This is a genomic window from Stenotrophomonas sp. GW821-FHT09E08 (assembly GCF_059416125.1).
This window is the reverse complement of the sequence record NZ_JBWKOO010000023.1, coordinates 1-55598: the sequence shown is the minus strand read 5'-3', so window position 1 is coordinate 55598 and position 55598 is coordinate 1. Positions and strand designations below refer to the sequence as shown.

The following is a 55598-nucleotide window of genomic DNA, read 5'->3' as shown; positions in this document are numbered from 1 at the left end:
CCGCTGCGACTGCGGCCACAGCCGCCACGCCACGCCCTCGGCGACACGGCCGGCGCGGCCCGCGCGCTGGTCGGCCGATGCCTGCGCGATGGCCACCACGTCCAGCCGGGTGAAGCCGCTGTTGGGGTCGTAGCGCGGCTCGCGTGCCTGGCCGCTGTCGATCACCACGCGCACGCCGGGCAGCGTTACCGAGGACTCGGCGACGTTGGTGGCCAGCACCACGCGGCGGCGGCCATCACTGGACGCCTGCAACACCCGCGCCTGCTGTTCCACTGGCAGCTCACCGTGCAGAGCCAGCACTTCCACGCCGGCATCCAGCGATTCCTGCAGCCCGGCCTGCACCCGCGCGATCTCGCGCTGGCCGGGCAGGAATACCAGCAGGTCACCCGGGTGCTCGGCCAATGCCTGTTGCACCGCGCGGCGCACCTGCAGTTCCAGCGCTTCATCGCGGCGCACCGGGAAGTGACTGACCGCCACCGGGTAGCTGCGGCCTTCGCTGCTCAGGCGCGGCGCATCAAGGAAGCGGGCAAGGCGCTCGCCATCCAGCGTGGCCGACATCACCACCAGGCGCAGGTCCTCGCGTAGCTGCGCCTGCACGTCCAGCGCCAGGGCCAGGCCGAGGTCGCCACTGAGGTGGCGTTCGTGGAATTCATCGAACAGGATCGCGCCGACCGTTTCCAGCATCGGGTCGTCCTGCAGCATGCGGGTCAGGATGCCCTCGGTGACGACTTCAATCCGCGTACGCGCGGAGACCTTGTTCTCGAAGCGGATGCGGTAACCGACGGTGCCGCCCACCTCTTCGCCCAGCTGCCGCGCCATGAACAGTGCGGCGCTGCGCGCTGCCACCCGGCGCGGTTCCAGCATGATGATCTTCCGGTCCTGCAGCCACGGCGCATCGAGCAGGGCCAGTGGCACCTGGGTGGTCTTGCCGGCGCCGGGCGGGGCCTCCAGCACCAGCCGCGGGTGTGTGGCCAGGTGCTGCTGGATCTGCGGCAACAGCGGGGAAATCGGGAAGAGCGGGGCGTTCATGTGCAAAGGATAAAGGGCCACGGCAGCCGCAGGTACAATGCGCGGGCACTTTTCCCCCGCGATGACCATGCACCTGATCGATATCGGCGCCAACCTGACCCACGACTCCTTTGACCGTGACCGCGATGCCGTGCTGGACCGCGCACGGCAGGCCGGCGTGGTGCAGATGGTCATCACCGGCGCCAGCCGCGAGCACTCGCCGTTGGCCGTGCAACTGGCGCAGCAGCACCCCGGCTTCCTGTACGCCACCGCGGGCGTGCACCCGCATCACGCGGTGGAATACACCGAGGAATGCGACGCCGAGATGCGCGCGCTGCATGCGCACCCGGAAGTGGTGGCGGTGGGCGAGTGCGGGCTGGACTACTTCCGTGACTTCTCGCCGCGCCCGGCCCAGCACCGTGCGTTCGAGCGCCAGCTGCAGCTGGCCGCGGACAATGGCAAGCCGCTGTTCCTGCACCAGCGCGACGCGCATGCTGACTTCATGGCACAGATGAAGAACTTCGAGGGTCGCATCGGCCCTGCGGTGGTGCACTGCTTCACCGGCGAACGCGACGAGCTGTTCGACTACCTGGACCAGGATTGGTACATCGGCATCACCGGCTGGTTGTGCGACGAACGCCGTGGCGCGCACCTGCGCGAACTGGTGAAGAACATCCCGGCCAACAGGTTGATGATCGAGACCGACGCGCCGTACCTGCTGCCGCGCACGTTGAAGCCGATGCCGAAGGACCGTCGCAACGAACCGATGTTCCTCTCGCACATTGTGGAAGAGCTGGCGCGCGACCGGGGCGAAGACGTGGCGGTGACGGCGGCCAATGCGACTGCAGCGACGCGTGCGTTCTTCCGCCTGCCCGACGCGGGTTGATTCCCTTCGTCGCGGCGACCCTGCGTCGTAGAGTCGAGCAAGCTCGACTCTACGGAAGCGGTGGTAGCGCTGGGCCATGCCCAGCGAGCGCAGCGACCAGATCTTCCAATCCTTCCCGATACGTCGGGAACCTCGGCTCCCACCCCAGCGCTTCACGCGTGCCGCGACTGTCGATGCGCTTGTTGCTCTCGTAGAAGCGTCGCAGCGTCGGGCTCAGTGCAGGGTCGTCCCATGCCACTGCAGGTGGCATCGCAAAGCCGCCCAGCTGCGCGGCGAAGGCCAGTACCTCCTGCGACGGTGCCGGCTCGTCATCGGCCGGCAGATACAGCCCATCCACGCACGGCCGCCGCATCGATGCGATAACGACCGTTGCCAGGTCATCCACGTGCAGCCGGTTGAATACCAGCCCAGGACGCACTACGTGGCGCGCACGTCCCTGTGCCAGCTGCAGCAGCGCATTGCGCCCCGGCCCGTACAGGCCGGGCAGGCGGAACACTGCCGATGCGATGCCGCGTTCTTCAGCAAGCGCACGCCATTGCGCTTCGGCCCGCAGGCGCTTCACGCCGGCTGCTTCAGTGGCATCGGCTGCACTGCGCTCGTCGATCCAGCCGCCGGCCCGATCGGCATATACCGACGTGGACGACAGATAGCCCACCCAGCGCAATGCCGGGCTGGCCTGCAGCGCGGGCAGCAACAGACGCAGTGCCGGGTCACCCTCGGCATCGGGCGGCACGCTGCACAGCACGGCCTCGGCCTGCGCGATCTCATCGAGCAGGGCCGTCGATGGCGTGGCGTCGGCGCGTAGCTGATGGCGCAGCAGGCCATCGTGCGGTCCCGACGCCGGGTCGCGCACCGTGCCGACCACGTGTACGCCCAGCACCCGCAGATGCGTGGCCAGCACGCACCCGCTCCAGCCCATGCCGAGGATCAACACCCGCGCGGGCAGGGCGTTGGCCTGCGTCGTATCGCTCACGCGCCGCGCAGTGCCTGGTAGGCCTGCAGGCTGCTGTAGGCGACCTGCAGCAGCAGGCCTTCCTGGTCGGCCTTGCGCGCACGCGCCAGCATGTCGCCGACAATCTGCGCGGCCTCCACCTGCTGGCCGGCCTCCAGATCGCGCAGCATCGAGGCCTTCAACGCTGAACCGGCCTGGGTCAGGGTCCCGCGCGCGGTGTCCTGCGCGGCATCGGGAATCGGCTCACCGGCAGCTTCGGCCACGGCCAGGCATTCGTCGTACAGGCCGCGCACGATCGCTTCGCCATCATCGGTGGCGACGATGGTTCCGATATCCGCACGCAGCAGGCAGGTAGCGGCGGCCAGCGCAGTCAGGAAGGTGTACTTGATCCACTGCTCCTGCCCAATGTGTTCGCTGGCCAGGTGGTCCAGGTTGGCCTGCGCACAGGCGGCGGCGAAGGCGCGCACGCGCGTGGAGATCACACCGCCGTCGCGCTCGCCGAAGGTGAGCTTGGCCGGCTTGCCCAGATGCAGCACGGCGCCGTCGGGTGCCTTGGTGGCGCTGATGAAGCACAGGCCACCGAGCACCGCTTCGCGGCCGAAGCGCGCATCGAGCGCGTTGTAGTGATGCAGGCCGTTGAGGATCGGCAGTACGGTGGTGTTCGCACCGACTGCCGGCGCGATGGCATCGATCGAGCTGTCCAGGTCGTAGGCCTTGCAGCTGAGGATGACCAGGTCGAACGGCTTCTGTGCGGCAAGCGCGGGCAGGGCGTCGGCGGTGACGTGCTGTACCGGGAAGCTGGCATCGCCGAGCGGGCTACGGATGACCAGGCCGTCACGGTCCAGCTGGGCGGCGCGTGCGGGGCGCACGAGGAAGGTCACGTCCACGCCGGCCTGGGCCAGGCGACCACCGAAGTAACCGCCGGTACCGCCGGCGCCAAGGATCAGGATGCGCATTGCACGTTCACCGTCTTCTGGGGAATCAGGAGTGCGATTGTGCCGGAGATTGCGGCCAACGGCGGAGCCCCTCGTGGTGGAAGAAGCACAAGCCGTGCCTGGTCGGGCGGTCCGGGTGCGGCCACCACGGAAGACAGATCAGGAGCGAAAGCGGGTCGCTCGCTGCGCTCGCTCGTGTGGAGCGGTGCTCAGGGCAGTTGTTCGCTGAAGTCTTCGGTGTAGCCCAATAGCAGTGTGGTGCGGTTGGCCAGCGTTGCAGCCAGTTGTGACCACGTGTCGTGCGTTCCGGCCGCGTAGACGCGCCGCAGGTCCGCGACCAACGCGCTCGCCTCTGCAGGCGACGGTGCGCTGTCGCGCTGGAAGCCGAGCCACGATGCGCCGAGTCCGAACAGGCGGTAGTCGTAGTGCTCCTGCAGATGCCGTATGAGGGCGTGGTTCTGGAAGATATCCCAGTCCGCGCTGAAGTAGCCGTTGGGCAGGGCGGCGATCAGCAGGTCATCACGGGTCACGGGCACCTGCTGCACGCAGACCACGTCATCGATGATGAGATCCGGTGTCGCATTGGCAGCGACCAGTGCCTCGATATCCTCATCGCTGCACATCAAGGTACCCGCCAGCGCGCTCCACTCCAGCCGATGCATGGAGTGCTCGAGCTGCGCGACCACATGCGCCAGCAACCGCCTGCGCGCGGCCCAGGCATCTCCGGGTGTTGCCGGCTCCTCGTCCTCGTACAACGCGATACGCTCGTCGTCGGATGCATGCATGCTGGTGTAACGGCACTGGCCGACATCATCGAGCGTGCACAGGTAACGATGAAGGGGATCAGCCGTCTGCAGTGAGGCCAGGCAACCCAACACCTCATCCAGCGTGGGCGAACCGCTCAGCAACGCACGGCTGAACGCATCGATCGGACCATCCGACACGGCCTTGTCCAAAGGAATGGAAGTGATCTTCATGACCACAGCCTATCCGTAATCCGAGACGAAAAGAGCCGAGCATCGGCCTTACCGGGAACGCTCCATCCACGCATGGCGTGGATCTACCGTGTCGACCAAGGTCGACACCTACCAGCAGCGACCGGAAACTGTCAGGGGTGGGGCGGTGTGGGGGTGCAGGACCGTTGGCGCCATGGATGGCGCCATCGAGCCCCCACGGACGGGTTTACGGCGTGTCCTGCACCCCCGCACCGCCCCGCCCAACTCGTGATGCTTCCGCCTTGGCTGTTGCTGTTGCTGTTGCTGTTGCCGGCCAGCGGCCGGCACTACCACTGCGGGTGCAGGGCCGCAGGCCCTGCAGGCAACCCTCAGCTACGCATGCCCACGCCACGGCGCAGCAACCACAGCGCCAGTGCCGTCAGCACTACCACGAAGCCGATCATCAGCGCATACGCCACCAGCACCGGCACATCGCTGCTGCCCAGCAGGCCATAGCGGAACGCATTGACCATGTAGAAGATCGGATTCGCATGCGTCGCCGCCTCGGCCCAGCCCGGCAGCAGCTTCACCGAATAGAACACGCCACCCAGATAGGTCAGCGGGGTGAGGATGAAGGTCGGCACGATCGCCACGTCATCGAACTTCTTCGCGTACACCGCATTGATGAAGCCGGCCAGCGAGAAGATCGTCGCACCCAGGATCACCGTGGTCAGCGTCACCAGCGGATGCGGGATGCGCACCGGGGTGAAGAACATCGCGATGATCAGCACGATCACGCCCACCATCAGGCCGCGCAGCACCGCACCGGCCACATAGCCCCACAGGATCACCCAGTTCGGCATCGGGCTGACCAGCAGCTCTTCCACGTGGCGGCCGAACTTGGCTCCGAAGAACGAGGAGCTGATGTTGCCGTAGCTGTTCTGGATCACGCTCATCATCACCAGGCCAGGCACGATGAACTGCATGTAGGTGTAGCCGCCCATGTCGCCCACGCGCGAACCGATCAGGCCGCCGAAGATCAGGAAGTACAGGGTCATGGTGATCGCAGGCGGTACCAGGGTCTGGCCCCAGATGCGCATGATGCGTGCGACTTCGCGGCGCACGATTGTCATCAGTGCGATGCGGTTGCGCTGGCCGTCGGTCAGGACCGGGGTCGGGGTGCTGCTCATGCGGACGTCTCCTGGTTGCCGGTGAGGCGCACGAACAGTTCCTCCAGGCGGTTGCTCTTGGTACGCATCGAGCGCACGCGGATGCCCGCCGCGTTCAGTGCCTCGAACACGCGGTTCAGATCCATCGCACGTGGCATGTCGATGTCCAGCGTATGGCCGTCGGTGGCGGTCAGGGTTGCCCCCTCGATCACCGGCAACTGGGCGGGCAGGGTGCCGTCGATGTCCAGCAGGAAGCCTTCCACGTCAAGCTTGGCCAGCAGTTCGCGCATCGGGCCCTGGGTGACGATCTGGCCGTGGTCGATGATGGCCAGGTTGCGGCACAGGTGCTCGGCCTCTTCCAGGTAGTGGGTGGTGAGGATGATCGTGGTGCCGGCGGCGTTGATCTCCTTCAGCACCCGCCACATGTCGCGGCGGATCTCGATGTCCACGCCAGCGGTCGGTTCGTCCAGGATCAGCAGGCGCGGCCGGGTCATCATCGCGCGGGCGATCATCAGCCGGCGCTTCATGCCACCGGACAGGGTGCGGCTCATCACCTGCGCCTTCTCCCACAGGTGGGCGCGCTTGAGCTCGACTTCGGCCATCTGCTCGGCTTCGGCGCGCGGCACGCCGTAGAAGCCGGCGTAGTTCACCAGGATGTCGAAGGGCTTTTCGAACAGGTTGAAGTTGATTTCCTGCGGCACCAGCCCGATCAGGCGCATGGTGGCGCTGCGGTTGCGCACCAGGTCGCTGCCGAACACTTCCACCTGGCCCTCGCTGAGGTTGACCAGGGAGCTGATGATGCCGATCAGGGTCGACTTGCCGGCACCGTTGGGGCCGAGCAGGGCGAAGAAGTCGCCCGGGGCCACTTCCAGGGAAACGCCCTTCAGGGCCTGGGTGCCGTTGTCGTAGGTCTTGCGCAGGTCGCGCACGCGCAGGGCGGGCGCCGTATCGTTCAGGGAAGCCAAGCTCGAAGCCTTCGCGCCCATGGGCTGGCGCTGGAGAGGGGCGGGGAGGGGCTATTATAGAAGACCCCGAGGGCTTGCCCCGGCTACACACTGTCCCGAAAAGTCGTGCCTGTTCAATTCCCCCTCAAGCTGGTCGGCTGCCGCATGCTGGCCCCGACCGTCGGCCACTACCAGTTCGTGCGTGACGATGGACAGCCACTGGATTTCCAGCCCGGCCAGTTCATCCAGGTCCATTTCAGCTACGCCGACGGTACCGAAACCAAGCGCAGCTATTCGCTGGCGACCATCCACGACCACGCGCTGGGCCCGGGCGAGGCGGTGGATATCGCGGTCAGTTTCGTACCCGGTGGCGCCGCTACGGCGCTGTTCGAGGCGCTGCAGCAGGGCAGCCAGATCAGTGCGTCCGGCCCCTATGGCCGGTTCTGCCTGAATCCGGGTGACCACAACGCCCGTTACCTGCTGATCGCCACCGGTACCGGCGTTACCCCGTACCGCTCCATGCTGCCGCTGCTGGAAAAGGCCATGGCCGAACGCGGTGTGCAGATCGTGCTGCTGCAGGGCGCGCGCAGCCCGGGTGAACTGCTGTACAGCGAAGACTTCTACAGCTTCGCCGAAAAGCATCCGAACTTCCGCTATGTACCGTGCCTGTCGCGCGAATTGCCCGCCGATCCTCATCCGGACGTACAGCACGGCTACGTCCAGCAGGCGCTGTCCGGCTTCACCCCGGACCCGGCCACCGACATCGCCTACCTGTGCGGCAACCCGGACATGGTCGATGCCTGTGCCGAACTCCTCAAGGCCGCCGGCCTGGGCAATCCGCAGATCCGCCGCGAGAAGTACGTCAGCAGTAAGTAATCCCGGGTAGTGCCGGCCGCTGGCCGGCAGTCCCACGAACCGAAGGCGGCGTCACGCCGCCCCCGGTGCCGTGCCTCAGTACGCGATCCAGGCGTCACGCCAGGCATAGCCGGTGCCCGGGCGGTAGGCATCGGCGTTGATGTTGCACCAGGCGCCTTCCGGGAACGGGCGGCAGGCGTACAGCTTGCCGTCGGTGCCCTTGACCACGGTCTCGCCCGGCTTGTAGCTGCCGATACCGGCCGGATACACGAAGTCGTAGTCGTCACCCGGCGGCGGATCGACCGGACCCGGCAAGCGGGTATCGAGCTGGAACAGGTTGCCCGGCCTCAGATAGACACGGTTCTCGGTGGCCGAGGCGACGGGCGTGATCACGCCATCCTTCATCACGCCCACGCGTGCCTGTTGGGCGCTGCCATTGACCTTGCGGGCCAGCGCCAGCGGCCACTGGTTCGCAGCGGTCTGTCCGGCTGCCAGGGTGATCTCCGGGCGTTCCAGGTCGTTGCCCTGGGCATTGAACACGCGCAGGGTCACGGTGGTGCCAACGTCCAGCGCACCGCGGGCGGTCACCGGACCAGCATCCTGCCACTGCGGCGGCGGGGTCACGCCACCGCCCCCCTCGAAGCGCACGTCCGCGCAGGTGTAGAACGCTTCGCCCGAATCCGAGCGCTGCCAGGTGTTGTAGATGATGTGCTGGCCGCTGCGCTCGGGCAGCGGGCAGTCCAGCTTGTAGACGTCGCCGGAAAGCGGCACGTTGCCCAGCGTGCAGAACTCCTGCAGGTCCGCCCAGCGCAGCGGGCTGCCCGGCTGCCAGCCGTCGCGGGTGACGTAGAACTTCCACTCGCGTGTGGCATGCGGCGCCGGTGCCTTGAACTCGAAGGTGTAACGCCCGCGCGAATCGGCGCGGATCGGCGAGGTCGGCCAGTCACTGCGGTTCAGATCGAGGCCGCGGTACTTGCTGTTGCCGCCGCTGCACAGCTCACCATCTGGAACAACCGCTTGATGGTTGCCGTTGGCGTTGGCCTGGTTGACGCCGGCCCAGTCATAGAACGGCTGTGCGCCACCGATGGCCTTGGCGGCGGCACAGGCCGGGTTGGTCGGGTTCTCGGGGTTGCCCTGGTAACAGGAATAGACGCGGCTGGATGGCTTGGACAGAGTGCCGTGTGCGAAAGCGCCGCCAGATATGGCTACACCCGCGACAACGGATAGCGCGAGGACGGCCCGCTGGGACAAATGCATGGAGATTCTCCTGTGGGTGATGGAACCCCGCGGAGTTTCGACACGCGTTCCCCTGGTCGCTATAGGAATAGTTTGAAAGGGGAAGGTGCGTTTACTTTGCTGAGATGAAGCTCACATTGTTCGGGGAACGGCGTTCTTCCGCCGTTCCCCGAATGACATCTCAGTAGGGCACCCACGCATCACGCCAGGCCGCGCCTGCACCCGGCCGATAGGCTTCGGCGTTGACGTTGCACCATGCACCTTCCGGGAACGGGCGGCAGGCATACAGCTTGCCATCGCTGCCCTTCACCACGGTCTGGCCCGGCACGTAACTGCCGATGCCGGCGGGGTATACGTGGTCGAAATCGCCGCCCGGTGACGGCGTCCCCGGGTCCGGCACCTTGGTGTCGAGCTGGAAGCGGTTGCCGTTCTTCAGGTACACGCGGTTGTCGGTGGCCGAGGCGGAGGGCGTGATCACGCCGTTGTTCAGCACGCCCACGCGCGCATGCTGGGCACTCGCGTTGACCTTGCGGGCCAGCGCAAACGGCCATTGCGCGGCCGCGGTCTGGCCGCTGGCCAGGATCGCTTCCACGCGTTCGACATCATTGCCGTTGGCATTGAACACGCGCAGCGCCAGGATGGTGCCGACCGGCAGCTCGCCGCGCGCGGTGACCGGGCCGGCGTCCTGCCACTGCGCTGCCGGCGCGGCGCTGCCGCCGCTTCCTTCAAAGCGCACGTCCATGCAGGTGTAGAACGCTTCGGTCGAATCCGAGCGCTGCCAGGTGTTGTAGATCACATGCTGGCCGCTGCGCTGCGGCAGCGTGCACTGCAGCTTGTAGGTGCCATCGGCCGACAGCGGCGTGTTGCCCAGCGTGCAGAACTCCTGCAGGTCGGCCCAGCGCAGCGGGCTGCCCGGCTGCCAGCCGTCGCGGGTGACGAAGAAGCGCCAGTCGCGCGTGGCATGTGGTGCGGTTGCCTTGAACACGAAGGTGAACTTGCCGTTGGCGTCTGCCTGGATCGGAGTGGTCTGCCAGTCGCTGCGGTTCACATCCAGCCCGCGGAAGGTCGGGTTGTTGCCGCTGCACAGCTTGCCGTCGGGCACTACGGCCTGGTGGTTGCCGTTGGCGTTGGCCTGATTGATGCCGTTCCAGTCGTAGAACGCCTGCGAACCACCGACGGCCTTGGCGGCGGCACAGGCCGGGTTGGTCGGGTTCTCCGGATTGCCCTGGAAACAGGCATAGACGCGGCTGATCGGCGTGGTCATCGTGCCATGGGCAAATGCATCGCTGGCTACCAGCAGGCCAGCGGCGGCCAATGAAGTGGCCAGCAACAGCGGTGTGGATCGGAATGACATGGCGCTTCCTTGTGGTCGTCGAAAGAGAGCGGTGACCGCAGGAGCTGCGCTGCACGGCGGACTTTCGGCGGCACCACGGCGAGTATCGAGTCGCGATGCGGGCTGAGGAACCACGGAAGCGCCGATCCGTGACTGTGGGTGTGAAGCCCTTCCCGCCAGCTTCACGTGGGGCTGAACGGATGCGTTGGCGGTCACGCGACAGGCGTGGCATCGATCACGTCGTGGAGATCGTGCTGGCCAATCTCGCGGTCGATCCGATCGGCCTGGCACGAAAAGCAGCCATGTGCCGCGTTGTGCAACTGGACGAAGGCCACCGCTGGGTCGGCGAACAGGCTGTCTAGTAGCGTGGGGACGTCGGTGCCGGCGCAGACCTGCGCAGCCAGCATCAGCGCAGCGTGGTCATAGGCGCGCAGCGAGATCATCCGCCGTTGCACATAGGGAGGCACCTCGCCCGCTGGCAGCACGCAACGGGTCACCCCGCGCTGCACGAAGATCGGGCCGGAGGCGTGATAGGGAGAGTGCAGGGGCAGATGGACATGCGACAACAGCAGCAGTTCGCTGCCACTGGGTGGATCGCTCAGGCTGATCCGGCAGGGATGGCCGCCGCTCTCGCCGGCCCAGCGACGCTGGATGCCCAGCGCGGCGAGTTCGCGCTCACTTTTCTCGAACAGGTGCTGGAAGGGGCGGTGGTCGAGGCCACCGAGGTACCAGGTGTGCACGGACGTCTCCTTGGATTTCCTGCGGAGTCTGCCCATGCGTCGCCGGTCCTGCTCGCCGTTTTCCGACCCCGCATCACCCTCGGACCGGACAACGCCATGGGGACTGCACCACAAGGCGCTAAGATGCGCGCGCCGCCCCGGTCGACGAGCGCCGCATGTCCCTGGATTTCCCCACCATCACCGTGCTTGGCTTCCTGCTCTGCATCGGCATTGCGGTGGGGTTCTCGTTGCTGCTGGTCGTGCTGCGCGGGCAACCGGTGCTGCGCCAGTGGACCATCAGCCTGTGGCTGCTGACCGTGGGCGTGACCCTGCTGGCCTTGCGGCCGTACCTGCCGCTGGCCCCGGCCGTGCTGGCCGGCAATGCGGCGATGGCCGGTTGTGGCCTGATGATGCTGCGCGGCGTGGCACTGCACCTGGAGCAGCCGTTGCCGTTGTGGCGGCCGCTGCTGATCGCGGCCGCGTTCATGGCAGGCATCTTCGCCTTCCTGGTGCTCTGGCCGAACCTGCACCTGCGCCTGCAGGTGTTCAGTGTGTTCGCGCTGATCGTCGATGGCTGGATCGCATGGCTGCTGCTGCGACATGCACCGGCGCAGCAGCGCACCAGCTGCCGGCTCGCGGCGGCGGTGTTCCTGGCCGAGGCTGCGCTGTACGCCGTGCGCTTGTTCCTGCCGGTGGCACCCGATGCCGGCGAGGACATCATGCGTACCGGCTCGCCGATGTTCGTTACCTACATCGCCGGCGTGATGCTGGAACTGGCGCGCTGTTTCGCGATGGTGCTGCTGCTGGTCGAGCGCATGCTGGTCGATCTGCGGCATGCGGCACGCACTGATGGCCTGACCGGCCTGCTCAATCGTAGCGCGCTGCTGGCCGACGGCCAGGCACAGCTGCAGCTGATGCGCCGGCAGCAACGGCCGCTGGCCCTGCTGCTGGTCGACGTCGACCACTTCAAACGGATCAATGATCGCTGGGGCCACCTGGCCGGTGACCAGGTACTACGTCACTTTGCTTCGGTGCTGCAGCACAGCACGCAGGGGCGGACACACCTGTTGGGCCGCTATGGGGGCGAGGAATTCGTGCTGGTCCTGGCCGACGGTACGTCGAGCGACGCAGTGGCGTTGGCAGCGCTGATCCGCACCCGCCTGCAGCAGTACCCTGCATTGCTGGCCGGTGGGCCGGTGACGGTCACCGCCAGCATCGGCCTGGCCATGGACGAGGGCCAAGGTGATCTGTCGACGCTGCTGGCAGCGGCTGACGCCGCGTTGTACCGGGCCAAAGCCGAGGGCCGCGATCGCCTGGTCTGCGCCGTTCCGGCGACGATTTCGGCCTTGCCCATCGCCGACGACGCCGTGCCCGTGTAAGTTGAGTCACATCTTCCGCGGCAGCCCGTCGTGGTTGCCAGGAACGTCCTCCAGGGGAAACGAGCACGATGCAAAGACACCACCTCGCGTTGGCCGCAGCGTTGGCCAGCCTGATGCTTGCCGGTTGCAGCCAGTTACCGTCACCCGGCGCCGAAGGCGCCAGCGATGCACCAAGCCGCCGCTTCGGCACGATCGATTTCCAGCCCTGTACGCTGTCCACCGAAGGTGCCAGCGCCAACGTCGAGGCGCAGTGCGCCACCCTGCAGGTGCCGGAGAACCGTGCACAGCCCGATGGTCGACGCATCGGCCTGCGCATCGCCTGGCTGGAATCGGGCAGCAGCGGCTCCAGCCAGCCCGACCCGGTGTTCTTCCTGGCCGGTGGCCCCGGCCAGGCGGCCAGCGAAGTGGCCGTCATCGTCGATACCGCGCTGCGCCAGGTGCGCAAACAGCGTGACGTGTTCCTGATCGACCAGCGCGGCACCGGCGGCTCCAATCCGCTCAGCTGCCACGGCACGGACGGCAAGGAACTGCAGATGGACGAGGACGCCGCCCCCACAGAGGCGTCGCTGCGCGACTACGCACAGCGCTGCGCGGCCTCGCTGCAGGGGCGTGCCGATGCACGCTTCTACACCACCACCGAGGCCATCGCCGACCTGGACGCCGTGCGCCAGGCCTTGGGCGTGGACCGGATCAACCTGGTTGGCGGCTCCTACGGGACCCGCGTGGCCCAGCGCTATGCCGGCGCTTACCCGCAGCACACCCGCAGCATCGTCATCGATGGCGTAGTGCCCAATGAACTGGTGGTGGGTGGCGACTTCGCCACAACGTTCGAGGATGCGATCGCCCTGCAGTCGGCGCAGTGCCGCAAGGATGCCGCCTGCAGCAAGCGCTTCCCGACCGACACCCGCGCGCAGCTGCGCAGCGTGGTCGAGACACTGCGCCGTGCCCCGGTTTCGGTCGAGTACCGCGATCCTGGCACCTATCAGACCCGCAAGGATGTGCTGAATCCGGACAGCGTGGTGGGTCTGGCCTTCGCTTTCTCCTACGTTCCGCAGTACGCCTCGCTGTTGCCGCTGGTGCTCGATGAGGCCGCGCAGGGACGCTACGCGCCCCTGGCCTCGCTCGCGCGTGGTGCGAACCGCAGCATGGATTTCCAGATCAACCGCGGCATGCAGTGGTCGGTGATCTGCGGCGAGGATGCGCCGCGCTACAGGGCGCCTGCCGAGGACCCGGAGGGACTGTTCGGCAACGAGGTGGCCAGCGCGTTCTTCGCCGCGTGCCCGGTATGGCCGCACCAGCCGGCGCCAGCCGCCAATGCCGTGCCGCTGCGCAGCGAGGTACCCGCGCTGCTGCTGTCCGGTGAACTGGATCCGGTGACACCCCCGCGCTACGCCGAGCAGGTACTCAAGGGCCTGCCGAATGGCCGTGCACTGGTCGCCCGTGGCCAGGGCCACGGCACGCTGAGTGCCGGCTGCATGCCGCGCCTGCTCGGCCAGTTCATCGACAGGACCGATGCCAAGGCGCTGGATGCCGGCTGCCTGGACACGCTGAGCTACGTGCCGGCGTTCACCTCGTTCAACGGATGGGAACCATGATCGTCGCCGACAACCTGCACAAGGCTTTCGACACCCGTACCGGGCGCATCCAGGCAGTCGCCAACGTCGGCTTCCGTGCCGAGGATGGCCGCATCACCGGCCTGCTCGGCCCCAATGGTGCCGGCAAGACCACCACCATGCGCATGCTGTACACACTGATGACTCCGGATCAGGGCAGCATCAGCGTCGATGGCATCGACGCGGCGCGCAATCCGGTGGAAGTACGCCGCCACCTAGGCGTCCTGCCCGATGCGCGCGGTGTCTACAAGCGCCTGACCGCGCGCGAGAACATCGCCTACTTCGGCGAGCTGCATGGCCTGTCGGCCGAGCGCATCCGCGAACGCATCGAAGTGCTGTCGCATGCCTTGGACATGGGTGACATCCTCGATCGCCAGACCGATGGCTTCTCGCAGGGCCAGCGCACCAAGACCGCGATCGCCCGCGCGCTGGTGCACGACCCGCGCAACGTCATTCTTGATGAACCCACCAACGGCCTGGACGTGATGACCACGCGCGCGCTGCGCCGTTTCCTGCTGGGCCTGCGCGAAGAGGGCCGTTGCGTGATCCTGTCCAGCCACATCATGCAGGAGGTGGGCGCACTGTGTGACCACATCGTGATCATCGCCAAGGGCACGGTGATGGCAGACGGCAGCGCCGATGAACTGCGCGCGCAGGCCGGCGAACCCAACCTGGAAGACGCGTTCGTGAAACTGATCGGCAGCGAAGAGGGCCTGCACGCATGAGCATGATGTCGACCCTGATGACGGTAATGCGCAAGGAACTGCGCGATCTTTCCCGTGATCGCCGCACGCTGCTGCTGACCCTGCTGTTCGGGCCGCTGCTGTACCCGGTGCTGCTGCTGGGCATGGGCAAGCTGGCCGAGAGCCGGGTACGCACCCAGATCGAACAGCCGCTGCAGATTCCAACCATCGGTGCGGAGAATGCACCGAACCTGGTGCGCTTCCTCGCCGCACAGGGGCTCAATACCGCACCGGCGCCGAAGGACCTGGCCGAGGCCATCCGCAGCCAGGACATCGACGTGGCGCTGCGCATCAGCGATGACTTCGGCAAGGACTGGGCCGACGGCAAGCCGGCGCTGGTGGAAGTGATCAAGGACAGTACCCGCCGTGCCGCCGAAGTGCCCAGCGCGCGGCTGGAAGCGGCGCTGGCCACCTACAACGGCCAGGTCGGTGCGCTGCGATTGATGGCGCGTGGCGTTGACGCGCAGGTGGCGCGGCCGCTGGATGTGGCACGCCAGGACCTGGCCAGTGCCGAGGCCAAGCGCGGCATGATCCTCTCGATGCTGCTGCCGGTGCTGCTCACGCTGACCTCGTTCATCGGCGGCGCCTATCTGGTGATGGATGCCACCGCCGGCGAGCGCGAGCGGCAGTCACTGGAACCGTTGCTGGCCACGCCTGGCTCGCGCAGCGCGATCGTCAGCGGCAAGATCGCGGCTGCCTGCGTGGTCGGCTTTGTGTCACTGCTGCTGACCCTGGTGGCATTCAAGGTGAGCGCACAGATCGCGCCCGGCAACATCGGCCGCCAGTTCAACATGAACGTCGCTTCGATGCTGCAGATGCTGCTGGTGATGCTGCCGATGCTGATGATCGGTACCTCGCTGCTGACCTTCCTGTCGGCGGCGGCCAAGAGCATGAAGGAAGCGCAGAGCCACATGACCTGGCTGATGCTGCTGCCGATGATGCCCGGTTACGCACTGGTGGCGTACCCGCTGAAGAGCGAGCTGTGGCAGTACGCCGTGCCGTTCCTGTCGCAGAACCAGATGCTGCTGAAGGTGATCCGCCACGAGACGATCACGCCGGCGGTGTGGGCGATCTACCTGGGCGCCAGCCTTGGCCTGGCCGCGGTGCTGTGGTTCGCTGCCGTGCGTCGCTACCACAACGAGCGTCTGGCCATCTCGGGCTGACCGGAAAAAGGGACGGAGGGGATTAAGTCGTTTCTGCCTCTCCCGTCCCCTCCTTTCGGGGGCGTCCCCGCTTGCGCAGCACCACCGGTCGCCCGAGTGCTTCTTCCACCATTCGCAGGTACGTCGCATTTCCCAATGGATGTTGCGCAGTACTGTGAGCACGGATTGCAGGCAGGTCAGCGGACGCATTCAGATCCCGCAGGAACTGCGCATAGAGCGTCGTCCGCTGTCGCTTGGTCGGGGCCAGTGCCTGAAAGGCGGGATGTTCCGTCAGCATCGGATCATCGCGGCGCTGCAGGTTTCCGTGCACGCTCGACCATGGGTGATCTTCCGCATGGGCTGCCATGCCTGCGCGAACGGGATTGAGTTCGATGTAGCGATAAACGCTGAGCAGATAGGCGTCGCTGTCCACCATCGAAGAATGGAATCGGCCCTGCCAGAGAGGTCCGCTGCGCTCATGCCGCTGATTGAATGCCTGGACATAGTTGTTGCCCTGCATCCGCATCGCGTTGGCCAAGCCGACCTGAGTGGAGGGTGTGGCCAATAGATGGACGTGATTGCCCATCAGTACGTATGCGTGCAGCGCGACATGGTGTTTCAGGAAGGCGCCGTGCAACAGATGCAGAAACAACTGGCGGTCTATATCGTCAACGAAGATCGCTCCCTTGTTCACACCGCGCTGGGTTAGGTGGTAGGGCTGGCCGGCCAACATCAGGCGTGCTTGTCGAGGCATGGGAGCTCACGGGTCCGAGGAGTGACCAGCGTGCGGCGACCGTGGCTGCGGAGGGCATCAGGCGATGCCGCGAGATTGTGTGGGGGAGGGTAGAAGCGACTTAATCCCCTCCGTCCCCTTTTCCGTAGCGTGCAGGCGTCACCCCCATCTCGCGCTTGAACACGGCGATGAAGGCGCTGGGTGTGTCGTAGCCCATCGACAGCGCGACGCTGATCACCGGCTCTCCCGCCAGCAGGCGTGGCAGTGCCAGCAGCACCCGCAGGCGTTGCCGCCATTGGCTCAGCGTCATGTGGGTCTCGGCCAGCCAATGGCGCGCCAGGCTGCGGCTGGACAGTCCAATCGCGGCCGCCCAGTCCTCGACGCTGTTAAGGTCGTCCGGTGAACGTGCAAGTGCGGCAGCGATCCGGCGCAGGCGACGGTCGCGTGGTTGCGGCAGGGCCAGCGGCAATGGCGAGCTGGCGGCGATCTCATCGGCGATCACCCCGGCCAGTCGCGCCTGTGTGGCATCCAGCGGAACATGCGGCCACTGCAGCGCCCGGATCACTGCGGTCTGCAGCAGCGGCACTGGCTGGAAGATGCGAGGAGCTGCAGGCAGGTCGGCGCAGGCCTGCGCGCTGAAGTACAGGCTCCAGCCGTCGAACGCACTGGTGCTGGCCAGTGCGTGGGGCAGCGAAGGTGGTATCCAGGCGACATGGCCCGCCGGCAGCAGCCAGTGCAGGTCGCCGACCTCGATCCGCAGCAGGCCCTGATGTGCACCCAGCAGCTGCCCGCGGGCGTGCTGGTGGCGTGCCGTGCGGCGCGGACCCGGAAGGCGCAGCTGCGCCGCCAGCAACACCGGGCCGTCGGCGGCATCGGCCAGCGCCGGGTCAATCAATGCGGAGGATGTCTGTTCTGCCATATCGTGTGGCAGTTATACGGCAGAACAGTCGAACGGCAAGCCTGACACTGGGCTCCCCTCAATGGAGCACCCACACCATGCAGCCACAGGACATCCTCCCCGATCACCAGAACGACGTGCAGGTGAACGGGCTCACTGTGCGCAAGGGCAGTGTTGGCGCCTTTCTTGCCAGCGTCCGCGACTGGCAGGACCCGGCCAGTGATCCCACCCTCCGCACCACTGCCGAGGCCGACCTGCGCGCACTGTTGCCGGGCCTGCACGCACTGGGCCTGTTCCAGGTGCTGGCTGCGCGTGATCCGGCGCTGCAACGCCTGATCGACAGCGTCTGCTGAAACGGACAAGGCCCGGAACGCTCCGGGCCCTGTGGGCAACAACTGCCGCCGGGCGTGGCCCGGCGTTACCCGCTCAGCCGCCCGGTGCGAACACCAGCGTGCGGCGGGTGGTGACCGGTGCGCTGACCGGTTCGAAACGCCAACGCTTCACTGCGTTCATCGCTTCCCGGTCGAAGACGCGCGACGGCGTTGCGCGCAGCACGCGGGCATTGATCACTGATCCGTCGGTGCCGACGGTGATTTCCACCAGCACTTCGCCGGAGGTACCGGCGCGCAGTGCCTCGGCCGGATAGCGCGGTGCCGGCGTACTGACCGGGCGCAGGCTCGGTGCCGCCGCTGCTGTGGCCTGGCGTGCGGCACTGGCCTGCTGGGCGGCCGCCTGCTGCTGCTTCTGTTCGGCCTCGCGGCGGGCGGTGGCCTGGCGCTCGGCTTCCTGACGCTCGCTGTCGCGGCGCGCGGCGTCCTGTTGCGCGGCGATCTGCTTGGCCGCATCGGCTTCCCTGGCGCGCTGCTCGGTCAGGCGCTGCTGTTCGGCCTGCTGCTTGGTCCGGTCTTCGGCGTCCTTCTTTGCCTTTTCAGCTTCGGTCTCGGTGCGCTGGGCCGCGTTCTCCACGCCCTTGGCCAGGCCTTCCTTCAGGCGCGGCAGGGCGGGGGCGGAGGCGTCCACCTTTTCGATCAGCGCTACCAGGCGCTGCGCCTCGGGGTAGTCCTCACGGCCCAGGTGCTGCTCGGCGGCGATCAGGGTGTAGGGCAGCAGATCGGTCAGCGCGCTCTTCACCGAAGCGTCGTCCGGCGTCTTGTCGCGCAGCGCCAGGTAGTACTCGATGGCGTTGTCGCCGGCCGGCGCATACATGCGGTTCTCACGCAGCGCCTGGCTGGCCGATTCGCGCAGCTGTTCGGTGCCCATCGACTGCACCTTGGCGGCGACCACCGGTGCTGTCGATGCAGCCGCGGCGGGCGTAGTGGCGGGTGCGGGTGCCGGGGTTTCTTCCTTGCCCGAGCAGGCGGCCAGCGCCAGTGCCAGGGCAACCGGCAGCCACCGGCGCGCGGCGGTGATCGTTGAGACGTGCGACATCCTGCTCCCCTCTAGAAGACGACGTGACGTAAATCATTGATATGCATGGCCGGGACCAGCGGTCCGGGCGCGGCAGGGTGACGTTTCCCGACGCCACCGCCGGCAACGGCGAGGGAGCAATCTAGCATCCCGGCCACCGCCGCGTACAAGGGCGATGGCCGGAACAGGGCAGCGGCAATCCGTCGCTGGTGGCCGTTACATCAGTGGTCGTGCGCCTTGTCGTGCGCCTTGCTGTGGCTGTTGGACATCAGCTTGTCGGTCCAGGCGATGCCAATGGCCGACAGGATGAACACGCAGTGGATGATGGTCTGCCACAGCACGCCTTCCTGGGTCAGCATCGAGCAGCGGGCGACACCGATGTTGGCCGCGGCCACGCTCATCTGCTCCGGGGTGCACAGCGGAATGCCACCCAGCGCACCACTGGCGATGAAGGTCTTCAACAGGTGGATCGAGGAGATGCCGATGATCGCCATCGCCAGCTTCACCTTCAGCACGCTGGCGTTGACGTGGCTCAGCCATTCCGGCTGGTCCGGGTGGCCTTCCAGGCGCAGGCGCGAGACGAAGGTCTCGTAGCCGCCGACGATCACCATCACCAGCAGGTTGGAGATCATCACCACGTCGATCAGGCCCAGCACGATCAGCATGATCTGCTGTTCACCCATCGAGGCCGAATGCGAGATCAGGTGCCACAGTTCCTTGCCGAACAGGAACACATAGACGCACTGCGCCACGATCAGGCCCAGGTACAGCGGCAGCTGCAGCCAGCGCGAGGCGAAGATCAGCGTGGACAGCGGGGAGAGCGGCGGGCGGTTTGCACTCATGCGGAGGATGCTGCGTTGCGGGGGAGTGGCGAGGTTACCGACCTGCCGTGACGGTGCCAACCCAACTCACGCACTAGACTTCAGGTTCCTTTCCGCACCCCGAGCCGCCGCCATGATCGACCTGTATTACTGGCCCACCCCGAACGGCCACAAAGTGACCCTGCTGCTGGAAGAAGCCGGCCTGGAGTACCGCATCCACCCGGTCAACATCGGCTCGGGCGACCAGTTCAAGCCGGAGTTCCTGGCCATCTCGCCCAACAACAAGATGCCGGCCATCGTCGACCATGCCCCGGCCGACGGCGGCGCCCCGCAGAGCGTGTTCGAGTCCGGCGCGATCCTGCTGTATCTGGCCGAGAAGACCGGTCAGTTCCTGCCCAGCGACCCGCGCGGCCGCGTCACCACCCTGGAGTGGCTGTTCTGGCAGATGGCCGGCCTGGGCCCGATGAGCGGCCAGATGGGCCACTTCAATGTGTACGCGCCGGAAAAGATCCCCTACGCGATCGAGCGCTACGACAATGAAGTACGCCGCCTGCACGGGGTGATGGACAAGCGCCTGGCCCAGCACGCCTTCCTGGCCGGCGATGACTACACCATTGCCGACATGGCCAGCTACCCGTGGATCGGTGCCTACGACAAGCTGCCGGTGGATTTCGCTGCGTTCCCGAACCTGAAGCGCTGGCATGAAGCGATTGCCGCACGCCCGGCGACCCAGCGCGCCTATGCCCTGCGTGAGCAGGTGAACCCGAACGCGGGCAAGCCGCTGAGCGACGAAGAGCGCAAGCACCTGTTCGGCCAGCGCTGACCCGCCGCGGGGGCGGATCCCTTTGCAGCGCAAAGGGCTCTGACCCCAGCACCGCGGCATGGGCAGAAGGTCATGCTGCCTTCCCGCACGGGCTTGGTTAGGATGGGGGACGACCGCCCCGCACCCACGGGGGGCGGACCTGCCGTTTGCCGGGACCCTTCATGCGCCACCTGTTCGCTTCGCTCGCCCTCATGCTCGCCACAAGTACCGCCGCCCACGCTGAAAAGCTGACCCTGGAAGCCATCACCGGCCCGCTGCCGTTGTCCGGCCCGACCCTGATGAAGCCGAAGGTCGCTCCCGACGGTTCGCAGGTCAGCTTCCTGCGCGGCAAGGACAGCGACCGCAACCAGCTGGACCTGTGGACCTACGACATCGGCAGCGGCCAGACCCGCCTGCTGGTGGATTCGAAGGTGGTGCTGCCCGGCACCGAGACCCTCAGCGATGAGGAGAAGGCCCGCCGCGAACGCCAGCGCATCGCCGCGATGACCGGCATCGTCGATTACCAGTGGTCGCCCGACGCGCAGCGCCTGCTGTTCCCGCTCGGCGGCGAGCTGTACCTGTATGACCTCAAGCAGCAGGGCCAGGCGGCGGTGCGTCAGCTGACCCATGGTGAAGGTTTCGCCACCGACGCCAAGCTGTCGCCCAAGGGCGGTTTCGTCAGCTTCATTCGTGGCCGCAACCTGTGGGTGATCGATCTGGCCAGCGGCAAGCAGCTGCAGCTGACCCGCGACGGCAGTACCACCATCGGCAACGGCGTGGCCGAGTTCGTCGCCGACGAGGAGATGGACCGCCATACCGGTTACTGGTGGGCGCCGGATGATTCGGCGATTGCCTTTGCCCGCATCGATGAATCGCCGGTGCCGGTGCAGAAGCGCTACGAGGTCTATGCCGACCGCACCGATGTGATCGAGCAGCGCTACCCGGCCGCCGGCGACGCCAACGTGCGCGTGCAGCTGGGCGTGATCGCGCCGGCCGCCGATGCGCAGCCGCGCTGGGTCGACCTGGGCAAGGAACAGGACATCTACCTGGCCCGCGTCGATTGGCGCGATTCGCAGCACCTGAGCTTCCAACGCCAGTCGCGCGACCAGAGGCAGCTGGACCTGGTGGAAGTGGCACTCGAGTCCAACCACCAGCGCGTGCTCGCCCACGAAACCAGCCCGACCTGGGTGCCGCTGCACAACAGCCTGCGTTTCCTCGACGACGGGAGCGTGCTGTGGTCGTCCGAGCGCACCGGTTTCCAGCACCTGTACCGCATCGACAGCAAGGGCAAGGCCACCGCGCTGACCCACGGCAACTGGCCGGTAGACGAACTGCTGGCGGTTGATGAGAAGGCCGGCAAGGCCTACTTCCGTGCCGGCATCGAGACCTCGCGCGAAAGCCAGATCTACGCGGTGTCGCTGCAGGGCGGCGAGCCGCAGCGCCTGTCCAGGGCACCGGGCATGCACAGCGCCAGCTTTGCCCGCAACGCCAGCGTCTATGTCGACAGCTGGTCCAACAGCACCACGCCGCCGCAGATCGAGCTGTTCCGCGCCAACGGCGAGAAGATTGCCACCCTGCTCGAGAACGATCTGGCGGACCCGAAGCATCCATATGCGCGTTACCGCGATGCACAGCGTCCGATCGAGTTCGGTACGCTGACCGCGGCCGACGGCAAGACCCCGCTCAACTACAGCCTGATCAAGCCGGCCGGCTTCGATCCGTCCAAGCGCTACCCGGTGGCGGTGTACGTGTATGGCGGCCCGGCCAGCCAGACCGTCACCGACAGCTGGCCCGGCCGTGGTGACCACCTGTTCAACCAGTACCTGGCCCAGCAGGGCTACGTGGTGTTCTCGCTGGACAACCGCGGCACCCCGCGCCGTGGCCGCGACTTCGGTGGCGCGCTGTACGGCAAGCAGGCTACGGTGGAAGTGACCGACCAGCTGCGTGGCGTGGCCTGGCTGAAGCACCAGCCATGGGTGGACCCGGCGCGCATCGGCGTGCAGGGCTGGTCCAACGGTGGCTACATGACCCTGATGCTGCTGGCCAAGGCCTCGAACCAGTACGCCTGTGGCGTGGCCGGTGCGCCGGTGACCGACTGGGGCCTGTACGACAGCCACTACACCGAACGCTACATGGACCTGCCGGCGCGCAACGAAGCGGGTTACCGCGAAGCGCGCGTGCTGACCCATATCGACGGCCTGCGCTCGCCGCTGCTGCTGATCCACGGCATGGCCGATGACAACGTGCTGTTCACCAACTCGACCAGCCTGATGAGTGCGCTGCAGAAGCGTGCACAGCCGTTCGAACTGATGACCTATCCGGGTGCCAAGCACGGCCTGTCCGGTGCCGATGCGTTGCATCGCTACCGCGTCGCCGAAGCCTTCCTGGGACGTTGCCTGAAACCCTGATCATCAGCCGGGAAGGAGCCCGCCATGACCCTGCCACCACCGATTCCCACCCCTGGACAGGCCTCCACCGGTTGGTGGTGCCGTCACTGGCGCTGGGCGATGCCGTTGATGGTCGTGCTGGTGCTGGGCGGCGTAGGCGGTGTGGTGGCCTGGAGCGTGCTGCGCTGGAGCGAGGCGGCACGCGAGAGCCCACCGATGCGCGAAGCACTGCGCCGCGCCGGTTGCAGCATCGAACTGGTGGAAGCCTTCGGCGAGCCGCTGCGCACCGAATCGATGCCACTGGGCAGTATGCAGACCGCGATCAACGGCCAGCGCGATGTCGGCCTGACCGTGGCCCTGGAAGGACCGCACGCGCACGGCCGGTTGTTCGTGCAGGGCAGCCGCCGCGATGAAGTCTGGGATTACCCGGTGATGTATGTACTGGCCGAAGACAAGCAGACCTTCGACCTGACCGCGCTGGATGATGTCGAAGCCGCGCAGGAGTGCGAGCTGCAGGCCTGCCGCGAACGCGGCGAATGCCCACTCACTGCCGCGTTGTGACCTTCGGTCACGCGACCGGGGAAGGGCGACCATGTAGAGTCGACTGCTCTCCACAAGACGCCTGAAAACCCCGCGCTGCGCGCGATAGTCGACTGACAGTCGACTCTACCCATCAGCCGCGCCGTGACCTCCAGCCGATTGTCGCCGCCGCCCTGAGCGCGTAACTTGCGGGCAACCCTTTGCTGGAGTGTCCCATGAAGCCGATTGCGCTGGCCGTTGCCCTGGCCCTGACTGCCGCCCCGCTGCTGTCCGCGCCACCGGCGCTGGCGGCACCCGCCGCCAAGGCCGCCACTCCGGCCAGCCCGGCCTGGGTCGCCCGCAGCAATGCGCTGGCGCAGATCCTGCTCGATGCGCAGGGCCCGTTCCAGCCAGAGGAAACCGGCTTCTTCGGCGTTCCCGGTTATGACGACAAGGTGGCCGACCTAGGCCCGGACAATGATGCGCGCTACCGCGCCGCCATGGCCAAGGCACGCGACGAACTGAAGGCGAAGCTGGCCACCGAGAAGGATCCCAATGTCCGCCAGGACCTGGAGATCATGATCCACGCCGCCAACCAGAACATCGAAGGCAGCGAGCTCAACGAGAAGTACCTGCTGCCGTGGAGCGATGCGCCGCAGACGGTGTTCAGCGGCCTCAACCTGCTGCTGTCCGATCAGGTGCCGGCCGAGCGCCGGGCCAAGGCGATCGACCGCCTCAAGGCCTATGCCGGCCTGCAGCCGGGTGGCACCGCGTTCACCACGCTGGCGCGCCAGCGCTATGAAGAGCGATTGAAGGACAGCAGCCTGCTGCAGCCGACGAAGATCGAAGTGCAGCAGTCGCTGGACAACGTCGAGACCTACATCACCGGCATCGAGTCGCTGCTGAAGAAGTACCAGATCGCCGGTGCCGATGAAGCGATGAAGGCCCTGGCCGGGCAGATGAAGGACTACGCCAGCTGGACGCGCTCGACCGTGCTGCCGAAGGCGCGCACCGATGCACGCCTGCCGGCACCGTTGTACGCGTACCAGCTCAAGCAGGTCGGCATCGACATCGACCCGAAGCTGCTGATGCAGCGCGCGCAGTTGGAATTCATGGAAACCCGCTCGGCGATGCAGCAGCTGGCGCCGCTGGTGGTGAAGGACAAGGGCCTGAAGGTAGCCGACCCGAGCGACCCGGTGGCGGTGATCCGTGCGCTGAAGGCTGACAAGATCGCCGACGATCATCTGGAAGGCCACTACCGCAAGGTGATCGACGCGATCGATCCGCTGATCCGCGAGCACGCCATCGTCGACGTGCCCAAGCGTGCCATGCAGATGCGCCTGGGTTCGGCCGCCGAGAGCGCCGCCAGCCCGGCGCCGCACTTCCTGCCGGCGCCGCTGGTCAACAACACCGGGCAGCAGGGCACCTTCGTGCTGCCGCTGGGCAATCCGGCCGCCGGTCCGGGTGCGCAGTACGACGACTTCAACTTCGGCGCGGCTGCGTGGACGCTGAGCGCGCATGAAGGGCGTCCCGGCCACGAACTGCAGTTCACCGCGATGGTCGAGCGCGGCATTTCGCTGGCGCGCACCATGTTCGCGTTCAATTCGGTGAACGTGGAAGGCTGGGCGTTGTACGCCGAAGCCGAGATGGTGCCGTACGAGCCGCTGGACGGACAGATGATCGCCCTGCAGTTCCGCCTGCTGCGTGCTGCGCGCGCGATGCTCGACCCGATGCTCAACCTTGGCCTGACCGATCGTGCCAATGGCGAGCGCGTGCTGATGGAGCAGGTTGGCCTGTCCAAGGCGATGGCCACCCAGGAGCTGGACCGCTACATGGTGCGCATGCCGGGCCAGGCCGGAAGCTACTTCTACGGCTACACCCGCATCCTGGAACTGCGCATGCAGACCGAGCTGGCACTGGGCGCGAAGTTCGACCGCCTGGCGTTCAACAACTTCCTGCTCGACCAGGGCCTGCTGCCGCCGGACCAGCTGGCCGATGCGGTGAACAAGGTGTTCGTGCCGAAGTACAAGCGCTGAGCGTTGCCCGGTAGTGCCGGCCGCTGGCCGGCATCCGCTGGGCGTTGGACAGGGTGCTGAGGTTGCCGGCCAGCGGCCGGCACTACCGGCGGTGACCCGAGAGGGTCACCGCTGCGGTTGCGGTGTGATCACCTGCGTCGGCAACCGCGCGGGCGGTGCCGGATTCGGCACCCAGATCGCGACGCCGGCGGCGCGCTTCTGCGTGGTCGGAATACCAATGCCTACCCCGCCACCGACATGCGAGCCAAACGAACCGGCGCCGACGGACATGCCCACCGGCGAGCCACTGCTGCCCACGCCCACCAGCACCACGCCATTGGCGCCCAGCGCCGCGGCCTCGCGCTTCAGGCGGGCCACGGCGGCATCGGTCTGGCCCTGGGTGCCGAAGCCCACCGCAGACGCTGATTCCAGCTGGGCGATTTCCTGTGAGCCGGCCGGCGGCGTTGAATAGATCTGCACCAGCGCCGGATCGATCGGTGCGCGGGCGCGGCCCAGCATCACCTTGGAAGTGCTGGCACAGCCAGCGGCGACCAGCAGGATGGCCGCCAGCGCGGCCCAACGGATGTTCATGGCACGACCCCTGTAGGACTGGTTGCGATCATCGGCGGGCCACTCTGAATCGGCGCCAACACCCGGGCCAGGGCACGCACGGCAGCACGCTAGCACGGTGGTGGTGACAGCCCCGCCAATGGCAGTAGGCGGCGGCAGCGGGAACGTCTATGGTTGGGGCAGGAACCAACTGCGGGAGAGCGGAATGGGTGTGATCAGTCTGTTGTGGGGCGTACTGGCGCTGTTGTGGATGATCCTGGCGCTGATTCCGCTGCTGGGCTGGGGCAACTGGTTCCTGATCCCGTTCGCCGCCGTCGGTGCGGTGATCGCCGCGCTGGGCATCCTGTTCACCCATCCGACCAAGCGTGGGCGGGCCTGGGCCGGGCTGGTGCTGAACGGCATCGTGGTGGTGGTTGGCATCCTGCGCCTGGGCCTGGGCGGCGGCGTGATCTGATCCCGGGCCGGGGTGCGACAGGGCGTCGCAGGCGCACGGCCCGTGGCCGGGCAGGGGCGTACAATGAATGGCTGCGCGAGCCCCCCGCGTGCCTGTGAATCCGCGCCCGGCGCGGCTGCCCCATGATCATCCGACCCCGTCCCCACGGCTGGCAACTGCTGTACATCCTGCGCGGCTCGATCGTAAAAGCGATCGCGCCGAAGGTGCTGGCCATCCTGATCCTGTCCATCGCCGTGGCCGCAGTGGTGGAACTGGCACCGCCGACCGGCATCGAGCGCGTCTCGGTCACGCCGTTCACCCTGCTCGGCCTGGTGCTGTCGATCTTCCTCAGCTTCCGCAACAGCGCCTGCTACGAGCGCTGGTGGGAAGGCCGCAAGCTGTGGGGCCAGCTTGTCTACGAATCGCGATCGCTGGCCCGCCAGGTAAACCTGCTGCTGGCCGATGACACCGGCCGTCGTCGCCGCATCGCCTACCTCACCACCGCCTTCGCCCATGCCCTGGCCGGTCGCTTGCGCGGGCGTATCGTCGCCCTGGTGGCCCTGCCATGGCTGGACAAGCGCCAGCGCGAACAGCTGGGCCAGCGCGAGAACGTGCCCGACGCGCTGTTGTCGATGATCGCCGCCGAACTGGCGCAGGCACTGCGCAGCGGTGAGCTGGACCCGATCCTCTACACCCAGCTGGAAGAACGCCTGCACGCGATGTCGTCGATCCAGGCCGGCTGCGAGCGCATTCTCACCACACCGCTGCCGTTTGCCTACACCCTGCTGCTGCACCGCTGTGCATGGATGTTCTGCGTGCTGCTGCCGTTCGGCCTGGCAAGTTCGCTGGGCTGGGGCACGCCGGTGCTGTCGGCGGTGCTGGCCTATGCCTTCTTCGGCCTGGACCAGCTGGGCGAAGAAATGGAAGACCCGTTCGGCCTGGAGCCGAACGACCTGCCGCTGGACGCGCTGGTGCGCACGATCGAGATCGACCAGCTCGACGCGCTCGGCGAACGCCCCTTGCCTGAACCCCTGCTGCCGCAGGGTTACCTGTTGCAATAGCCACTCCTCGGAGCCTGCCATGTCCCACCCGCTTTACCGCCCGCGCCGCATGCGCCACGACGAGTTCTCGCGCCGCCTGATGCGCGAGAACACGCTGACCACCGACGACCTGATCTACCCGGTGTTCGTGCACGAACTGGCCGGCCGCACCGCAGTACCGTCGATGCCGGGCGTGGAGCGGCTGTCGATCGAAGAGCTGCTGAAGGTGGCCGAAGAGGCGCTGGAGCTGGGCATCCCGGTGATCGACCTGTTCCCGGTGATCGACCCGTCGCTGAAGTCGCTGGACGCGTCGGCGGCGTGGGCCGAGGACGGCCTGGCGCAGCGCGCGATCCGCGCGCTGAAGTCACGCTTCCCGGAGCTGGGGGTGATGACCGACGTGGCGCTGGACCCGTACACCACGCACGGCCAGGACGGCATCATCGACGACAAGGGCTATGTGCTGAACGACATCACCGTCGAGGCGCTGGTCAAGCAGTCGGTATCGCACGCCGAAGCCGGTGTCGACATCGTCTCGCCGTCGGACATGATGGACGGCCGCATCGGCGCGATCCGTCGTGCGCTGGATGCCGACAACCACATCAACGTGCGCATCATGGCCTACTCGGCCAAGTACGCCTCGGCGTTCTACGGTCCGTTCCGCGATGCGGTGGGCAGCGCGGCCAGCCTCGGCAAGGCCGACAAGAAGACCTACCAGATGGACCCGGCCAACGGCGACGAGGCGCTGCGCGAGATTGCGCTGGACCTGGAAGAGGGCGCCGACATGGTGATGGTCAAGCCGGGCATGCCGTACCTGGACCTGGTGCGCCGGGTGAAGGAGACGTTCGGCGTACCGACCTTCGCCTACCAGGTGAGTGGCGAGTACGCGATGATGAAGGCCGCCTTCGCCAATGGCTGGTTGGACGAGCGCGCCTGCGTGCTGGAGTCGCTGCTGGGCTTCAAGCGGGCCGGTGCCGACGGCGTGCTGACCTATTTCGCGCCGCAGGTGGCGCGATGGCTGCGCGAGCGCTGACAATAGCGCCACGATAGACAGAGGACTACGCGATGGGACCCGAACTGGGATGGATGCAATGGCTGATCTGGGGCATCGGTACGCTGGTGTTCGGCGCCATCATCGTCGGTGTCTTCATCGCCGCCTGGCGGGCCGGCAAGCGCCCGCCGGAGCAGCTCTCCGCCGCCCGTCACGTGGCCCGTGAGCAGGCCCTGCCGGACAGCGTGCAGGCCGAGCTGGCCGCGCTGAACCAGCGCAAGGACAACGGCCAGCTGAGCGAGCTGGAATACGAGCGGCAGCGCGCCAAGGTGCTGTCGCGCTGACCCTCACGTTCTGGTAGCCGCCAACCTTGGTTGGCGCTTTCCCGCATGCCAACCAAGGTTGGCATCTACCAAACTATCATCCATCCGTGGCGTGGATCTACGGCATGCACCCGGCCACCGCCGCCACCTTCGGCACGGCCAACCGGTATACGTCCACGCCGCCGGCACGCGGTGCCTTCGCCGCACTGCTGGCGACCATCATCTCGCCGGGCTTGGCGTTGTCGATCACCGGCGCGCCGGTCCAGCCGCCGGCCTGGTTGAACGACAGCCCCAATGGCTGCAGCGCCGCACCGGTCCACGCACAGCCGCTGCTCCACACCTGCGCGGTGCTGCCGCTGCCGCGGCTGAACACCACTGCGCCGTCATGGCCCAGCCAGTCGCCATCGGTCTCGTCATCGCCGCTGTTCAACGCGGTCAACGCCGTTGCAGGGCCACGCCTGCCCTGGGCATCCAACGTGGTCACGAACAGGTCCCAGCCCGCGCTACCGCCCTGCTGCCGAGCAAACAGCAGCCGCTGGCCATCCGCGCTCAGGGCCGGCCCGCGTTCTTCCCGGCGCCCGCCATCACCTGCCAGGGCCTGCGCGCTGCCCAGCCGGCCATCGGCAGCCAGCGCGGCCCGGTACAGCGCCAGCTTGCCCTCGCGGCCGGCCGCGAACAGCAGCCAGCGGCCGTCACGGCTGAAGTAGGGATCACGGGCCTCACCGGCCACGCCTACCGGCAAGGCCTGCGCCTGCTGCCAGCGGCCGTCGACCACGCGCGCCTCCCACAGGCCCCAACCGGCCTCGCCACGGCGGGCGAAGACGATGCGCTGGCCATCGGCGCTGATCGTGGCGCGGCCCTCGTCGGCGCGGGTCGAGACCACGCCCATGCCTTCGATGCCGTACTCGTTCAACGCCATCGCCACGGGGGCAGAGAGTAGACTGGCGGCAAGCACCAGCAGGGGCGGGGTGATGCGCATCATCCGGGTCCGTGCACGAAAGAGCACCAGTCTAGCCAGCTTGAGGATTCCATGACCGACCGTTACGCCGTCTTCGGACACCCCGTTGCCCACTCGAAGTCGCCGCAGATCCATGCCACGTTCGGTCGCCAGGAAGGCATCGCGGTGGATTACCGCGCGATCGACCTGGCCCCGGATGCGTTTCTGGCCGGCCTGGAAGCCTTCGCCGCCGACGGTGGTGTCGGCGCCAACGTCACCTCGCCGCACAAGGAAGCCGCGTTCTCGGTATGCACCACGCTGACCGCACGCGCGCGCCGCGCCGGCTCGGTCAACACGCTGCTGCGCAAGGGCGACCGCTGGCATGGTGACACCACCGATGGCATCGGCCTGGTGCGCGACCTGACCGACCGCCACGGCCTGGACCTGCGTGGCCGCCGCATGCTGCTGATCGGTGCCGGTGGCTCCGCGCGCAGCGTCGCTCCGGCCTTCCTCGATGCTGGAATCACCGAACTGGTGGTGGTCAACCGTACGCCGGAACGCGCCGATGAACTGATCGACGCCATGGGCGAGCCGGGCCGCGCGATCAGCCGCTACTGGGAAGACCTGCGCGAGCTGGGCGACTTCGAGCTGATCGTCAACGCCACCTCGGCCGGCCGCGACCGCGACGTTGAGTTCAAGCTGCCACTGTCGCTGGTCAACTCGATGACCACCGCCGTCGACCTGAACTACGGCGAGGCCGCCATCGCCTTCCTGGCCTGGGCGCGCGCAGCGAACTGCCGCAATACCGTGGACGGCCTGGGCATGCTGGTCGAGCAGGCCGCCGAGAGCTTCCTGCAGTGGCACGGTGTGCGCCCGCAGACCGACGAGGTCTACCAGACGTTGCGGCAGGGTGCCGCCGTGCTTGCCGGCGAGGACTGATCGATGGACAACACGACCCTGATGGTGACGGTGCTGAGCATCGTGGGCGTGCGCCTGCCGGTGCTGATCGCACTGTGCGTGGGCCTGGTCTGGGTGGTCGGCGCACCACGCGATGCCACCCGCACAGGTGCCCTGGTCGGTCTGGTGCTGTTGCTGCTGTCCAGCCTCGGCGGCATGGCCGCCGGCATCCTGCCGATGTGGTTGATCAAGAGCGGCAACTTCGAAGCCATCTCGGGCATGAGTGCCATCCTTGGCGTGCTGCACTTCGCGCTGGCGATGGTCGAGGCCATCGGCGTGGTGCTGCTGGTGTGGGCGCTGGTGCGCCTGCTGCGTACCCGTTCGATCCCGGCATCCTGACCGGTAGCGCCGGGCCATGCCCGGCGTATCTGGCCCTTGAGCGGTCCGCCCATCGGACCGTGACCGCCGCCTGGCGTCGTCGCTGGCCCGTTCAGGCTGCCAGCGACGGTGAACGCGGCCGGCCATGCGACAATGACCGGCCTGATCCAGCCACGGTACTTCCCGGCGTGACCGAAACCGTCGCCGCTCCGCGCACGCTCGATGACCCCTTGAAGGACGCGATCCGCAAGGCGTACACGACGCTGCAGGCCAATACGCCCGGCTTCTCCACCCGCCGCTCGCAGAGCCAGATGATCGGCGTGGTGTCGCGCGCGCTGTCGAAAAGCGGTGGCGTCGGCGTGGTCGAGGCGCCCACCGGCGTTGGCAAGAGCCTGGGCTATCTCACCGCAGGCGTACCCATTGCGCTGGCCAGCAAGAAGAAGCTGGTGATCAGTACCGGCACCGTGGCGCTGCAGTCGCAGCTGGTCGAGCGCGATATCCCGAATTTCCTGAAGGCCACCGGCCTGGAAGCAACCGTCGCGCTGGCCAAGGGCCGTACCCGCTACCTGTGCACGCGCAATGCCGCCGAAGCGCAGGGCGAGGGCTCGCAGGGCGGCATGTTCGAGGATGACGCACCCTTGTTCGACCGGCCACTGGCGCCGATCGAGATGGATATCGCCAAGCGCCTGACCGATGCCTTCACCGGTGGCAGCTGGGATGGCGACATCGACAACGCGCCGGAGACCATCAGCCCCGGCCTGCGCAGCCGTATCACCACGCCGGCTTCGGGTTGCGCCGGGCGCCGCTGTGCCTATTCGGCGCAGTGCGCGGTGCTGCGTTCGCGCAACACGGTGCGCGATGCGCAGATCGTGGTCACCAACCACGCGCTGCTGCTGTCAGCGCTGTCGATCGGCGACAGCGACAACGGCCAGCCGTTGATCGCGCCGCCGTCGGACATGCTGCTGGTGCTGGACGAAGGTCATCACATCGGCAACGTGGCGATCGACCAGGGTGCGGCCAGCCTGGCGCTGGATGAGATGGCCAAGCGCACCGGCCGCCTGCAGATACTGATCGCTGGCGCATACCGCGCGGTCGACAAGGATCGCCTGGGCAACCTGCTGCCGAACGAAGCGATCGACGTGGCCAGCAACGTGGCCAAGCAGCTGCGTGCGTTCCGCGACCACATCGAACGGGTATGGATGCCGGCACCGGCCGACGAGGAACCGATGTGGCGCGCCGCCAACGGGCGCCTGCCCGAGGCCTGGCGCGAGCCGATCGAAGCGCTGGCCGACGACACCCGCAGTCTCTACAACTGGGCGCATGCCGCCACCGCGCAGGTGGCCAAGGGCAAGCAGGACGATGCCGCGCGCGAGCGCCTGCAGCGCAACCTGGGCATGGCGCTGGAAATGATCGAGCAGCAGTACAACCTGTGGCAGGCGTGGCGCCGCGAGGACAAGGATGGCGCGCCGCCGATGGCGCGCTGGGTGACTGCCACCCGCGATGGCGACCTGGTGCTGCACGGCTCGCCGGTGTCGGCCGCGCACGTGCTGCGCAAACTGCTGTGGGATGAAGTGGACTCGGTGGTGATGACCTCGGCGACGTTGACCGGCGGTGGCGACTTCCAGTCGCTGGCGATCGACAACGGCATTCCCGAAGAGGCGGAGATGGTCTCGCTGTCGTCGCCGTTCGACCTGCCCAACCAGGCCGAGCTGATCGTGCCGAAGTTCCCGGTCACGCCGGACGACCGCGAAGGCCATCCGCGCGAAGTGGCGCGCTACCTCGACACCGAGCTCGACTGGGCCAAGGGCTCGATGGTGCTGTTCACCTCGCGCTGGAAGATGGAGAAGGTGGCCGGGCTGATGTCGGCCGCGCGCCGCAAGCAGGTGCTGGTGCAGGGCGAGATGTCCAAGACCCGGCTGATCGACGAGCATCTGCGTCGCGTGGCGGCGGGCGAGGGCTCGGTGCTGTTCGGACTGAACTCGTTCGGCGAAGGCCTCGACCTTCCCGGTGAAGCCTGCACCACGGTGGTGATCACCCAGGTGCCGTTCGCGGTGCCGACCGACCCGCAGACCGCCACGCTCAGCGAGTGGTTCGAGGGGCGTGGGCTCAATGCCTTCAACCTGATCGCCATTCCGCATGCGCTGCGCACGCTGACCCAGTTCGCTGGTCGCCTGATCCGCACCTCCACCGACACCGGCCGCGTGGTGATCCTCGATTCGCGGCTGCTGACCCGCCGCTACGGCAAGCGCATCATCGACGCGCTGCCGCCGTTCAAGCGCGTGATCGGCTGACACAGGGTCGGATCCCTTCCGCAGGAAGGGCTCTGACCCCACCACGCACTCTGTCGCTCAACCGCCCTCCGGATTCCGGCAGGACTGGTTGCCCATCGCATTGTGGTAATCGCGATCAAAGCAGCGCAGGAAGCCATCGAGCACGTCCAGGTTCGGCGGCCACGGCGCATCCACCTTCTGCCCGCCGGCGGTCGTGAAGTGATAGCGCCCATCCTTCAGCGCCCTGGCAATCTGCTCCGGGGCAGGAATCGCGATCAACCTTGCACGCGCTTTCTCCAGCGCCGCACGATCGCGCTGCAGGAACGCGATCGTGCCGTCCACGTAGGCGTTCCAGTAACCGGGATCGGTGTCGGTGGGCTTGTAGGTGCGCTGCATCAGCGCCACCGCCTGCGGGTACTGGCCCGCCTCCGCACGCATCTGGCCTTCATGCCACAGAATCATGGAGTTGCCTGCAGCCTTCGGCAACGCAGCATAGGCGGCGAGAAGGTCAGCGGCTTCGCGGTGGCAGCCACGGTCGGCCAGCGTGCGCCAGCCGCCTTCCATGTCCTGATCGAACGCATCCGGTTCCATCGCCAGCATCGCATCGCGGTCGTAGCTGCAGTCCGGCGCCTTGAGCGGTTCGGCGGACGTGCCCATGGCAGCGGCCAGCGCAAAGGAAAGCAACATCATCTCAACCTCCGTGTTGGTGACTTCCTGGAACACCATAACGGATCAGGATGGGTAGTGCCGGCCGCTGGCCGGCAACCTCATTGATGCGCAGACGCATTGTGCAGATGCCGGCCAGCGGCCGGCACTACCGCACACAGATCAGTCGCCGAGCAGGGCGGTGTTGCGTACGGCGCCCTTGTCGGCGCTGGTCGCGAGCAGGGCGTAGGCCTTCAGTGCGCTGGTGACCTTGCGCGGGCGCGGCGCACGCGGTTTCCAGCTGCGTGCATCGGCGTCGGCGCGGCGCTGGGCCAGCGTGGCTTCGTCCAGCAGCAGATCGATGCGGCGGGCGGGGATGTCGATGCGGATGCGGTCGCCATCTTCCACCAGGCCGATCGTGCCGCCGCTGGCGGCTTCCGGCGACACGTGGCCGATCGACAGGCCCGAGGTACCGCCGGAGAAACGCCCATCGGTGAGCAGTGCGCACTGCTTGCCCAGTCCCTTCGATTTCAGGTAGCTGGTCGGGTACAGCATTTCCTGCATGCCGGGGCCACCCTTCGGGCCTTCGTAGCGGATGACCACCACGTCGCCGGCCTTCACCTCGTCGGCGAGGATGCCGGCCACGGCCGCGTCCTGGCTTTCGTAGACGCGCGCGTTGCCTTCGAACACGTGGATCGATTCGTCCACGCCGGCGGTCTTCACCACGCAGCCGTCCACCGCCAGATTGCCACGCAGCACGGCCAGGCCGCCTTCGGCCGAATAGGCGTGCTCGACGCTGCGGATGCAGCCCTCGGCACGGTCCACGTCCAGCGTCGGCCAGCGTGTGGCCTGGCTGAAGGCCACCTGGGTGGGGATGCCGGCCGGGCCGGCACGGAAGAAGTCCTGCACGTTCGAGTCGCTGCTGACCGCCACGTCCCAGCGTGCGATGGCGTCGGCCAGGCTGCGGCTATGTACGGTCGGTACGCTGGTATCCAGCAGTCCACCGCGCGCCAGTTCACCAAGGATGCCGTACACGCCCCCGGCGCGGTGCACGTCTTCCATGTGGTACCTGGGCGTGTTCGGCGCCACCTTGCACAGCTGCGGCACGCGCCGCGACAGTGCATCGATGTGGGTCAGGTCAAAGTCCACTTCCGCTTCCTGCGCGGCGGCCAGCAGGTGCAGGATGGTATTGGTGGACCCGCCCATGGCGATGTCCAGGGTCATCGCATTGGCGAACGCGGCCTGGGTGGCGATGCCACGCGGCAGCGCAGTCGGGTCTTCGCCGCCATACCAGCGGTGGCACAGCTCGACGATCAGGCGGCCGGCGCGCAGGAACAGTTGTTCGCGGTCGGCGTGGGTGGCCAGCGTGGAGCCGTTGCCGGGCAGCGACAGGCCCAGCGCTTCGGTCAGGCAGTTCATCGAGTTGGCGGTGAACATGCCCGAGCACGACCCGCAGGTCGGGCAGGCACTGCGCTCGAACTCGGCCACTTTTTCGTCGCTGGCGGTTTCGTCCGCGGCGATCACCATCGCATCGACCAGGTCCAGCTTGTGCTCGGACAGTTTGGTCTTGCCCGCTTCCATTGGTCCGCCGGAGACGAACACCACCGGGATGTTGAGGCGCAGTGCGGCCATCAGCATGCCGGGGGTGATCTTGTCGCAGTTGGAAATGCACACCAGCGCATCGGCGCAGTGCGCGTTGGCCATGTACTCCACCGAGTCGGCGATGATTTCGCGGCTGGGCAGCGAATACAGCATGCCGTCGTGACCCATGGCGATGCCATCGTCCACGGCGATCGTGTTGAATTCCTTGGCGACGCCGCCGACTTTTTCGATCTCGCGCGCGACCAGCTGGCCGAGGTCCTTCAGGTGTACGTGGCCGGGCACGAACTGGGTGAAGGAGTTGGCGATGGCGATGATCGGCTTGTGGAAGTCGCCGTCCTTCATGCCGGTGGCGCGCCACAGGGCGCGGGCGCCGGCCATGTTGCGGCCGGCGGTGGAGGTACGGGAACGGTATTCGGGCATGGCTGGCGGAACGGGCGGGCCGTACGACGTGGGGGTCGCCCGATCATGGCCAATTTTTTCGGTTGCTGCTGCAACCACCGGATGTGGTCGGGCCGGGCTGCGCCCGGCACCCGCAGTAGTGCCGGCCGCTGGCCGGCAACCTCAACAGCAACAGCTGGGCTATCCGTGGGATGGCGGGGTGGGTCCGGTGGCAGGGGACGGCGCAAGTACGTCCATGTAGCCTCGGTCGCGCCTTGCTCGTGTGCGCTTCCCTGCGCACGCGGCAAGACCGGGGTTGAGCGTCCTGCCCAACCCGCCCGAGGCATGCCTCGCGCCCATGGCGCTCACGCCCCTGCCACCGGACCCACCCCGCCTTTGACAGTTGGCCGCGATCTGAGGGGATCCGACCCCGATTCCTGATTGGAACGACGAAAATGAAAGTCCGTTCATCTTTCGGACTTTGCCGATTCCGGTTGCTGGTCCGGATTTGGCATCATTGGGGCATTGATCCGTCGACAGGGCATGAGGCCATGAAACGTTCCCGCACCACCGCGCTGCTGCTGATGAGCGCTGCGCCGCTGCTGTTCACCGCCTGCCAGAAGGAGCCGGAGGTGAAGGTGCAGGAAGGCCTGTACACCTCGGTCGAGGCCTGCACCGAGGCCACCGGCGATCCGTCGTCGTGCCGCAATGCCTTCGCGGAAGCGCAGAAGCAGGCCGCCGATGCCGCGCCGAAGTACGCCAGCAAGGAAGCCTGCGAGAAGGACTACAAGCCGGAACAGTGCGTGCAGCAGCACACCTCGGCCGGCACCTCGTTCATCGGCCCGATGATGATGGGCTTCTTCATGTCGCAGATGCTGAGCAACCGCGGTGGCCTCGCTCCGCAGGCGCCGGCGGCGTCGCCGGCCTACCAGGACAAGAGCGCCGGCTGGGCGCGTCCGGCACCGGGCGGCAGCGGTGGCCTGAACACCGCCAGCGGCATCGGCGCGGGCAAGGCTGGCCTCGCCCCGGTCACCAGCGAGCCGAACCGTGCGGTCACTGCCAGCCGTGGTGGCTTCGGCAACACCAGCGCGCGCCGCAGCACCAGCGGCAGCTACGGCGGCTGATCGACCCATGCAGCGTATCCGGATTGCCGAGCGTGCCCAGTGGCGGGCACGCGCGGAAGAGGCGGGTTTCCGCTTCCACACCATCGATGGTCAGCCGTACTGGGATGAGAGCGCGTACTACGCCTTCACCCTGCGCCAGATCGAACAGGACATCGAAGACCCCAGCGCCGAGCTGCACCAGATGGCGCTGGACCTGGTCGGTGATGTCATCGGCAGCGAACGGTTGATGGACCAGCTGGCGATTCCGTCGCACTACCGCGACTGGATCGCCGACAGCTGGCGCCAGCGCCAGCCGCACCTCTATGGACGCCTGGACCTGGCCTACGACGGCACTGGCCCGGCCAAGCTGTACGAACTGAACTACGACACGCCGACCTCGCTGTTCGAGGCCAGCTTCTTCCAGTGGCAGTGGCTGGAGGACCAGCGCAACGCCGGTCGCCTGCCGCAGCATGCTGACCAGTTCAATGCGATCCATGAGGCGCTGGTCGAACGCTTCGGCGAACTGGCCACGCAGCTGCCGCCGCCGCTGTATTTCAGCGCCGTGGGCAGTTCGGAAGAAGACCGCGGCACCGTCGATTATCTGCGCGACTGTGCGTCGCAGGCCGGCCTGCATGGCCAGACGATCGCTGTCGAGGATATCGGTCTGTCCGAGGACGGTCGCTTCACCGCGCTGGACGATTCGGTGATCGGCACGCTGTTCAAGCTGTATCCACTGGAAGACCTGATGGCCGAGGAATTCGGTCGTGCGCTGCCCGGCTCGGGCGTGCAGCTGCTGGAGCCGGCGTGGAAAGGGGTGCTGAGCAACAAGGGCATCCTGCCGTTGCTGTGGCAGCGCAACGTGGGCCATCCGAACCTGCTGGAAGCGCATTTCGATGACGGCAGCACGCTGGCCTCGGGCTGGGTACGCAAGCCGCTGTTCTCGCGCGAAGGTGCCAACATCGAGATGCACCTGGCCGATGGCAGCACCCAGCGCAGTGACGGTCCCTACGACGGCCCGGCGATCATCCAGCGTGCGCATCCGCTGACTCGCTTCGAAGGCGGTTACCCGCTGATCGGCAGCTGGGTGATCGGCGACCACGCCTGCGGCATCGGCATCCGCGAGGACGACAGCGCGATCACCCGCGACAGTGCGCGCTTCGTGCCGCACGCGATCATCGATGAGGCGCCAACGCGGATCTACGTCTGATGGCGGTGCGGCGCCCCCGGGCCGGCGTGGGCAACCGACGCCGGTCGTAGAACAACCGCTGTAGGTAGTGGCCGACCTTGGTCGGCGCTGTTGATTCCGTGCCAACCAAGGTTGGCATCCACCAGAGCGATGCGTCGGTTGCTGCAGGGATAGCGCCGGCCGCTGGCCGGCAACCGCAGTTGGTAGAGTCCGACCTTGGTCGGCGCTGTGGGTTCTGTGCCAACCAAGGTTGGCACCCACCAGAGCGATGCGTCGGTTGCTGCAGGGGTAGTGCCGGCCGCTGGCCGGCAACCGCCGTTGGTAGAGTCCGACCTTGGTCGGCGCTGCGGATTTTGTGCCAACCAAGGTTGGCACCTACCAGAGCGGTGCGTCGGTTGCTGCAGGGGTAGAGCCGGCCGCTGGCCGGCAACCGATGTTGGTAGAGGCCGACCTTGGTCGGCGGTTTGGATTTCGTGCCAACCAAGGTTGGCACCTACCAGAGCGGCCGCGAACCAGCGCAATGCGTCGGTAGCGCCGGGCCATGCCCGGCGCCATCGATCAGAGCAGCCCTTCGCGCTTCACTGCCAGGTAGCGCTCGACCAGTGCGGCAGGCAGGGCATCGGCAGTCACGTCCAGCACCATCACCTTCTCGCTGCGCAGTGCCTCATGCGCCTTCGCGCGCTGCTGCAGGTACAGTGCAGCGGCACCGGCCTGGGTCGCGTCCTCCAGGGTCTGCACGTCACCTTCCAGCGCAGCGTCCAGTTCGCGTTCGCGCAGGCTGGCCACGCACACCAGATGGCGGCGCTGCAGCAGGCGCACCGCCGCCAGCAGGTCCTCGATATCCTCGTCGCGCACGTTGCTGACCAGCATCACCAGCGCCCGCCGGCGCTGGCGCAGCGACACCTCGGTGGCGGCGGCCAGGTAGTCGGTGGCGACTGCGCGCGGCTGCAGGTCGTAGCTGGCGCGCAGCAGGTGCTCGACCGTGCCCATGCCACGCTGCGGCGCCACCCAGCGGCGTTCGCCACCGGCAGCGAACAGGCCGGCGGCATCGCCCTGGCGCAGCGCCAGGTAGGCCACCACCAGCGAGGCGTTCAACGCGTGGTCGAAGTGCGAGAGCCCGCCTTCGCTGGCCAGCATGCGCCGGCCACTGTCGAGCATCAGCAACAGCTGCTGGTTCTTCTCGTCCTGGTACTCGCGCGAGATCAGCTTGCGCGCACGTGCGGTGGCCTTCCAGTCGAGCTGGCGCAGGCTGTCGCCGATGCGGTACTCCCGCATCTGGTGGAAGTCGGTGCCTTCACCCCGGCGGCGCTTCACGTGCGCACCGACCAGCCGCGAGGCCTGGTCGGCACTGAACAGGGCGAAGCGGGTGAGTGGCACGAAGTTCGGATAGACCCGCACCTCCAGCGCCGGCGGCAGCGTGCGTTGCTGCCACCACAGGCGCCACGGCGAGCGCATGCGCAGGTGCACGCCTTCGAAGCGGAAATGCCCACGCTGCAGCGGCTGCAGGTGGTAGTGCAGGGTGGAGGCACTGCCGCCCTGCAGGCGTACGCGCTGCGGCAGTGATTCCAGCGGCCAGCCGCCGGGCACCAGGTCGAACACCTGCACCGTCATCGATTGTCCGGCCCGCAGGCGCAGCGCGGCTTCGCGACGCACGCCCAGTGCCAGCGCCTCGGGCAGCTCGCGTTGCACCTGCGGCGACGGTCGCCGCGACTGCCGCCACAGATCCATCAACGCCGGCACGGCGATCGCCAGCGCCACCAGCGCCCAGCTCCAGCGCGGCAGCACGCCGCCGAGCACCAGGCCGCCCAGCGCGGCCCAGGCCAGCAGCAGCAACAGCAGCAGCGGTGCCGGTCTCATCGACGCGGCGCTTCCACCTTGGCCAGCAGGGCGCCCAGCACGTCGTCGGCGTCCTGGCCTTCGATCTGCAGTTCCGGTGCCAGCGCGATGCGATGGCGCAGCGCAGGGCGCGCGATGTCGCGCACATCATCCGGAGTGACGAAATCACGACCGGCCAGCACCGCCTGTGCACGCGAGGCACGCACCAGCGCGATGCTGCCACGCGGGCCGGCGCCGACCGCGATACCCGGCCACTGCCTCGTCGCCGCCACGATCCGCACCGCGTAGTCGATCACTTCGTCGTCAACCGTGATCGCGGCGGTGGCACGCTGCAGTTCCAGCAGCTCACCAGCACCGAGCACGCGCGGCACCTGGCTCAGGTCGAAATCGCTGGCGGCGCGGCCGCTGGTGATCGCGGTCACCATGCGCTTCTCGTCCTCCAGCTGCGGGTAGTCGATCAGGACCTTCAGCAGGAAGCGGTCGAGCTGTGCTTCCGGCAGCGGATAGGTGCCTTCCTGCTCCAGCGGGTTCTGCGTGGCCAGTGCCATGAACGGCGGCGCCAGGGTGAAGGCCTTGCCTTCGATGGTCACCTGGCCTTCCTGCATCACTTCCAGCAGCGCCGACTGGGTCTTGGCCGGTGCGCGGTTGATCTCGTCGGCCAGCAGCAGGTTGGTGAACACCGGACCGCGACGGATCTTGAAGCTCTCGCTCTTCGGGTCGTACACGGCGTGGCCGCTGACGTCGCTGGGCATCAGGTCGGGGGTGAACTGCACGCGGCCATAGTCCAGTTCCAGGGCCTGTGCCAGTGCGCGCACCAGCAGGGTCTTACCCAGCCCGGGTACGCCCTCGATCAACACGTGACCGCCGGCGAGCAGGGCCACCAGGATCTGGTCAAGCACCTCGGCCTGGCCGATGAAGGCGTGGCCGATAGCGTCGCGGATGGCATCGACGCGTTCGATCAGGCGGGCGTTCGCGGCCGCCGGCAGCTCGGGGACTTCGGTCATAGCAGGGATCTCATCTGGAGCAGCAAGCGGATGCGCTCGCGCAGGGCGGAGGAATCGTGCGGCGGAGGGGGGGAGAGCGCGCTGGCGACGCGGCTTTGCGGCCACTTCAGCAGCTCGGCGATGGCCTGATCGCGCGGCGCGCCGTCGAGTGCGGCGGCAACCGGCGCGCGCAGGCGCAGGCGGTGCAGGAACAGCGCGAGCACGGCCTCGTACAGGCGCGTGCCGTGACCGAAGCGCAGCAGCAGTTCGCCACTGGCACGCACGTGCTCCAGCAGCGAGCGGCGTTCCAGCACCGGCGACGGCAGCAGGCTGCCGAAGCGCTGCGAGCGGCCCCACAGCCAGCCCAGCAAAGCCAGCAGCAGAGGCACCCACAACGGCCAGCCCTGGTAGAACAGGCGCGCCCACAGCGATGGCGGTTGACTGGCATAGACCAACCAGACCGCCCCCTTGCCGTAGTTCGGATCGAGCAGGTAGCGGGTCAGGTCGCGGTGGGCGGGATCATGCAGGCCGTCGCTGGCCTTGCCGGCAGTAGCCGCCAGGCGCGCTGCAGGCGAGTCGACATCGCCGCGCATGAATTCCATGTCGGCCAGTACGCTGACCCTGCCCTGTCCGTGGCGCAGGCGCGCGAACACCAGATCGCGATCACCGCCCCAGCGTCGCTCGGCCTGCGCCTTGGCGGCAAAGCCAAGCGTGAAGCGGCGGCCACCGCAGAATTCGCTGTGACCGGTGTCGTCGTCGATATGGAACGGCTGGCAGTCGCTGCGCTGGAACAGGCTGTCCACGCCCAGCTGGTCCAGCAGCGGCCCCTGCGTGCTGCTGGCATCGTCTTCGGCCGGCGGCGGCGTGCGCACCAGCAGATGGCCGCCACGGTCGACCCAGTCCAGCAGCTGCTTCACGGTGGGTGCCGGCAGCTCGCTGCTGTCCTGCAACAGCACCACGGTGTCGTGCGGCGCCAGCGCCATCTGCTGCAGCTCAAGCCGCGGCCGCGCGTGCACGTCGATACCGTCGGCGCGCAGCGCCTGGCCCAGCACGTACAGCGGGTTGTAGGCGGCTTCGCCCTGCGGCGGCAGCGGAAGCGTTTCGGTGACCCGCTCGTGCGTGCGCAGGTAGAGGATGGTCAGCGGCACGCCGAACAGCACCAGCACGCCCAGCAGCAATGACCAGAACAGGCGCGGGCTCATGCCTGCCACCGGTACTGCTGGCGCAGGGTCTCGGCCAGCGCGTCGAAATCGCTGCGGCTGGGCAGGCGTCCACCATAGGCGGCGTACTGCCACATGCGCACGATGCGCGCGAAAAGATCACGGTCGGCTGCTTCGGGCATGCGCCGCGATGCGCGCAGGCATTGTGCTTCGGTAGCGCCGGGTGGCAACGCGATGCCGCTGCGCTCGCCGACGGTACGCACGCTGGCACGGTACAGCAGCGCCAGCGCCTGGCGTGGCCGGCCCTGGTCCCACAACAGGCCGGCCTGGGTGGCGACGTCCGGCGGCAGCACCACCGGCAACGTCACCTGTTCCTCCACCACCTGCGGTGCCGCCTCGGCCTTGCGCCGCCCGCTGCCGCGCAGCCACGGCAGCCACAGACGTGCGGTCAGCAGCAGCACCAGCAGCAGGACGCCGAGCAGGCCCCACAGGCCCCATTCGGCCAACCGTGCCAGCCAGGCGATGCCGTCCTTGCGCGGCTTGCGCTCGCCCTTGTTGCTGCTGTCGCTCTGCAGCGATTTGTCTTCCTTCTTCTTTTCCTCGGCCTTTTCGATCGGCTTCCAGTGCGTGACCTGACGGGTCGGGCGCTGCAGCGGATCCTCATAGGCACGGTTCACCGCCTGGCGGAAACCGGCGGTGTCCACCGGCGAGGTGCCGAAGATCGTTGCCGGGGTGTTGGCCGGGTCGATCGTGGCTTCGTCGTCGTCCGTATCGGCGCCGACGTCGCTGGGTTTGCCCAGCACACGCTCCGGCCCGGCATCTGCGTCCTGCGCATGCACCGATGCGGAGACCAGTGGCAGCGCCAGGCAGAGCAGCAGGGCCAGCGTCGATGCGGCCGGCACCAGACGATCGCGCAGACGGCGCAGGGCGATTTCCACGTCCCAGGCTTCCATCTGCGTGCGCCGGTTCAGATACAGGCCGAAGCCGCCACCGACGAAGAACGGGCCGATCATCACCGAGGCCAGCCAGCACGCCAGGTTGAAACCCAGCCGCGCCCACGCCGGTGTATCCCGGCCGATCATGTCCCACGCTGCGCGCCAGGATTCGGACATCAGCTCCAGCGGCATGAACATGAACACTGCGCCGATCGCACCCGATACCAGCGCCGCTTCGAAGGCCATGCAGGCCACGGTCAGTACCAGTGCTGCGCCAGCGGCACCGGCCGCCACTGCGCGCCGACGTGGACCACGCTGGTCGGGGGCGTTGCCCTCCAGCAGGTTCACCGGCAGGCACAGGCTGCGCAGCACGCTGAAGCGGCGCCATCCCAGATAGCCCCAGAAACCGTTGTTGCCCCAGTGACGCTGGACGCGCAGCGCTGACAGCGCACCGACCGGCTCGCCGAAGATGCCGCGCGACAGCACGTACAGCGGTGCGCGTTCGAACAGCGGCTTGCACCACCACATCGCCAGCCAGGCCCAGCCGAACGCATCCAGCCACCAGCCCAGCGCGTTGAAGATCACGAACAGCGGTGCGCTGGCCAGCAGCCAGCTGCCCCACACCGCACGCGCGTGCCGGCGGGCGAGGGCGTTGCCCAGCTCCATGGCTTCCCAGCCGCTGCGCGCCCGCAGCACCACGTCCAGGTGGTCAATGCGCATCGCTGCCTCCGCGTCCGCCGCGCCACAGCCACAGCAGCACGCCGGCCCACAGCACGCCGGCCACGCTGAACTTGCCCCACGCCGGCACTTCGGCGATCGATGACCAGAACGCTTCAATGAAGGCCGCGACCAGCAGCATGAAGGCGACGCCGAGGCACAGCCGGGCGCCGATGCGGCCGCCGTCGACCAGTGCATCCAGGCGGCTGCGCCGGCCCGGTGCCAGCAGCTTCATGCCCAGCTGCAGGCCGGCGCCGCCGGCAATCACGATCGCGGTCAGCTCGAACGCGCCATGGCCGACCACGAAGCGCCAGAACGGGCCACCATGGCCGATGTGCTGCAGGTGGCCGGCCACCGCACCAATGGTCACGCCGTTGAACAGCAGCACCAGCAGCGTGCCCAGCCCGGCCAGCAGGCCGCTGGCAAAGGTGCGCAGGGCGATGCTGATGTTGTTCATGATGTAGTGGCCGAACATCATCCAGTCGGTGCCGCTGTCGCGGCCCAGGCGTTCGGCGGCCGGGTCGTACATGCGCTCCATCGCGGCGATCTGGCGGTTGTCCATCAGCATGTGGATCAGGTCCGGGTGGACCTGCGCCAGCACGAAGCAGGCCAGCGCTGGCAGCGCGAACATCGCCAGCGCCACCCACATGCTGCGTGCCTGGCTGCGCACCAGCAGCGGGAAGTCGGCCACCAGGAATTCCAGCGCCGCGCGCCAGCGCGTCGGCGGTGTGCGGTACAGCACGCTGTGGCCCTGCTGCATCAACTGCTGCAGGCGCTGCACCAGCTGGGGGCTGTAGCCGCGCTCACGGGCCAGCGCCAGCTGCTGGCACAGGCGTCGGTAGCGCTGCGGGAAGGCGGTGTCGTGCAGCGACAGACCACTGGCCTTCCGGCGCGTGCGGCGCGACACGCCAGCGCGCAGCAGCAACCATTGCTCCAGGTCCTGCCATTCCTGCTGGTAGCGGGCGACGAACTGTTCCTGCTTCATCGCCGGCCCAGCAGCCAGTTGGCCATCGCGTACAGGCGCAGCACACCGATCTGGCCGTGGGTACCGGTCAGCGGTTCGACGATGCCGGCCAGCTCCTGCTGGCGCGCCGGTGACAGTCGAGGTGCGCGCTCGGCGAAGGCCATCAGTGCCGCCTGCTCTTCCGGCCGCAAAGGTTGTGGCGGAGCCAGCACGCTGTCGATGGTCGGCGGTGGCGGCAGGTACAGCGCCGGTGCGTGCACCACCACGGTGCCTGCCACCAGATCACCGAGGCGACGGCCATGCGGATCGAACAGGCTGCTGATCAGGCCCAGTGCATAGCCGAACGGCAGCATGTCCACGGTGCGCAGCAGGTTGCGGGTGACCGCGGCCATCCAGCCCACCGGCGCGCCATCGCGGGCGAGCACGCGCAGGCCCAGCGCACGCTTGCCCAGGGTACGGCCCCACAGCGCTTCGCAGATGATCGGGTAGGCCCAGTAGACCAGGAACATCAGCGCCAGGTAGAGCCCGGTGCCGAACTTGTCCAGCAGCGCCAGCGGGAACGACATCAGCACCAGCACCGCGATGCGCACGCCGAGATCGACCAGCCAGGCCATCGCCCGAGGCACCGGGCCGGCCGCCGGCAACTGCAGCGGCACACCCTCCGGCGTCACCACCTCGCGGTAGGTATCGAGCATCGGTGCGGCCATCAGCGCGATGGCCTTCGTTGTGGGCGCCGGAGTCCTCTCCAGCAGGCAGCCACAGGCATGGGGTTCTCGACAGGTCCTGGTCGGGCCCAGACTTTAACAGAGCCGCATGGCGGCGTTGGCCGCTCAGCCCAGGTATTCATCCTTCAGCCGCACGTAGTGGTCGGCTGAGTAATGCAGCGCTTCGATCTCCTTGTCGCTCAGCGTGCGTGCCGGCCGGGCCGGATTGCCCACCCACAGCTCACCTTCACCCACCACCTTGCCCGGGCCGATCACCGCACCGGCACCGACGAAGCCATGGCGCTCCACGCGGGCGCCATCGAGGATGCAGGCACCCATGCCGATCAGGCTGTAATCGCCGATCGTGCAGGCGTGGATGATGCAGCCGTGGCCGACCGTCACGCCTTCGCCGATCAGGGTCGGGTAGCCGGCCTTGTTGTACGGGCTGTGGTGGCTGACGTGGATGATGGTGCCGTCCTGCACGTTGGTGCGTGCACCGATGCGCACATGGTTGACGTCGCCGCGGATGACCGTGCCCGGCCACACCGACACGTCGTCGGCCAGTTCCACGTCACCGATGAGGGTGCAGGCCGGATCGATGTACACGCGCTCGCCGAGGACGGGCATCTTGTCGCGGAAAGGGCGCAGCGGGTTCATCGGTGTCTCCGGAAATCAGGGCGTTCACGACGATGATACCTGCGTGGTGCGCACGGGTAGTGCCGGCCGCTGGCCGGCAACCGGATCAATCAGGCCGCGCGCGCCAACGCGTCCTTCGCTGCCGCCGTAGTCGACAGATCGAACACATCCACCGCGTCGATCAACCGGTTCGCCTGTTGTTCCAGGCTGCGTGCCGCAGCGCTGGCTTCCTCCACCAGCGCGGCGTTCTGCTGGGTGGTGCCATCCATCTGGATCACCGTCTGGCTGACCTGTTCAATGCCCGCGCTCTGCTCCTGCGAGGCAGCGGAAATCTCGGCCATGATGTCGGTCACACGCTGCACCGACGCCACGATCTCGGCCATGGTGTCACCGGCCTCGCGCACGCGCTGCGCGCCGTGGCCGACCTGCTCAACCGAGGTCTCGATCAGTGCCTTGATCTCCTTCGCGGCAGCGGCCGAGCGCTGCGCCAGCGTGCGTACTTCACTGGCGACCACCGCGAAGCCGCGACCCTGTTCGCCGGCACGCGCCGCTTCCACCGCAGCGTTCAATGCCAGGATGTTGGTCTGGAACGCTATGCCATCGATCACGCTGATGATCTCGGCGATCTGCCGCGACGAGGTTTCGATCGCGCCCATCGTCGTCACCACCTGGCCGACCACGCTGCCGCCGTGAGAGGCAACGGTATGCGCGCCGATCGCCAGCTGGTTGGCCTGGCGTGCATGCTCGGCGTTCTGGCGCACGGTGGAGGTCAGTTCCTCCATCGACGCGGCGGTCTCTTCCAGATTGGCCGCCTGCTGCTCGGTACGACGCGACAGATCGTTGTTGCCGGCGGCGATCTCTGCAGCCGCAGTGTGGATGTTGCCCGAGGCGTGCTTGATGTCGGTGACGATGGTGGCCAGCTGCGCGGCAGTGGTGTTGGCATCGCCGGCGATGCGTGCGAACACGCCCTGGAAATCGCCGTGCATGCGCGCGCCGAGGCGACCATCGGCGATCGCACGCAGCATGCTGGAGACCTCGCCGAGGTTCTGCTCGGTGGTCTGCATCAACCGGTTCAGGCCATCGACCATCGCGCGGAAATCGTGCTCGAAGCCTGCGCTGTCGCCGCGCTGGCTAAAGTCACCGGCGGCAGCGGCTTCGGCCAGGCGGCGGATCTCGCCATTGATCATGCCGAGATTGACCTTGGCGGTATCCAGCGCGTCGGTGATCACGGCCTTCTCGCCCGGCAGCCGCTCCATGTCCTGGCTGAGGTCACCGATGGCGTAACGGCCCATGATCGCAATCGCGCGCAGCTTTACCTGGATGTGCGCATCGACCAGCGCGTTGCTGTCGGCCACCATCGTGCCGAATGCGCCGGGGAAGGCACTGGCATCCATGCGGTGGCTGATGCTGCCGGCTTCATGCGCCTGTGCCATCGTGGCCTGTGCATCGAGCACACCGCGCAGCGTGGACTGCACGGCCTGCATGGCCTGCGCGAGCCGACCGATCTCATCGCGGCTGCGCACCTGCACAACATGCTGCAGATCACCGGCAGCTACTGCGCGCGCAGCGGCTTCCACCGCCAGTACCGGCTGTACCACCGCACGCCGCAGCCACCAGCCCAGGCCGATCAGCAGCAGCACGGCGGCCAGCACGGTCAGCGCCGCGCACAGCAGCAGCGTCTGCCGTGCCTGCTGCGAACGGGCGGCCACCGCCGCTTCGGCCACCTGCGTGGCGTGCGTACTCAACGCATCCAGCGCGGTTGCCACCGGGCAGTCCTTGCCGCGCACGAGGTTGTCGCCGGCGGCGGGATCGTAGCTGGCCTCGGCGAACGCCTGCAGCGCCGCGTGATAGTCCTGCTGCAGCTGCGCATGCAGGCCGATGAAGGCCTGCGCCAGTTCACGCGTGCGTGCATCCGGGCTGCTGACCAGGCCCTTGGCCAGCTGTTCGACCAGACGGCCCTCGCTGTCGAAGGCGTCCAAGTGGCGCTGGCGCAACGCGTCGTCGTGGCCACGCAGCAGTACGTTCTTCCATTCCTGCACCTGCCCGCGGAACTCGCGCTGCAGGCGCTCGGCGTCGCGGCTGTGGGCGACTTCGGGCGGAACCTCGGTGGACAGTTTTAACCAGGCGGAGGCGAGGCCGGCCAGAGCACACAGCAGGACCACGGCCAGACCAACGGAAACCGCGCCGAGCAGCTTGGACTGCAGGCGCGGAGCACGGACAGACGCATTCATGTGGAAGGACTCTCGGGAAGGGGCAATGCGGTATCGACCCGATGCGCACACCCTGAAGTGGGATGCGCGTCACATTCGCGTTTCGTTTAGTGATGTGAAGAAACTATTTCATAGGACAGATATGTCCATATGGAACGAAAGCAGACCCTCGACAGAGGAATTAAATGTAACTATTGTCGTTACATGAAATCCGCGAACCCGCTTTCCGACGCTCTGCATGTGATGGCGCACCTGGTCGGCCATGCCGCACCGCGTACGTCCGAACAGCTGGCGTCGTGCCTGCCGACCCATCCGGTAGTGATCCGCCGCCTGCTGGCGCAGCTGCACAGGGCCGGCCTGGTGCGCAGCACGCGCGGCCATGGTGGCGGCAGCGTGCTGGCCCGCGACGCCGCAGCGATCACCCTGCATGACATCTACCTGGCCGTGGGTGCACCGCCGCTGGTGCAGGTCGGTGCCCGCGATTCCGGTGGTGGCTGCCCGATCCAGCAGCTGGTCAACAGCGCCCTGCTCGAAGGCGCGCGCGAGGCGCAGCGGTTGCTTGAGCAGCGCCTGCAGGCGACCACGCTGGACCAGCTCGGCGCCGACTTCGCCCGCCATCTCGCCCATCACCGTTCCCTGGAAGGTCACCATGAATCCTGATGTGCTCATCGTCGGCGGCAGCTATGCCGGCATTGCCGCCGGCCTGATCCTGGCCCGTGCCCGTCGCCCGGTCACCGTCATCGACGCCGGTTCACCGCGCAATCGTTTCGCCAGTCATTCGCACGGGGTGATGGGGCTGGATGGCATCAGTGGCGCCGAGCTGCTGAAGACCGCGCGTCAGCAATTGCTGGACTACCCCACGGTGCGTTGGGTGCATGCCGAAGTAGAGCACGCCCGCACCACCGCCGAAGGCGTGGAAGTGCGTACCGCCGATGGCCAGGTGCTGGCCGCGCGCAAGCTGCTGCTGGCAAGCGGCATCGCCGACCAGCTGCCGGAACTGCCCGGACTGGCCGAGCGCTGGGGCAGCACTGTGCTGCACTGCCCCTACTGCCACGGCTATGAAGTCGGTGGTGGTGCCATCGGCCTGCTCGGCGGCCATCCGATGTCCGCCAGCAAGGCGCCGCTGTTCGCCGACTGGGGCAACGTCACGTTCTTCAGCATGGGTCTGGAGATCACCGATGAGGAACGCGCCGCCATGCAGCAGCGTGGCGTGCACATCGAGACGTCACCCGTGCTGGGTGTGCAGGGCGACCAGCCGACCTGGCTGGAAGTGGAGCTGGCCGACGGCCGCCGCATCGCACAGCGTGCGCTGTTCGTGCCGGCCACCCAGGCGATGGCCACGCCGCTGGTGCAGCAGCTGGGGTGCACATTGGTCGAGAGCCCGCTGGGCGTGCTGATCGAGGTCGACATGATGAAGCAGACCTCGGTGCCGAACGTGTATGCCGCAGGCGATGCGACCACGGTAGGCAACATCACCCTGGCCGCCGCCGAAGGCGTGCGGGCGGGGATCGGCGTGCATCATGCGCTGGTGGCCGAGGACAGCGTGCCGCGCTGATCGCAGCACCGGTAGCCGCCGACCTTGGTCGGCGCCGCTCCATCCACGCATGGCGTGGAAGAGCAGTCGAGCAAGCTCGACGCTACGGATCCCGGGCATCCATTCGCCCGTGCCCGTCGAGCAGGTGCCGGCCGAGGCCGGCACCGTTCCATCATCCCTTCACGCACAGCACCTGGCGCAGGGTGTGCAGCACGTCGACCAGGTCCAGCTGTGCGGCCATTACATCGTCGATCGACTTGTACGCGGCCGGCGACTCATCCAGCACGCCGCTGTCCTTGCGGCATTCCACATGCGCGGTGGCCTCGCGGTGCTGGGCCAGCGTGATCTGCTGGCGCGCAGCGCCACGGCTCATTACCCGGCCGGCACCGTGGCTGCAGCTGTGGAAGCTGTCCGCGTTGCCCTTGCCACGCACGATGTAGCTGCGCGTGCCCATGCTGCCGGGAATGATGCCCAACTCGCCCTCGCGGGCACTGACCGCGCCCTTGCGCGTCACCAGCAGCTCCTGGCCGTGGTGCGTCTCCTTCTGCACGTAGTTGTGGTGGCAGTTCACCGCCATCGCCGCCAGCAGGAACTTCGGCAGCCGGTGGCGCATCTCGCCCAGCACCCGCGACATCATTGCCTCGCGGTTCTGCCGGGCGTAGTCCTGCGCCCACGACACCGCCTCGACGTAGTCATCGAACAGCGGCTCGACCTCCATGAAGAACGCCAGGTCCTTGTCCGGCAGGTGGAAGCCGAGCACGCGCCGGGCCAGTTCCTCGCGCGCGTTCTCGATGAAGTAGGTGCCGATCAGGTTGCCGGTGCCGCGAGAGCCGCTGTGCAGCATCACCCACACCGTGTCCGTCTCGTCCAGGCACAGTTCGATGAAGTGGTTGCCGCCGCCCAGCGTACCCAGCTGGCGATCCAGCTTGTCGGTGCGGATCTTCCGGTGCTTGTCCTTGATCTTCTCCAGGCCGGCGGCCAGCCCGGACTGCACCAGCCGGGTGTGGATGCTGTCGGGCATGCGGTGATGCTCGCCGCCACGGCCATTGCCGACCGGGATGCTGCGCTCGATGCTGTTGCGCAGCTGCCGCAGGTCATCGGGCAGGTCATTGGCACGCAGCGTGGTACGCACGGCGGCCATGCCGCAGCCGATGTCGACGCCGACCGCGGCCGGGATGATCGCACCGCGGGTCGGGATCACCGAGCCCACGGTCGCGCCCTTGCCCAGGTGCACGTCCGGCATCACGGCCACCCACGGCCCGACGAACGGGATCGCGGCGATGTTGCGCAGCTGCTCATGCGCCTGCGCCTCCAGCGGCACACCGTTGACCCAGCCCTTGATCGGCGTGGTGCCCTCGGCGTGCAGCCATTGATAGTTGTGTTGAGTGTCCATGTCTTTGTGTTTGTCCTTGATGGGCCGGCGGCGCGTCCCTGCGCCGCCGCGACCCCCTACCTGATCGTCACCAGTTGCTTCAGCACGCCATCCAGGCCGCCGAACACGGTGAGCTTGTCGATCTTCTCGGTGACCTTCTCCAGTGCCTCCAGCTCCTTCAAGCGCATCAGCACCGGGTTGTCCTCGATCAGCTTTGCAGTGTTGAGCTGCGAACGCGTGGCGTTGGCCTCCTCGCGACGGCGGATCACGCTGGCCTGGGCCTGCTTCTCGGCCAGCACCACACCGTTGAGGATCTCCTTCATCTCGCCCGGTAGGATCACGTCCTTGATGCCCACGCCGAGCAACCGCACGCCGTGGCCCTCGATCGCGGCCTGCACATGGGCGGCGATCTCGCCGTCCAGTGCCGCCTTGTCGCCCAGCAGCTCGTCCAGGCTGCGCGCGGCAATCGCCTGGCGCAGGCCGAACTGCAGCTGTCGGTAGACGAACTCATCGGCATTGCTGAGCGTGCGGTGTGCCAGCACCGGGTCGATAACCTGCACGGTCGCGGCCAGGTTCACCCGCAGGGTCACCTTGTCGCGGCTCAGCAGTTCCTGGCCGGACACGTCCAGCGAACGCGCACGCAGCTCCACACGCTCCACCGACACGTTGCCGTTGAAGTTCCAGAACGCGTGCAGGCCGGCGTCCAGCATCTGCCGCAGCGTGCCATCGATGAACAGCAGGCCGACCGATTCGCTCGGCACGGTACTGATCACCGCTACACGCGGCAGCACGCCCAGCTGGCCCAGGCGCTGCTGCACGTCCGCCGGGATGCGCGGCTCGTCACCCAGCGCCATGACGCGCACCCGGGTGTCGACCGAGCCCCGCCAGTACAGTCGGCGGCTGCCCGGTGGCAGCACTTCATCGATACGGCCGTTGCGCAGTAACAGACCGACCTCGGTGGCGCCGACATTGGCCAGCACGAAGTGCGTGTCCAGCCGTGCGCCCAGCGCCTCGATCAGGCTGTCCTGGTCGCTGCCGGTGTAGGCCGCGCCCTTCGATGCAGTGTGGATGTCCACGTGCGGGCGGCCGCCGAACGGCGACAGGCGGTGCACGCCCGGCAGCAGGATCTGCTGGAAACGACGGTTGCGATACACCAGGCCGCGCTCGCCGTCGCCGATCACGACCTTGATGGTCCAGAACATGGGAGTCTCTCCTTGTATGGCTCTGGTGGTTCGACCCGATGGAATGAATGCCATGACCCGGGTCGATCAGGTCGTGGCAGGGCTGGCTGCACACCTTGTGCAGCTGGCGGAAGAGGGCGACCATCGGCGGACGGTCCGCACGCGGAGCCTTCGGTGCACCGGCACTGCTGCCATCGCCGTTCCCGGCAGGCAGCACCGGTGCGGAACGTGGCTGGCAGTGGTGGCGGGCCGGGGCCCGGCGTGCGGTCCGTTGCCGTTCCTGCGGTGCCCGAGGGTGTCTGCAGGGACGGCGACGATGACCGCTGGGGCTTGCGCCCCGGGTGCTGCTTCAAGTCATGACGTGACAGGTCATGTGGTTTGGAGTGGGAGTCGAACCCACGACAGACGGAATCAGGATCCGTTGCTCTACCCTACTGAGCTATCCAGTTGGGGACCGCGCGGAATCGAACCACGTACCGGCGAACCGGTGCCTGCCTCCAGCAGGCGATCCAGGCGATGGCATGTCCGCGACCTCCGGCATACGCCACGGCAACGCCGCGCGCACCAGCCCGTGGTGGAAACGGGACCGTTGGAGAATCGAGGGTGCAGACCACCGACATTATCGCGAGCGATAATGTTTGGGAGCGATGCAGATAATGTCCAGGCGTCGCCACTCGCGCGAAGTAAATCCTTCGGCGGGGCGGGAAAACCTGGGTCAGTGAGCGGCGGGTTGCCGCGCGGGGTGCAGTTCTGGCATCGCGGGTCCTTGTGCCGACGCAAACGAAAACGCCCCCGGGACTTGCGTTCCGAGGGCGTCGTCAGGCCTCGGAGATCGGGGTGGCCGATCTCCGCAGGGCGGGTATCAGGCCGTTGTCAGCTGGACTTCCTTGCCGAACGCGCGCGCCAGCACGTCCATGCGCAGGCATGGCAGCAGTTTGGCGATGGCGACGGAATGCGCGTTCAAGGGAAGTTTCCAGTGGTTGTTGAAACGAGGTGCGCACGATAAACCACGATTTAGTCGTGCGCAACCATTTTGTTCAATTATTTTCTTCGGTGCGCGTGTCATGTCGGCCAGCGGCCGGCACTACCGTGTCTCAAGCTTCCGTGCTGGCGGCATCCAGCTGCGCGACATCCTGCACGCTCAGCGACACGTTGGCTGCGGCCAACAGATCGTGCAGCTGTTCGACGCTGGTGGCGCTGACGATCGGCGCGGTGATCGACGGCCGTGCGATCTGCCACGCCAGTGCAATCTGTGCAGCGCTGGCGCTGTGCTTGCTGGCCACGTCATCCAGCGCCTGCAGGATGCGCAGGCCGCGCGGGTTCAGATAGCGCTTCACCACGGTCTCGCCACGCGCCGGGCTCTTGGCCGCATCGGCCGGCGTGCGGTATTTGCCGCTGAGGAAGCCACTGGCCAGCGCGTAGTAGCCGATCACGCCGATCTGTTCGCGCTGCACCAGCGGTTCCAGCTCCTTCTCGTAGCCGGCGCGGTCGTACAGGTTGTACTCCGGCTGCAGGGTTTCGTAACGCGGCAGCTTGTAGTCGGTGGATACCTTCAGCGCATCGGCCAGGCGCGTGGCGCTGTAGTTTGAAGCACCGATCGCGCGTACCTTGCCGGCTTCGATCAGGCGGCCGAACGCGGCCAAGGTCGCTTCCAGCGGCGTCGACTCGTCATCCTCGTGGGCCTGGTACAGATCGATCACGTCGGTCTGCAGGCGGCGCAGCGAATCCTCGACCGCCGCATTGATGTTGTCCGGGGTCAGGCCGGGGCGCTCGGCCCACTTGGCCACCTTGGTCGCCAGCACCACCTTGTCGCGCTTGCCGCTGCGGGCAAACCACTTGCCGATCAGCGTTTCCGATTCGCCGCCGGCATTGCCCGGGACCCAGGCCGAATACACATCGGCGGTGTCGACCAGGTTGAAGCCGGCGTCGACGAAGGCATCGAGCAGGGCGAAGCTGGCCTTTTCATCGGCGCTCCAGCCGAACACATTGCCACCGAAGGCGAGCGGACGTACATGCAGGCCGGAACGGCCCAGTTCGCGGGTTGCCGTCATGGGCACGGACTCCTTGGGGGAAGTGCTCCAGAATAGAACGCGTTGTGTGACCGCGCTGCGGCGGCGACCACAAAACAGTGTTCCGCGATGCGTACGCAGCTAACGTTTTGTGAACACCTGGGACGTCGCGGCTGCTAGTCTCGCCGCATCTTCCGCTGGAGTCGCCCTGATGATTGCTGCCTCTTCCCTGCGTGGTTGCCGCCTGCTGCTTGCTTCGGCCCTGCTTGCCGCTGTTCCCGCGTTCGCCGCACCGGCCACGGTGGCGCCGGCGAAGATCCAGGTGTCACCGGCCATCGATGCGGCGGTGAAGGCGTCGACCCGTGATGCCAACAACGTCAAGCGCGATGGCTTCCGTCATCCGGCGCAGACGCTGTCGTTCTTCAAGGTGACGCCGGAAAAGACCGTCATCGAGATCACCCCCGGCAACGGCTGGTACTCGGAGATCCTGGCGCCGTTGTTGCACGACAAGGGCCACTACGTTGCTGCGGTGGTCGATCCGATGGCGGTGCCTGAAGGCCGCGGCCGTGACTACCAGCAGCGCAGCCGCGACAGCCTGGAAAAGAAGTACGCCGGTGCACCGGCACAGTTCGGCAAGACCGCCGTGGTCGCCTACGATCCGGCCAAGCCGGTGTTCGGCCCGGCCGGTTCAGCTGACGTGGTGCTGACCTTCCGCAACGTGCACAACTGGCGCAAGGCCGGCCAGGCGCAGGGCATGTTCCAGGGCTTCTTCAACGTGCTCAAGCCAGACGGCGTGCTGGGCGTGGTCGAGCATCGCGCCAAGGCCGATGTGGCCGACGACGATGACACCGGCTACGTCGGCCAGCAGCAGGTGATCGCGATGGCCGAGGCCGCCGGCTTCAAGCTGGATGCGCGCAGCGAGGTCAACGCCAACCCGCGCGATACCAAGGACCACCCGAACGGCGTGTGGACGCTGCCGCCGACCAACCAGCACGACAAGGCCGATGATGCGAAGTACCAGGCAATCGGCGAAAGCGACCGCATGACCCTGCGCTTCATCAAGCCGTAAGGGGTGGTGCCGGGCTGGCGCATGTTGACTCTGTAGCAACTGTCTTGTCAGGCGGGGGCCATCTGGGCCTCCGCATCCCTTTTGCGGGCGTTGAGGATCACCAGCAT

General features: G+C 67.4%; 51 protein-coding genes and 1 tRNA gene (1 of these 52 running past the window's edge). 23 read left to right on the top strand and 29 right to left on the bottom strand.

The window, feature by feature from the left end:
- Positions 1-1029, bottom strand: the 5' end (the start) of a protein-coding gene (gene hrpB, locus AC07M7_RS20330; RefSeq protein WP_495208155.1) for an ATP-dependent helicase HrpB. It extends 1476 nt beyond the left edge of the window; the window shows 1029 of its 2505 coding nt (coding positions 1-1029); it begins with the start codon at positions 1027-1029; the stop codon falls past the left edge of the window.
- A gap of 67 nt (positions 1030-1096) precedes the next feature.
- On the opposite strand from hrpB, the gene AC07M7_RS20325 reads away from it, so the two are divergent.
- Positions 1097-1894, top strand: a complete 798-nt coding sequence (locus AC07M7_RS20325) for a TatD family hydrolase (RefSeq protein WP_071228618.1) — start codon at positions 1097-1099, stop codon at positions 1892-1894.
- Positions 1895-1943: 49 nt separating this feature from the next.
- Here the strand turns inward: AC07M7_RS20325 and AC07M7_RS20320 are convergent, their stop codons facing one another.
- From AC07M7_RS20320 to AC07M7_RS20300, 5 genes are all read right to left on the bottom strand, one after another.
- Entirely contained in the window at positions 1944-2813 is an 870-nt protein-coding gene (locus tag AC07M7_RS20320) for a Rossmann-fold NAD(P)-binding domain-containing protein (protein WP_495208157.1), read from the bottom strand.
- Positions 2814-2863: 50 nt separating this feature from the next.
- On the bottom strand, positions 2864-3802 hold the full coding sequence (panE, locus tag AC07M7_RS20315; RefSeq protein WP_295381116.1) for a 2-dehydropantoate 2-reductase: 939 nt from the start codon (positions 3800-3802) through the stop codon (positions 2864-2866).
- 188 nt (positions 3803-3990) lie between these two features.
- Positions 3991-4758: a hypothetical protein gene (locus AC07M7_RS20310; RefSeq protein WP_495208154.1), complete on the bottom strand. Its 768-nt coding sequence runs from the start codon at positions 4756-4758 to the stop codon at positions 3991-3993.
- 347 nt (positions 4759-5105) lie between these two features.
- Complete coding sequence (locus AC07M7_RS20305; RefSeq protein ID WP_495208153.1) at positions 5106-5906, bottom strand: ABC transporter permease; 801 nt, start codon at positions 5904-5906, stop codon at positions 5106-5108.
- Positions 5903-6871, bottom strand: coding sequence for an ABC transporter ATP-binding protein (locus tag AC07M7_RS20300; protein ID WP_051501690.1), 969 nt, complete (start codon positions 6869-6871; stop codon positions 5903-5905). The genes AC07M7_RS20305 and AC07M7_RS20300 overlap by 4 nt, the downstream gene beginning before the upstream one ends.
- Before the next feature lie 84 nt (positions 6872-6955).
- Between AC07M7_RS20300 and AC07M7_RS20295 the strand changes: the two genes are divergently transcribed.
- Positions 6956-7705 (top strand): ferredoxin--NADP reductase, encoded by a 750-nt coding sequence (locus AC07M7_RS20295; RefSeq protein ID WP_428710253.1) that lies wholly within the window; start codon positions 6956-6958, stop codon positions 7703-7705.
- A 75-nt stretch (positions 7706-7780) separates the two neighbouring features.
- Here the strand turns inward: AC07M7_RS20295 and AC07M7_RS20290 are convergent, their stop codons facing one another.
- From AC07M7_RS20290 to AC07M7_RS20280, 3 genes are all read right to left on the bottom strand, one after another.
- Positions 7781-8941, bottom strand: coding sequence for a lytic polysaccharide monooxygenase (locus AC07M7_RS20290; protein WP_495208152.1), 1161 nt, complete (start codon positions 8939-8941; stop codon positions 7781-7783).
- A 160-nt stretch (positions 8942-9101) separates the two neighbouring features.
- Entirely contained in the window at positions 9102-10274 is a 1173-nt protein-coding gene (locus tag AC07M7_RS20285; RefSeq protein ID WP_495208151.1) for a lytic polysaccharide monooxygenase, read from the bottom strand.
- A 191-nt stretch (positions 10275-10465) separates the two neighbouring features.
- The gene (locus tag AC07M7_RS20280; protein ID WP_495208150.1) at positions 10466-10993 is read right to left on the bottom strand and encodes a DUF1203 domain-containing protein; all 528 of its coding nucleotides are present in this window, start codon (positions 10991-10993) and stop codon (positions 10466-10468) included.
- Between the two features lie 155 nt (positions 10994-11148).
- On the opposite strand from AC07M7_RS20280, the gene AC07M7_RS20275 reads away from it, so the two are divergent.
- The 4 genes from AC07M7_RS20275 to AC07M7_RS20260 all read left to right on the top strand — a co-directional run bounded on the left by AC07M7_RS20275 (position 11149) and on the right by AC07M7_RS20260 (position 15870).
- On the top strand, positions 11149-12351 hold the full coding sequence (locus AC07M7_RS20275; RefSeq protein WP_495208149.1) for a GGDEF domain-containing protein: 1203 nt from the start codon (positions 11149-11151) through the stop codon (positions 12349-12351).
- A gap of 68 nt (positions 12352-12419) precedes the next feature.
- Positions 12420-13946, top strand: coding sequence for an alpha/beta fold hydrolase (locus AC07M7_RS20270; protein WP_495208148.1), 1527 nt, complete (start codon positions 12420-12422; stop codon positions 13944-13946).
- Positions 13943-14689, top strand: a complete 747-nt coding sequence (locus tag AC07M7_RS20265) for an ABC transporter ATP-binding protein (RefSeq protein ID WP_136639224.1) — start codon at positions 13943-13945, stop codon at positions 14687-14689. The genes AC07M7_RS20270 and AC07M7_RS20265 overlap by 4 nt, the downstream gene beginning before the upstream one ends.
- Positions 14686-15870, top strand: a complete 1185-nt coding sequence (locus tag AC07M7_RS20260) for an ABC transporter permease (RefSeq protein WP_136639223.1) — start codon at positions 14686-14688, stop codon at positions 15868-15870. Before AC07M7_RS20265 ends, AC07M7_RS20260 begins: the two co-directional genes overlap by 4 nt.
- Positions 15871-15892: 22 nt before the next feature.
- Here AC07M7_RS20260 and AC07M7_RS20255 read toward each other — a convergent pair whose 3' ends face one another.
- Together AC07M7_RS20255 and AC07M7_RS20250 are read right to left on the bottom strand one after the other, a co-directional pair.
- Positions 15893-16603: a transposase gene (locus tag AC07M7_RS20255; protein WP_295381099.1), complete on the bottom strand. Its 711-nt coding sequence runs from the start codon at positions 16601-16603 to the stop codon at positions 15893-15895.
- Positions 16604-16703: 100 nt separating this feature from the next.
- Positions 16704-17501 carry an AraC family transcriptional regulator gene (locus AC07M7_RS20250; RefSeq protein ID WP_495208147.1) on the bottom strand — a complete coding sequence of 266 codons (798 nt, stop codon included), beginning with the start codon at positions 17499-17501 and terminating at the stop codon, positions 16704-16706.
- 77 nt (positions 17502-17578) lie between these two features.
- Between AC07M7_RS20250 and AC07M7_RS20245 the strand changes: the two genes are divergently transcribed.
- A complete protein-coding gene (locus AC07M7_RS20245; protein ID WP_012512430.1) occupies positions 17579-17833 on the top strand; it encodes a hypothetical protein in 255 nt (84 codons plus the stop codon).
- Positions 17834-17906: 73 nt separating this feature from the next.
- Here AC07M7_RS20245 and AC07M7_RS20240 read toward each other — a convergent pair whose 3' ends face one another.
- A complete protein-coding gene (locus tag AC07M7_RS20240; RefSeq protein ID WP_495208146.1) occupies positions 17907-18908 on the bottom strand; it encodes an energy transducer TonB in 1002 nt (333 codons plus the stop codon).
- Between the two features lie 200 nt (positions 18909-19108).
- Positions 19109-19729, bottom strand: coding sequence for a TIGR00645 family protein (locus tag AC07M7_RS20235; protein WP_136639219.1), 621 nt, complete (start codon positions 19727-19729; stop codon positions 19109-19111).
- Positions 19730-19841: 112 nt separating this feature from the next.
- On the opposite strand from AC07M7_RS20235, the gene AC07M7_RS20230 reads away from it, so the two are divergent.
- The 4 genes from AC07M7_RS20230 to AC07M7_RS20215 all read left to right on the top strand — a co-directional run bounded on the left by AC07M7_RS20230 (position 19842) and on the right by AC07M7_RS20215 (position 25452).
- The gene (locus tag AC07M7_RS20230; RefSeq protein WP_480982278.1) at positions 19842-20531 is read left to right on the top strand and encodes a glutathione binding-like protein; all 690 of its coding nucleotides are present in this window, start codon (positions 19842-19844) and stop codon (positions 20529-20531) included.
- Between the two features lie 161 nt (positions 20532-20692).
- A complete protein-coding gene (locus tag AC07M7_RS20225; protein ID WP_495208145.1) occupies positions 20693-22918 on the top strand; it encodes a S9 family peptidase in 2226 nt (741 codons plus the stop codon).
- 24 nt (positions 22919-22942) lie between these two features.
- Positions 22943-23458 (top strand): cytochrome c oxidase assembly factor Coa1 family protein, encoded by a 516-nt coding sequence (locus AC07M7_RS20220; RefSeq protein ID WP_495208144.1) that lies wholly within the window; start codon positions 22943-22945, stop codon positions 23456-23458.
- Between the two features lie 194 nt (positions 23459-23652).
- Positions 23653-25452 carry a DUF885 domain-containing protein gene (locus tag AC07M7_RS20215; RefSeq protein ID WP_253079687.1) on the top strand — a complete coding sequence of 600 codons (1800 nt, stop codon included), beginning with the start codon at positions 23653-23655 and terminating at the stop codon, positions 25450-25452.
- A gap of 105 nt (positions 25453-25557) precedes the next feature.
- On the opposite strand, the gene AC07M7_RS20210 is transcribed toward AC07M7_RS20215, so the two are convergent.
- Positions 25558-26022, bottom strand: coding sequence for a hypothetical protein (locus AC07M7_RS20210; RefSeq protein ID WP_136639214.1), 465 nt, complete (start codon positions 26020-26022; stop codon positions 25558-25560).
- Positions 26023-26206: 184 nt separating this feature from the next.
- On the opposite strand from AC07M7_RS20210, the gene AC07M7_RS20205 reads away from it, so the two are divergent.
- The 4 genes from AC07M7_RS20205 (at position 26207) to AC07M7_RS20190 (ending at position 28806) form a co-directional block, all read left to right on the top strand.
- The gene (locus tag AC07M7_RS20205) at positions 26207-26455 is read left to right on the top strand and encodes a hypothetical protein (protein WP_005420185.1); all 249 of its coding nucleotides are present in this window, start codon (positions 26207-26209) and stop codon (positions 26453-26455) included.
- 122 nt (positions 26456-26577) lie between these two features.
- The gene (locus tag AC07M7_RS20200) at positions 26578-27495 is read left to right on the top strand and encodes a bestrophin family protein (RefSeq protein WP_012512425.1); all 918 of its coding nucleotides are present in this window, start codon (positions 26578-26580) and stop codon (positions 27493-27495) included.
- A gap of 19 nt (positions 27496-27514) precedes the next feature.
- On the top strand, positions 27515-28504 hold the full coding sequence (gene hemB, locus AC07M7_RS20195) for a porphobilinogen synthase (protein WP_006400669.1): 990 nt from the start codon (positions 27515-27517) through the stop codon (positions 28502-28504).
- Positions 28505-28536: 32 nt separating this feature from the next.
- The gene (locus AC07M7_RS20190; RefSeq protein WP_495208143.1) at positions 28537-28806 is read left to right on the top strand and encodes a gas vesicle protein GvpG; all 270 of its coding nucleotides are present in this window, start codon (positions 28537-28539) and stop codon (positions 28804-28806) included.
- A gap of 97 nt (positions 28807-28903) precedes the next feature.
- On the opposite strand, the gene AC07M7_RS20185 is transcribed toward AC07M7_RS20190, so the two are convergent.
- Positions 28904-29767, bottom strand: a complete 864-nt coding sequence (locus tag AC07M7_RS20185; protein ID WP_495208142.1) for a hypothetical protein — start codon at positions 29765-29767, stop codon at positions 28904-28906.
- Between the two features lie 48 nt (positions 29768-29815).
- Between AC07M7_RS20185 and aroE the strand changes: the two genes are divergently transcribed.
- The 3 genes from aroE to dinG all read left to right on the top strand — a co-directional run bounded on the left by aroE (position 29816) and on the right by dinG (position 33288).
- Positions 29816-30661: a shikimate dehydrogenase gene (aroE, locus tag AC07M7_RS20180; RefSeq protein ID WP_006400656.1), complete on the top strand. Its 846-nt coding sequence runs from the start codon at positions 29816-29818 to the stop codon at positions 30659-30661.
- Between the two features lie 3 nt (positions 30662-30664).
- Positions 30665-31018, top strand: a complete 354-nt coding sequence (locus AC07M7_RS20175; protein ID WP_495208141.1) for a hypothetical protein — start codon at positions 30665-30667, stop codon at positions 31016-31018.
- 167 nt (positions 31019-31185) lie between these two features.
- Positions 31186-33288: an ATP-dependent DNA helicase DinG gene (gene dinG / locus AC07M7_RS20170; protein WP_065723672.1), complete on the top strand. Its 2103-nt coding sequence runs from the start codon at positions 31186-31188 to the stop codon at positions 33286-33288.
- A 57-nt stretch (positions 33289-33345) separates the two neighbouring features.
- On the opposite strand, the gene AC07M7_RS20165 is transcribed toward dinG, so the two are convergent.
- Positions 33346-33957, bottom strand: coding sequence for a hypothetical protein (locus AC07M7_RS20165; protein WP_495208140.1), 612 nt, complete (start codon positions 33955-33957; stop codon positions 33346-33348).
- Positions 33958-34095: 138 nt separating this feature from the next.
- A complete protein-coding gene (ilvD, locus tag AC07M7_RS20160) occupies positions 34096-35934 on the bottom strand; it encodes a dihydroxy-acid dehydratase (RefSeq protein WP_495208139.1) in 1839 nt (612 codons plus the stop codon).
- 509 nt (positions 35935-36443) lie between these two features.
- Here ilvD and AC07M7_RS20155 point away from each other — a divergent pair.
- Both AC07M7_RS20155 and AC07M7_RS20150 read left to right on the top strand, forming a co-directional pair.
- Entirely contained in the window at positions 36444-37016 is a 573-nt protein-coding gene (locus AC07M7_RS20155) for a DUF1190 domain-containing protein (protein WP_014038869.1), read from the top strand.
- A 7-nt stretch (positions 37017-37023) separates the two neighbouring features.
- Positions 37024-38202 (top strand): glutathionylspermidine synthase family protein, encoded by a 1179-nt coding sequence (locus AC07M7_RS20150; RefSeq protein WP_495208138.1) that lies wholly within the window; start codon positions 37024-37026, stop codon positions 38200-38202.
- Between the two features lie 537 nt (positions 38203-38739).
- Here AC07M7_RS20150 and AC07M7_RS20145 read toward each other — a convergent pair.
- The 8 genes from AC07M7_RS20145 to AC07M7_RS20110 form a co-directional block, all read right to left on the bottom strand.
- A complete protein-coding gene (locus tag AC07M7_RS20145; protein WP_495208137.1) occupies positions 38740-40038 on the bottom strand; it encodes a DUF58 domain-containing protein in 1299 nt (432 codons plus the stop codon).
- Positions 40035-41021 (bottom strand): AAA family ATPase, encoded by a 987-nt coding sequence (locus AC07M7_RS20140; protein WP_012512415.1) that lies wholly within the window; start codon positions 41019-41021, stop codon positions 40035-40037. Before AC07M7_RS20140 ends, AC07M7_RS20145 begins: the two co-directional genes overlap by 4 nt.
- Positions 41018-42202 carry a DUF4350 domain-containing protein gene (locus tag AC07M7_RS20135; protein ID WP_136639204.1) on the bottom strand — a complete coding sequence of 395 codons (1185 nt, stop codon included), beginning with the start codon at positions 42200-42202 and terminating at the stop codon, positions 41018-41020. The genes AC07M7_RS20140 and AC07M7_RS20135 overlap by 4 nt, the downstream gene beginning before the upstream one ends.
- A complete protein-coding gene (locus tag AC07M7_RS20130) occupies positions 42199-43815 on the bottom strand; it encodes a DUF4129 domain-containing protein (RefSeq protein WP_495208136.1) in 1617 nt (538 codons plus the stop codon). The genes AC07M7_RS20135 and AC07M7_RS20130 overlap by 4 nt, the downstream gene beginning before the upstream one ends.
- Entirely contained in the window at positions 43805-44797 is a 993-nt protein-coding gene (locus AC07M7_RS20125; RefSeq protein WP_295380696.1) for a stage II sporulation protein M, read from the bottom strand. The genes AC07M7_RS20130 and AC07M7_RS20125 overlap by 11 nt, the downstream gene beginning before the upstream one ends.
- Positions 44794-45483 carry an RDD family protein gene (locus AC07M7_RS20120; protein WP_136639201.1) on the bottom strand — a complete coding sequence of 230 codons (690 nt, stop codon included), beginning with the start codon at positions 45481-45483 and terminating at the stop codon, positions 44794-44796. Before AC07M7_RS20120 ends, AC07M7_RS20125 begins: the two co-directional genes overlap by 4 nt.
- A gap of 123 nt (positions 45484-45606) precedes the next feature.
- Positions 45607-46137, bottom strand: a complete 531-nt coding sequence (locus AC07M7_RS20115; RefSeq protein WP_295380699.1) for a gamma carbonic anhydrase family protein — start codon at positions 46135-46137, stop codon at positions 45607-45609.
- A gap of 89 nt (positions 46138-46226) precedes the next feature.
- Positions 46227-48347 (bottom strand): methyl-accepting chemotaxis protein, encoded by a 2121-nt coding sequence (locus AC07M7_RS20110; RefSeq protein ID WP_495208135.1) that lies wholly within the window; start codon positions 48345-48347, stop codon positions 46227-46229.
- Between the two features lie 183 nt (positions 48348-48530).
- Between AC07M7_RS20110 and AC07M7_RS20105 the strand changes: the two genes are divergently transcribed.
- Complete coding sequence (locus AC07M7_RS20105) at positions 48531-48986, top strand: Rrf2 family transcriptional regulator (RefSeq protein ID WP_337302366.1); 456 nt, start codon at positions 48531-48533, stop codon at positions 48984-48986.
- Positions 48976-49881, top strand: a complete 906-nt coding sequence (locus AC07M7_RS20100; protein ID WP_253079776.1) for an NAD(P)/FAD-dependent oxidoreductase — start codon at positions 48976-48978, stop codon at positions 49879-49881. The genes AC07M7_RS20105 and AC07M7_RS20100 overlap by 11 nt, the downstream gene beginning before the upstream one ends.
- A 151-nt stretch (positions 49882-50032) precedes the next feature.
- Here AC07M7_RS20100 and AC07M7_RS20095 read toward each other — a convergent pair whose 3' ends face one another.
- From AC07M7_RS20095 to AC07M7_RS20080, 4 genes are all read right to left on the bottom strand, one after another.
- Positions 50033-51253 (bottom strand): RtcB family protein, encoded by a 1221-nt coding sequence (locus tag AC07M7_RS20095; RefSeq protein WP_495208134.1) that lies wholly within the window; start codon positions 51251-51253, stop codon positions 50033-50035.
- A gap of 56 nt (positions 51254-51309) precedes the next feature.
- Positions 51310-52434 carry a slipin family protein gene (locus AC07M7_RS20090; protein WP_495208133.1) on the bottom strand — a complete coding sequence of 375 codons (1125 nt, stop codon included), beginning with the start codon at positions 52432-52434 and terminating at the stop codon, positions 51310-51312.
- 353 nt (positions 52435-52787) lie between these two features.
- Positions 52788-52860, bottom strand: a tRNA-Gln gene (locus AC07M7_RS20085).
- A gap of 647 nt (positions 52861-53507) precedes the next feature.
- Entirely contained in the window at positions 53508-54464 is a 957-nt protein-coding gene (locus tag AC07M7_RS20080) for an aldo/keto reductase (RefSeq protein WP_253079773.1), read from the bottom strand.
- A 169-nt stretch (positions 54465-54633) separates the two neighbouring features.
- On the opposite strand from AC07M7_RS20080, the gene AC07M7_RS20075 reads away from it, so the two are divergent.
- Positions 54634-55491: a class I SAM-dependent methyltransferase gene (locus AC07M7_RS20075; RefSeq protein ID WP_495208132.1), complete on the top strand. Its 858-nt coding sequence runs from the start codon at positions 54634-54636 to the stop codon at positions 55489-55491.
- The last annotated feature ends 107 nt before the right edge of the window (positions 55492-55598 follow it).

Excerpts from the sequence above, each read along its gene's own strand:
- AC07M7_RS20325 (WP_071228618.1), top strand. The coding sequence starts at position 1,097 with ATGCACCTGATCGATATCGGCGCCAACCTGACCCACGACTCCTTTGAC.
- AC07M7_RS20320 (WP_495208157.1), bottom strand. The coding sequence starts at position 2,813 with ATGGGCTGGAGCGGGTGCGTGCTGGCCACGCATCTGCGGGTGCTGGGC.
- panE (WP_295381116.1), bottom strand. The coding sequence starts at position 3,802 with ATGCGCATCCTGATCCTTGGCGCCGGCGGTACCGGCGGTTACTTCGGT.
- AC07M7_RS20310 (WP_495208154.1), bottom strand. The coding sequence starts at position 4,758 with ATGAAGATCACTTCCATTCCTTTGGACAAGGCCGTGTCGGATGGTCCG.
- AC07M7_RS20305 (WP_495208153.1), bottom strand. The coding sequence starts at position 5,906 with ATGAGCAGCACCCCGACCCCGGTCCTGACCGACGGCCAGCGCAACCGC.
- AC07M7_RS20300 (WP_051501690.1), bottom strand. The coding sequence starts at position 6,871 with ATGGGCGCGAAGGCTTCGAGCTTGGCTTCCCTGAACGATACGGCGCCC.
- AC07M7_RS20290 (WP_495208152.1), bottom strand. The coding sequence starts at position 8,941 with ATGCATTTGTCCCAGCGGGCCGTCCTCGCGCTATCCGTTGTCGCGGGT.
- AC07M7_RS20285 (WP_495208151.1), bottom strand. The coding sequence starts at position 10,274 with ATGTCATTCCGATCCACACCGCTGTTGCTGGCCACTTCATTGGCCGCC.
- AC07M7_RS20275 (WP_495208149.1), top strand. The coding sequence starts at position 11,149 with ATGTCCCTGGATTTCCCCACCATCACCGTGCTTGGCTTCCTGCTCTGC.
- AC07M7_RS20270 (WP_495208148.1), top strand. The coding sequence starts at position 12,420 with ATGCAAAGACACCACCTCGCGTTGGCCGCAGCGTTGGCCAGCCTGATG.
- AC07M7_RS20265 (WP_136639224.1), top strand. The coding sequence starts at position 13,943 with ATGATCGTCGCCGACAACCTGCACAAGGCTTTCGACACCCGTACCGGG.
- AC07M7_RS20260 (WP_136639223.1), top strand. The coding sequence starts at position 14,686 with ATGAGCATGATGTCGACCCTGATGACGGTAATGCGCAAGGAACTGCGC.
- AC07M7_RS20255 (WP_295381099.1), bottom strand. The coding sequence starts at position 16,603 with ATGCCTCGACAAGCACGCCTGATGTTGGCCGGCCAGCCCTACCACCTA.
- AC07M7_RS20250 (WP_495208147.1), bottom strand. The coding sequence starts at position 17,501 with ATGGCAGAACAGACATCCTCCGCATTGATTGACCCGGCGCTGGCCGAT.
- AC07M7_RS20245 (WP_012512430.1), top strand. The coding sequence starts at position 17,579 with ATGCAGCCACAGGACATCCTCCCCGATCACCAGAACGACGTGCAGGTG.
- AC07M7_RS20240 (WP_495208146.1), bottom strand. The coding sequence starts at position 18,908 with ATGTCGCACGTCTCAACGATCACCGCCGCGCGCCGGTGGCTGCCGGTT.
- AC07M7_RS20235 (WP_136639219.1), bottom strand. The coding sequence starts at position 19,729 with ATGAGTGCAAACCGCCCGCCGCTCTCCCCGCTGTCCACGCTGATCTTC.
- AC07M7_RS20230 (WP_480982278.1), top strand. The coding sequence starts at position 19,842 with ATGATCGACCTGTATTACTGGCCCACCCCGAACGGCCACAAAGTGACC.
- AC07M7_RS20225 (WP_495208145.1), top strand. The coding sequence starts at position 20,693 with ATGCGCCACCTGTTCGCTTCGCTCGCCCTCATGCTCGCCACAAGTACC.
- AC07M7_RS20220 (WP_495208144.1), top strand. The coding sequence starts at position 22,943 with ATGACCCTGCCACCACCGATTCCCACCCCTGGACAGGCCTCCACCGGT.
- AC07M7_RS20215 (WP_253079687.1), top strand. The coding sequence starts at position 23,653 with ATGAAGCCGATTGCGCTGGCCGTTGCCCTGGCCCTGACTGCCGCCCCG.
- AC07M7_RS20210 (WP_136639214.1), bottom strand. The coding sequence starts at position 26,022 with ATGAACATCCGTTGGGCCGCGCTGGCGGCCATCCTGCTGGTCGCCGCT.
- AC07M7_RS20205 (WP_005420185.1), top strand. The coding sequence starts at position 26,207 with ATGGGTGTGATCAGTCTGTTGTGGGGCGTACTGGCGCTGTTGTGGATG.
- AC07M7_RS20200 (WP_012512425.1), top strand. The coding sequence starts at position 26,578 with ATGATCATCCGACCCCGTCCCCACGGCTGGCAACTGCTGTACATCCTG.
- hemB (WP_006400669.1), top strand. The coding sequence starts at position 27,515 with ATGTCCCACCCGCTTTACCGCCCGCGCCGCATGCGCCACGACGAGTTC.
- AC07M7_RS20190 (WP_495208143.1), top strand. The coding sequence starts at position 28,537 with ATGGGACCCGAACTGGGATGGATGCAATGGCTGATCTGGGGCATCGGT.
- AC07M7_RS20185 (WP_495208142.1), bottom strand. The coding sequence starts at position 29,767 with ATGATGCGCATCACCCCGCCCCTGCTGGTGCTTGCCGCCAGTCTACTC.
- aroE (WP_006400656.1), top strand. The coding sequence starts at position 29,816 with ATGACCGACCGTTACGCCGTCTTCGGACACCCCGTTGCCCACTCGAAG.
- AC07M7_RS20175 (WP_495208141.1), top strand. The coding sequence starts at position 30,665 with ATGGACAACACGACCCTGATGGTGACGGTGCTGAGCATCGTGGGCGTG.
- AC07M7_RS20165 (WP_495208140.1), bottom strand. The coding sequence starts at position 33,957 with ATGATGTTGCTTTCCTTTGCGCTGGCCGCTGCCATGGGCACGTCCGCC.
- ilvD (WP_495208139.1), bottom strand. The coding sequence starts at position 35,934 with ATGCCCGAATACCGTTCCCGTACCTCCACCGCCGGCCGCAACATGGCC.
- AC07M7_RS20155 (WP_014038869.1), top strand. The coding sequence starts at position 36,444 with ATGAAACGTTCCCGCACCACCGCGCTGCTGCTGATGAGCGCTGCGCCG.
- AC07M7_RS20150 (WP_495208138.1), top strand. The coding sequence starts at position 37,024 with ATGCAGCGTATCCGGATTGCCGAGCGTGCCCAGTGGCGGGCACGCGCG.
- AC07M7_RS20145 (WP_495208137.1), bottom strand. The coding sequence starts at position 40,038 with ATGAGACCGGCACCGCTGCTGCTGTTGCTGCTGCTGGCCTGGGCCGCG.
- AC07M7_RS20140 (WP_012512415.1), bottom strand. The coding sequence starts at position 41,021 with ATGACCGAAGTCCCCGAGCTGCCGGCGGCCGCGAACGCCCGCCTGATC.
- AC07M7_RS20135 (WP_136639204.1), bottom strand. The coding sequence starts at position 42,202 with ATGAGCCCGCGCCTGTTCTGGTCATTGCTGCTGGGCGTGCTGGTGCTG.
- AC07M7_RS20130 (WP_495208136.1), bottom strand. The coding sequence starts at position 43,815 with ATGCGCATTGACCACCTGGACGTGGTGCTGCGGGCGCGCAGCGGCTGG.
- AC07M7_RS20125 (WP_295380696.1), bottom strand. The coding sequence starts at position 44,797 with ATGAAGCAGGAACAGTTCGTCGCCCGCTACCAGCAGGAATGGCAGGAC.
- AC07M7_RS20120 (WP_136639201.1), bottom strand. The coding sequence starts at position 45,483 with ATGGCCGCACCGATGCTCGATACCTACCGCGAGGTGGTGACGCCGGAG.
- AC07M7_RS20115 (WP_295380699.1), bottom strand. The coding sequence starts at position 46,137 with ATGAACCCGCTGCGCCCTTTCCGCGACAAGATGCCCGTCCTCGGCGAG.
- AC07M7_RS20110 (WP_495208135.1), bottom strand. The coding sequence starts at position 48,347 with ATGAATGCGTCTGTCCGTGCTCCGCGCCTGCAGTCCAAGCTGCTCGGC.
- AC07M7_RS20105 (WP_337302366.1), top strand. The coding sequence starts at position 48,531 with ATGAAATCCGCGAACCCGCTTTCCGACGCTCTGCATGTGATGGCGCAC.
- AC07M7_RS20100 (WP_253079776.1), top strand. The coding sequence starts at position 48,976 with ATGAATCCTGATGTGCTCATCGTCGGCGGCAGCTATGCCGGCATTGCC.
- AC07M7_RS20095 (WP_495208134.1), bottom strand. The coding sequence starts at position 51,253 with ATGGACACTCAACACAACTATCAATGGCTGCACGCCGAGGGCACCACG.
- AC07M7_RS20090 (WP_495208133.1), bottom strand. The coding sequence starts at position 52,434 with ATGTTCTGGACCATCAAGGTCGTGATCGGCGACGGCGAGCGCGGCCTG.
- AC07M7_RS20080 (WP_253079773.1), bottom strand. The coding sequence starts at position 54,464 with ATGACGGCAACCCGCGAACTGGGCCGTTCCGGCCTGCATGTACGTCCG.
- AC07M7_RS20075 (WP_495208132.1), top strand. The coding sequence starts at position 54,634 with ATGATTGCTGCCTCTTCCCTGCGTGGTTGCCGCCTGCTGCTTGCTTCG.